43 protein-coding genes and 2 pseudogenes are annotated in these 49,511 nt (G+C 38.5%); 13 read left to right on the top strand and 32 right to left on the bottom strand.

Features of this window, described 5'->3' with window-relative positions; genetic code table 11:
• Positions 1–294: 294 nt before the first annotated feature.
• Both SANK73390_RS21555 and SANK73390_RS21550 read left to right on the top strand, forming a co-directional pair.
• On the top strand, positions 295–2,331 hold the full coding sequence (locus tag SANK73390_RS21555) for an LruC domain-containing protein (protein ID WP_462768356.1): 2,037 nt from the start codon (positions 295–297) through the stop codon (positions 2,329–2,331).
• 9 nt (positions 2,332–2,340) lie between these two features.
• Positions 2,341–2,826, top strand: coding sequence for a hypothetical protein (locus SANK73390_RS21550; RefSeq protein ID WP_261592953.1), 486 nt, complete (start codon positions 2,341–2,343; stop codon positions 2,824–2,826).
• A 349-nt stretch (positions 2,827–3,175) separates the two neighbouring features.
• Here the strand turns inward: SANK73390_RS21550 and SANK73390_RS21545 are convergent, their stop codons facing one another.
• The 7 genes and pseudogenes from SANK73390_RS21545 to SANK73390_RS21515 form a co-directional block, all read right to left on the bottom strand.
• On the bottom strand, positions 3,176–3,472 hold the full coding sequence (locus SANK73390_RS21545; protein WP_462768357.1) for a GNAT family N-acetyltransferase: 297 nt from the start codon (positions 3,470–3,472) through the stop codon (positions 3,176–3,178).
• A gap of 757 nt (positions 3,473–4,229) precedes the next feature.
• Positions 4,230–4,454, bottom strand: a pseudogene (locus SANK73390_RS21540) (transposase); the annotation flags it as partial.
• Positions 4,455–4,694: 240 nt separating this feature from the next.
• A complete protein-coding gene (locus SANK73390_RS21535) occupies positions 4,695–5,615 on the bottom strand; it encodes an alpha-E domain-containing protein (protein WP_462768355.1) in 921 nt (306 codons plus the stop codon).
• Between the two features lies 1 nt (position 5,616).
• Positions 5,617–7,071: a circularly permuted type 2 ATP-grasp protein gene (locus SANK73390_RS21530; RefSeq protein ID WP_462768354.1), complete on the bottom strand. Its 1,455-nt coding sequence runs from the start codon at positions 7,069–7,071 to the stop codon at positions 5,617–5,619.
• 39 nt (positions 7,072–7,110) lie between these two features.
• Positions 7,111–8,205: a zinc-binding metallopeptidase family protein gene (locus tag SANK73390_RS21525; RefSeq protein ID WP_462768353.1), complete on the bottom strand. Its 1,095-nt coding sequence runs from the start codon at positions 8,203–8,205 to the stop codon at positions 7,111–7,113.
• Between the two features lie 209 nt (positions 8,206–8,414).
• Positions 8,415–8,822, bottom strand: a complete 408-nt coding sequence (locus SANK73390_RS21520) for a type 2 periplasmic-binding domain-containing protein (RefSeq protein WP_261593867.1) — start codon at positions 8,820–8,822, stop codon at positions 8,415–8,417.
• 11 nt (positions 8,823–8,833) lie between these two features.
• Positions 8,834–9,907 (bottom strand): porin, encoded by a 1,074-nt coding sequence (locus SANK73390_RS21515; protein WP_462768352.1) that lies wholly within the window; start codon positions 9,905–9,907, stop codon positions 8,834–8,836.
• Positions 9,908–10,113: 206 nt separating this feature from the next.
• Here SANK73390_RS21515 and SANK73390_RS21510 point away from each other — a divergent pair, with 206 nt between their 5' ends.
• Positions 10,114–11,736, top strand: a complete 1,623-nt coding sequence (locus SANK73390_RS21510) for a methyl-accepting chemotaxis protein (protein ID WP_462768351.1) — start codon at positions 10,114–10,116, stop codon at positions 11,734–11,736.
• Positions 11,737–11,802: 66 nt separating this feature from the next.
• Here the strand turns inward: SANK73390_RS21510 and SANK73390_RS21505 are convergent, their stop codons facing one another.
• The 8 genes from SANK73390_RS21505 to ggt all read right to left on the bottom strand — a co-directional run bounded on the left by SANK73390_RS21505 (position 11,803) and on the right by ggt (position 20,258).
• Positions 11,803–12,012: a cold-shock protein gene (locus tag SANK73390_RS21505; RefSeq protein WP_261593871.1), complete on the bottom strand. Its 210-nt coding sequence runs from the start codon at positions 12,010–12,012 to the stop codon at positions 11,803–11,805.
• 1,037 nt (positions 12,013–13,049) lie between these two features.
• Positions 13,050–13,259 carry a cold-shock protein gene (locus SANK73390_RS21500; protein WP_261627035.1) on the bottom strand — a complete coding sequence of 70 codons (210 nt, stop codon included), beginning with the start codon at positions 13,257–13,259 and terminating at the stop codon, positions 13,050–13,052.
• Positions 13,260–13,550: 291 nt separating this feature from the next.
• The gene (locus tag SANK73390_RS21495; protein WP_261593872.1) at positions 13,551–14,123 is read right to left on the bottom strand and encodes a MiaE family protein; all 573 of its coding nucleotides are present in this window, start codon (positions 14,121–14,123) and stop codon (positions 13,551–13,553) included.
• An 80-nt stretch (positions 14,124–14,203) separates the two neighbouring features.
• Positions 14,204–14,854, bottom strand: a complete 651-nt coding sequence (locus SANK73390_RS21490; RefSeq protein WP_462768350.1) for a sulfotransferase — start codon at positions 14,852–14,854, stop codon at positions 14,204–14,206.
• 103 nt (positions 14,855–14,957) lie between these two features.
• Positions 14,958–15,668 (bottom strand): SIMPL domain-containing protein, encoded by a 711-nt coding sequence (locus SANK73390_RS21485; RefSeq protein WP_462768349.1) that lies wholly within the window; start codon positions 15,666–15,668, stop codon positions 14,958–14,960.
• A 50-nt stretch (positions 15,669–15,718) separates the two neighbouring features.
• Complete coding sequence (locus tag SANK73390_RS21480) at positions 15,719–16,528, bottom strand: ABC transporter substrate-binding protein (protein WP_462768348.1); 810 nt, start codon at positions 16,526–16,528, stop codon at positions 15,719–15,721.
• Positions 16,529–16,627: 99 nt separating this feature from the next.
• Positions 16,628–18,322 (bottom strand): NAD-dependent malic enzyme, encoded by a 1,695-nt coding sequence (locus tag SANK73390_RS21475; RefSeq protein ID WP_462768347.1) that lies wholly within the window; start codon positions 18,320–18,322, stop codon positions 16,628–16,630.
• Between the two features lie 175 nt (positions 18,323–18,497).
• Positions 18,498–20,258 (bottom strand): gamma-glutamyltransferase, encoded by a 1,761-nt coding sequence (ggt, locus tag SANK73390_RS21470; RefSeq protein ID WP_462768346.1) that lies wholly within the window; start codon positions 20,256–20,258, stop codon positions 18,498–18,500.
• An 81-nt stretch (positions 20,259–20,339) separates the two neighbouring features.
• Between ggt and rrtA the strand changes: the two genes are divergently transcribed.
• Positions 20,340–20,921, top strand: coding sequence for a rhombosortase (gene rrtA / locus SANK73390_RS21465; RefSeq protein ID WP_462768345.1), 582 nt, complete (start codon positions 20,340–20,342; stop codon positions 20,919–20,921).
• A 58-nt stretch (positions 20,922–20,979) separates the two neighbouring features.
• Here rrtA and SANK73390_RS21460 read toward each other — a convergent pair whose 3' ends face one another.
• The 4 genes from SANK73390_RS21460 to SANK73390_RS21445 all read right to left on the bottom strand — a co-directional run bounded on the left by SANK73390_RS21460 (position 20,980) and on the right by SANK73390_RS21445 (position 23,688).
• Positions 20,980–21,282 carry a DUF6172 family protein gene (locus SANK73390_RS21460; RefSeq protein WP_462768344.1) on the bottom strand — a complete coding sequence of 101 codons (303 nt, stop codon included), beginning with the start codon at positions 21,280–21,282 and terminating at the stop codon, positions 20,980–20,982.
• A 138-nt stretch (positions 21,283–21,420) separates the two neighbouring features.
• Positions 21,421–21,882: a phosphate-starvation-inducible PsiE family protein gene (locus SANK73390_RS21455; protein ID WP_462768343.1), complete on the bottom strand. Its 462-nt coding sequence runs from the start codon at positions 21,880–21,882 to the stop codon at positions 21,421–21,423.
• A 207-nt stretch (positions 21,883–22,089) separates the two neighbouring features.
• On the bottom strand, positions 22,090–22,704 hold the full coding sequence (locus tag SANK73390_RS21450; protein ID WP_462768342.1) for a MarC family protein: 615 nt from the start codon (positions 22,702–22,704) through the stop codon (positions 22,090–22,092).
• A gap of 63 nt (positions 22,705–22,767) precedes the next feature.
• The gene (locus SANK73390_RS21445; RefSeq protein ID WP_462768341.1) at positions 22,768–23,688 is read right to left on the bottom strand and encodes a LysR family transcriptional regulator; all 921 of its coding nucleotides are present in this window, start codon (positions 23,686–23,688) and stop codon (positions 22,768–22,770) included.
• Positions 23,689–23,832: 144 nt separating this feature from the next.
• Between SANK73390_RS21445 and SANK73390_RS21440 the strand changes: the two genes are divergently transcribed.
• Positions 23,833–24,360, top strand: a complete 528-nt coding sequence (locus SANK73390_RS21440; protein ID WP_462768340.1) for an NADPH-dependent FMN reductase — start codon at positions 23,833–23,835, stop codon at positions 24,358–24,360.
• 192 nt (positions 24,361–24,552) lie between these two features.
• Positions 24,553–25,410, top strand: a complete 858-nt coding sequence (htpX, locus tag SANK73390_RS21435; protein WP_261593886.1) for a protease HtpX — start codon at positions 24,553–24,555, stop codon at positions 25,408–25,410.
• Positions 25,411–25,476: 66 nt separating this feature from the next.
• On the opposite strand, the gene SANK73390_RS21430 is transcribed toward htpX, so the two are convergent.
• From SANK73390_RS21430 to SANK73390_RS21415, 4 genes are all read right to left on the bottom strand, one after another.
• On the bottom strand, positions 25,477–27,660 hold the full coding sequence (locus SANK73390_RS21430) for a phosphatidylinositol-specific phospholipase C domain-containing protein (RefSeq protein ID WP_462768339.1): 2,184 nt from the start codon (positions 27,658–27,660) through the stop codon (positions 25,477–25,479).
• A gap of 317 nt (positions 27,661–27,977) precedes the next feature.
• Positions 27,978–29,183, bottom strand: a complete 1,206-nt coding sequence (gene arsJ / locus SANK73390_RS21425; protein WP_462768338.1) for an organoarsenical effux MFS transporter ArsJ — start codon at positions 29,181–29,183, stop codon at positions 27,978–27,980.
• Between the two features lie 5 nt (positions 29,184–29,188).
• Positions 29,189–30,199, bottom strand: coding sequence for an ArsJ-associated glyceraldehyde-3-phosphate dehydrogenase (locus SANK73390_RS21420; RefSeq protein WP_261627029.1), 1,011 nt, complete (start codon positions 30,197–30,199; stop codon positions 29,189–29,191).
• 9 nt (positions 30,200–30,208) lie between these two features.
• A complete protein-coding gene (locus tag SANK73390_RS21415; protein WP_462768337.1) occupies positions 30,209–30,562 on the bottom strand; it encodes a metalloregulator ArsR/SmtB family transcription factor in 354 nt (117 codons plus the stop codon).
• 144 nt (positions 30,563–30,706) lie between these two features.
• On the opposite strand from SANK73390_RS21415, the gene astB reads away from it, so the two are divergent.
• From astB to SANK73390_RS21395, 4 genes are all read left to right on the top strand, one after another.
• Positions 30,707–32,059 carry an N-succinylarginine dihydrolase gene (gene astB, locus SANK73390_RS21410; protein WP_462768336.1) on the top strand — a complete coding sequence of 451 codons (1,353 nt, stop codon included), beginning with the start codon at positions 30,707–30,709 and terminating at the stop codon, positions 32,057–32,059.
• Between the two features lie 574 nt (positions 32,060–32,633).
• The gene (locus SANK73390_RS21405) at positions 32,634–35,255 is read left to right on the top strand and encodes a TonB-dependent receptor plug domain-containing protein (protein ID WP_462768335.1); all 2,622 of its coding nucleotides are present in this window, start codon (positions 32,634–32,636) and stop codon (positions 35,253–35,255) included.
• Positions 35,256–35,427: 172 nt separating this feature from the next.
• Positions 35,428–35,604: a hypothetical protein gene (locus tag SANK73390_RS21400; RefSeq protein WP_462768334.1), complete on the top strand. Its 177-nt coding sequence runs from the start codon at positions 35,428–35,430 to the stop codon at positions 35,602–35,604.
• A gap of 383 nt (positions 35,605–35,987) precedes the next feature.
• Complete coding sequence (locus SANK73390_RS21395; protein ID WP_462768333.1) at positions 35,988–40,079, top strand: GEVED domain-containing protein; 4,092 nt, start codon at positions 35,988–35,990, stop codon at positions 40,077–40,079.
• 73 nt (positions 40,080–40,152) lie between these two features.
• Here the strand turns inward: SANK73390_RS21395 and SANK73390_RS21390 are convergent, their stop codons facing one another.
• Positions 40,153–40,674, bottom strand: coding sequence for a GNAT family N-acetyltransferase (locus SANK73390_RS21390; RefSeq protein ID WP_462768332.1), 522 nt, complete (start codon positions 40,672–40,674; stop codon positions 40,153–40,155).
• 25 nt (positions 40,675–40,699) lie between these two features.
• Positions 40,700–41,074, bottom strand: a complete 375-nt coding sequence (locus SANK73390_RS21385; RefSeq protein ID WP_462768331.1) for a hypothetical protein — start codon at positions 41,072–41,074, stop codon at positions 40,700–40,702.
• A 134-nt stretch (positions 41,075–41,208) separates the two neighbouring features.
• Here SANK73390_RS21385 and SANK73390_RS21380 point away from each other — a divergent pair, with 134 nt between their 5' ends.
• Entirely contained in the window at positions 41,209–42,009 is an 801-nt protein-coding gene (locus tag SANK73390_RS21380) for an AraC family transcriptional regulator (protein WP_462768330.1), read from the top strand.
• Positions 42,010–42,089: 80 nt separating this feature from the next.
• Here SANK73390_RS21380 and SANK73390_RS21375 read toward each other — a convergent pair whose 3' ends face one another.
• The 3 genes from SANK73390_RS21375 to SANK73390_RS21365 form a co-directional block, all read right to left on the bottom strand.
• Complete coding sequence (locus SANK73390_RS21375) at positions 42,090–44,294, bottom strand: tetratricopeptide repeat protein (RefSeq protein ID WP_462768329.1); 2,205 nt, start codon at positions 44,292–44,294, stop codon at positions 42,090–42,092.
• A 234-nt stretch (positions 44,295–44,528) separates the two neighbouring features.
• Positions 44,529–45,260: an NAD(P)-binding oxidoreductase gene (locus tag SANK73390_RS21370; protein ID WP_462768328.1), complete on the bottom strand. Its 732-nt coding sequence runs from the start codon at positions 45,258–45,260 to the stop codon at positions 44,529–44,531.
• Between the two features lie 19 nt (positions 45,261–45,279).
• A complete protein-coding gene (locus SANK73390_RS21365; RefSeq protein ID WP_462768327.1) occupies positions 45,280–45,978 on the bottom strand; it encodes a hypothetical protein in 699 nt (232 codons plus the stop codon).
• Positions 45,979–46,400: 422 nt separating this feature from the next.
• Here SANK73390_RS21365 and SANK73390_RS21360 point away from each other — a divergent pair, with 422 nt between their 5' ends.
• Positions 46,401–47,126, top strand: coding sequence for a substrate-binding periplasmic protein (locus SANK73390_RS21360; RefSeq protein ID WP_462768326.1), 726 nt, complete (start codon positions 46,401–46,403; stop codon positions 47,124–47,126).
• 36 nt (positions 47,127–47,162) lie between these two features.
• Here SANK73390_RS21360 and SANK73390_RS21355 read toward each other — a convergent pair whose 3' ends face one another.
• The gene (locus SANK73390_RS21355) at positions 47,163–47,303 is read right to left on the bottom strand and encodes a hypothetical protein (RefSeq protein WP_462768325.1); all 141 of its coding nucleotides are present in this window, start codon (positions 47,301–47,303) and stop codon (positions 47,163–47,165) included.
• A 218-nt stretch (positions 47,304–47,521) separates the two neighbouring features.
• Between SANK73390_RS21355 and SANK73390_RS21350 the strand changes: the two are divergent.
• Positions 47,522–47,884: pseudogene (locus tag SANK73390_RS21350) on the top strand (transposase); the annotation flags it as partial.
• Positions 47,885–47,920: 36 nt separating this feature from the next.
• On the opposite strand, the gene SANK73390_RS21345 reads toward SANK73390_RS21350, so the two are convergent.
• The 3 genes from SANK73390_RS21345 to SANK73390_RS21335 all read right to left on the bottom strand — a co-directional run.
• A complete protein-coding gene (locus SANK73390_RS21345) occupies positions 47,921–48,289 on the bottom strand; it encodes a hypothetical protein (protein ID WP_462768324.1) in 369 nt (122 codons plus the stop codon).
• Positions 48,290–48,395: 106 nt separating this feature from the next.
• Positions 48,396–48,899, bottom strand: a complete 504-nt coding sequence (locus SANK73390_RS21340; protein ID WP_462768323.1) for a DinB family protein — start codon at positions 48,897–48,899, stop codon at positions 48,396–48,398.
• Between the two features lie 364 nt (positions 48,900–49,263).
• Positions 49,264–49,511 (bottom strand): transposase (locus tag SANK73390_RS21335; RefSeq protein WP_462768322.1); only part of this gene is annotated, 248 nt, incomplete at its 5' end.

Genomic DNA, 49,511 nt, shown 5'->3' with positions numbered 1-49,511 from the left:
CACAGGTTCTGCCTTGCCAAAATACCCGAATGACTGCTGCAAAAACACACAGCAAAGATCAACAGACCCTAATACTGTCAGTCTCCTAACAGCACAATCATTCATACAGCAAGGCTACTTTGTCAGTAGTGCACAAGATTAGGTACAATCGTAGACTTGGCAGTTCCTTTAGCAATTTGCAACGCAAATTAATTCAGCTAACACAGAATAAATTAATTTACATACAAATCAAAAGCTTAAACTTGGCCTTTGTATTGCAGGATTATGCTGTCTATTCACTTTAGGGGTTACAGCATGAAAGCTTACCTATTAAGTTCTGTTCTATGGAGTGTAGCTTCATTTGCCACTCCTTTTGATACCTGTCCATCCAAAGCTTTTTTAATCCAAGGTAATACCGCCACGGTTTATGGCGTTAACTTGGTATCAGGAAGTTACAACACATTAGCAAATGACATGGGGACCAATAATAAAGTTAATGCTGTCGGCTTTAGTGTTCATGATCGCTACCTATATGGCTGGGATTATGAAAGCGGTAATTTGGCCAAAATCGGTAAAGACTATCAACTTGAATCACTTTCCGTAAGCGGATTTGCCAAGACTAGTTTTTATGTTGGTGATGTCTCTGTGCAAACAAATCATTACTATGCATATCGCCGCGGTGCGAGCTTTGGCCTATACAAAGTAAGCCTAGACCCAAGCAACGAAGACTATCTTAATGCAAACCGTGTGGTTGATGGCGCAAAGTTAAATCTGCAAATTTTTGATTTAGCATTTCATCCTGACGAAGATTTTGCTTACTCAGTAGATAAAAACGGTGTATTACATCGCATTGATGTGTTGAATGGCACATCATCCGCTCTAGGCAATACTGGCATTACCGGCACATTTGGTGCCGTATATTTTGATGTTGATGGCAACTTTTACATCAGCCGCAATAGCGATGGCAACGTCTTTTTAATTAACCTTGATAACCCTTCAAACAATCAATTATTTGCTTATGGGCCTGACTCATCTAGCAACGACGGCGCTCGTTGTGCGATAGCTCCCATTATTGATGATTCAGAACCCGCTTATATCGACTTTGGTGATGCACCAAATAGCTATTTAACAAAATTAGCTGATAATGGACCTCGTCATGAAACCGGCGACTTGTTTCTCGGTACTCAAGTTACACCAGAATATCAACCTAAAGACAATGATGAAGATGACGGCATTGATTTCGTGACTGGGTTTGAAATTGGCTTAGATACGCTCATACTCGCCAACTCATCACGTTCTGGGTATTTGAATGCTTGGATTGATTGGGATCAAAGCGGTACTTTTGATAACAATGAACGTGTAGTCCAAGATTACGCCACTTCAACAGGACAAAACCGGTTATTGTTAGCCGTACCTGAAAATGCAGCCGATGGCACAACATGGGCAAGGTTTAGACTATCTGATCAACCAGGTATTTCATTCACAGGGGGTGTGGCTAATGGAGAAGTTGAAGACTATGCCATTACAGTGAGTAATAGCGGTATCGCAACCGTATCAACAGATTGGATGACAATTGCATTTGAGGATTTTTGGCCCGAGCAAGGTGACTATGATTTCAATGATGTAGTCGTAACATACAAGGTACAAATGAGTAAGATTGGTGAGCAACTTAAACGCTATAAAATTGATGGTTCACTCAAAGCAATTGGTGCAAGTCACCGTAATGGTTTTGCATTTAGATTTCAAAATATTGCAGCTTCATCGGTAAATCAAGCTTTAATTCGATACGAAATCAACGGGCAACTGCATACAAACTCACCACTTGAAAACGGTCGCAATGAAGCAATTTTAATTTTATTTGCAGACACCAAGGCAGTAGCCCCTGTGCTGTCTGGGTGTAAGTACTTTAGAACTGAGCGCCACTGTCAATCACAAGAGAGCATTTCATTTTCTATTACTTTACCTTTTAACGAAGCCCAATCACCCAATAACGTTGGTTTTAGCAACCTTGATCCGTTTATCTTTGGCGTAAATGGTTTTGACCATGGCCCACTTGTGAGTGTAGCCAACGCCAGAGGCTGGGAAGTGCATCTAAAAAACCAAGCACCCACTGAAGCATTTGACCCAAGCTATCTAAATCAAGCAGATGATGCCTCATCTAGCAACGGCTTCTATCAAACGAGTAGCGGTTTACCCTTTGCTATAAAGGTTGGTACACAATGGCGCCATCCGATAGAACACACAGATATATTGCAAGCTTATCCACAGTTAGCATCTTTTGCTGAATCTCGTGGCGCAGAAAACACCGCTTGGTTTCTCACCCCCAGTGATGAAAGCTTAGTCAGCTATTAGGAGACGATTATGAAATCACTAACTATCTCAATCATTATGTTATCAACCTTAAGTGCATGCGGTGGTGGCAGTGAACAAGGTCAGAGCCAAGTTCAAAATACCCAAATAAGTAATGAAGCGACAGCACCTTCGAGCGCAGCTCAAGATGACAATAATAGCGAAAATCAAAGCTCAATATCATTAGCTAACTTGAGCATTGCACCTAACTTTAACCTAGAAACAAATGTACAAGTAAATATTCAAGTTGCAAGTAATTTAGTCATGCAACGTGCTTATATCAATGTATGTAAAGCCACCGCTCAAGAGATAAGCTATTCAGATTGCTATTACCAAGGCCCACTTACGCAAGATGGACTAAATACAATGATTGAACTGCCCTATCAAAATATAGAATTGACGGCCGCTATTTGGGTGTATGACCCCCTAACATCTCCGCAAATTTACCAATGGCAGTTTGACACTAATACGGCGTCTCAAATATTTACGATTAAATAAGGTAAATTTATAACTGGTTGACATGCGGTATAACCACCTAGGCTATACCGCTTTAACAACTTACGCTGTTCACTTCATTCTTAAGTAACACAAATAGATAAACCTAAAGAGCTTGTTAAAAGCTACCGCTAATAAAACCCCTAATCCAGTAACACCAAAAAGCCACAACAGCTATTTAAAAAATTTTATAAACAGGGTGATATTTCTATTAGAGATTACGTCGTAATGCACCAATATGTGCTTGCTGTAAGTGACTTTAACAGCCATATGACAGACGAAGTAAAAGGCTTTTTAATTGAAAATAAAATTGACTACTAACGCCGTTAAATAAAACCGTATTACCTATTGACTATGAACCAGCTAATGTGGGTTTAGTCACACTTTTAATCCAATCTATTTGGGAGATTTTATAAATACAATGTTCCCGCAAGCGCTCTGGACTGGGAACATCAGGGAGTAAAAAAGTTTCACCTGTGTTAACCATATTCAGTCTTTGCATAAGGGCGCGTGAAGGATAGTTATCAACAACAAAAAAAGAGAAGATTTCTTTGAGATTTAACTCCTCAAATCCTATTTTCATAGCAGCATTAGCTGCTTCTGTGGCATATCCATACTCCCAATATTGACGCGCAAGTCGCCAATAGATTTCTTAACATGGGGTACATAGTAGTTTCACAGTCGGATGGTATAACCCTACAATTCCAATAAACTCTTTTGACTCAATGAGTTCGACAGCCCAAACTCCCCAACCGTTTTCTTCAATTAACGACTGACATTTTTTAGCAGTAACATCACTTTCCTCACAACTTAAAGTATGAGAAAAAACTTCATTACTTGGGAGTCTGAAGACATTGCGAAAAATGCCTCTAAATCGTCAGGATTCCACTGGCGAAGCCGGAGTCTTTTAGTACTCGTCTCGATAATTTTAGTCATATTGCTAGCTATCCCTGTATTAGAGTCTGAAAGCCTGAAGGACAGTCACTTAAAAAAGCAAACCAAAGCGCCGCCTCGTTCTGCCCGCCTCGTATTATTTGTTGGCCTATCCTACCAAAATGTACTAATAATTAGTCGATTCTGAATGTTAACGTTTTTGTGCTCAGGCTTTTTTGAACTATTTTCACTCAGACCGACCGCAATCCATATCTTTTGTGCTTATTGTATTGACGATGATTTTGACCCGCTGTTGTAAGAAGCTGATATAAAATCCAAACGTAAAACTAGCTATAATTTTATGACAGTTTTATCCCACTCCTGCCAGCACTACATTCAACCTATCACCCAACTTTCCTTTTAATTAAACGATTCAACCCCAAGTGACCATCTTGTTTCATGTGCCTTATGACTGGCTCTATCGCATTGCGTCGCTTGAGTTTTTTCTAGATGGATGGGGTGACTGCGCGCTTTTATTCTGCTACATATACATCGTACCGCGCTGCACTATGTCCTCGATAACCTCTATCTACAAAACAACTATAGGGCCTTTTGTCTGTGACGTTTTCTACTATTCTCAGTGTTTCCCAAAGTGTGTCACCGTCATAAGGGTTGCCATGCACAGCGTGACAGCACACAACAAATTGTTCCTTTAACGTCGTCGTGACACTTGCTTTAACACCAAATTCGTAGGCTTGGCGCTTTTGCCTTTGATTGTGTGATTTAAAAAATTTGCAATTTCAAGATAGTAAGATCGTTTAACCCTTCAAGTAATTCAAAGAATTAAACTGGTTTCAGGGTGGACTAATTAAGATACGACAAAATCGCTTGGTGTTAAGACCATATTTTGTACTAGCTCAGACCTATTCTGATAGTTATCCGTTTTTTAACGGTGTTTTATCAGCTTAGGTTGAGCTAAATTCTTTTCGCAAATACATTTAAAAATATGTTTGAGCAACTTTGTTGTCGATTTCAGCTAGATTTAATTGCACAACATCGATGAAGTCATGTAGCTTATCTTGCAATAATGTTGAGGGGTTAGTGCTTATTAAATATGTCTTTGCATTTCCTATTTCCTCTAAGCACACAGTGTTGTTTGGTAATAAGCTCACAGCATGCTCTATTTGATCAAACGTATGTAATAATGACCGAGGAAATCGTTTATCTAACAATAGAAAATTTAACACATCTTCACGTGTGACGCGCATTCTGACTTGTCGCCTATACATCTGATAAGCCGTCATAGATTTTAGTACACTCATCCATTGAATGTTCTTAAAACTAGTGAGTTCTTCGTCAACGTTTTCCAATAATGAGGCTGAGCGAACATCTATTAAGCGTGTGGACATATCAGCTCGTTCAAGGTTTCTACCTATTTTCATAAAATCATAGGCTTCGTCATGACTCATTGTCCCAGCTAAAAGCCCTACTATTGTTTGATTTGCGAGTATAATTCGCGCTAAAAATGAATATCTCGTACGCCGTGAAAAACCTTCAGCTTGGTTTGTTACAACATCAAGATAGAGGTTGTTTATTTGCTCCCACGCTTCTCGTGGGATAATCTCTTTGACTGTTCGTGCATTTTCTCTAGCGAAGATCAGAGAGCTTACAATAGACCCCATATTTTTTTGGTCAACAAGCATGAACTGTATAACGTTTTCTTCATTTGCTTGTTGGTATTTTTCATAAAATAAATCTCTAGAAGACAAAATATCTATTATTGGCTCCCACCCTAGCTCAACACTACCTGGCAGGTCTAATAATAAGTGCGAATTAACATTAATGACACGTGCTGTATTTTCTGCTCTTTCTAAATATCGGATCATCCAATATATGCTGTTTGCAACCCTTGAAAGCATGTTATTTGTGCTCCATATCAACAATCCAGGTATCTTTACTGCCACCACCTTGCGAAGAGTTAACAACGGTTGACCCTTCAACCAAGGCAACCCGTGTAAGTCCTCCGGGTGTTACATTTATATCTCGACCAGAGAGAATAAAAGGCCTTAAATCTAAGTGCCTAGGTTGGGCCTTGGTGCCAACCATCGTTGGCGCTGTTGATAAAATAAGCATAGGCTGGGCAACATAGTTCCTAGGGTCATCTTTGATGCGTTGTCGAAATTTATCATGTTCAACTTCACTACTATGAGGCCCTATTAACATACCGTAGCCGCCAGACTCATTTGCAGGTTTAACAACCATCTCGGCAATGTGTTCAAGTACATACTCTCGCTCTTTTTCATCAAGGCACTTGTAGGTTGGCACATTGGGGATGAGAGCAGTCTCATTTAAGTAGTATTCTATAATTTGTGGGACATACGCATAAACGACTTTATCATCAGCCACACCAGAACCTGGTGCATTAGCTAATGCAACATTACCTGCCTTCCAAGCGCGCATAATGCCAGGTACGCCAAGCATAGAGTCAGGACTAAAAACCTCAGGGTCTATAAATAAATCATCAATGCGTCGATAAATCACATCAACACGTGCTAAGCCATTAATCGTTCTCATGTAAACGCAATCATCATCTTCTACTACCAAATCAGAGCCTTGAACAAGCTCAGCGCCCATCTGCTGTGCAAGATAGGAGTGTTCAAAATATGCAGAATTATAAATACCAGGGGTTAAAACCACTATTTCGGGGTCATTCACTTCCCTTGGCGACATTTGTACTAACATATCGTACAACTGAGAAGGATAATCATCAACAGGCAATATATTGTACTGTTCAAACATTTCAGGAAGGACTCTTTTCATTACATGTCTATTTTCAAGCATGTATGATACCCCTGAAGGCACTCTTAGATTGTCTTCAAGAACGTAAAATTGGCCATGTTGATCTCTTACTAAATCAGACCCACAGATATGTGCCCAAATTCCATGTTTAGGTTTTACACCCTTGCATTCTTTAAGGAAGTTTTTTGAGTTTTCTAATAAGTGAGCGGGAAAAACACCATCTTTTATAATATTTTGTTCGTTATAAAGGTCATTTATAAACATGTTGAGCGCTTTGACACGCTGTTTTAAACCAAGCTCAACATACTGCCATTCCTTTTTATCAATCAATCGAGGTATCAAATCAAAAGGCCATGCGCGGTCAATTGACCCCTCTTCTTGATGATAAACACGAAATGTAATGCCCATCACATGAATGGCAGTATCAGATGCCACTTTTAACTGTATTAGATCTTTATCAGAGAACGAGCGCAAGTGTTCGCACAGTGCTTGTGCGCAGTATCTCGGTGTATTAGCTTTTTGCAAAAGTTCATCATGGAACTGTGCGACTTTATAACTGCCCCACTTTATACTCATCGAATTTCCTTAATTAAAAGCACAATCATGCTAGCCATATTAATCGCTAGAGGTGTTGTTGAAGTGATTAACAGTATTGTGAATAAAGCGAAGTTTATTTAACGCCGAAACCGAAATTACAAATGGATAAGCATCATCCATTCCCATACTTCGGTTAAGTGCGTTTAATACTCTTGTTAATGAGCACCAATCATTAAATAAGCGAGTAAATCCAGATTCAATATCTGATTCACTTTGCTGAATTTCATATTCAAGCGGGTTATAAATAGTATTATCAGCAATGCCTACACCAAAGTTGTTTGCTGTTTCAAGTGTATCAACCATGTGAAGATAATGAGCCCAAGTTTCTGCCCAATCTTCCCAAGGGTGCATCGAAGCATAGGCGCTTATATATTGGTCCTGCCAATTTTGCACTGGTCCATTTTGATAATAATTTTGCATTTCATTTTGATAACTGAGACGCTCATCACCAAACAAGTTTCTAAACTCAGTGATATGAGGGGTTCTATCAATTAACCTATCCCAATAGTAATGCCCTGACTCGTGCCTAAAATGCCCTATTAATGTCCTATAATTTTCATTCATTTTTTCACGCATTTCTGCTCGAGTAGCGGCATCTGCTTCGTTTAGGTTTATGGTGATCAAACCATTACTATGACCTGTAACAACATATTCTTTTATTGTTAGTTCATTGCCAAAACTATCTTCTACTTGGTCTTGTAAAAATGCAAAGCCAAGTCCGTTATTTATATCTTCGGATCGACTTTTTATCGGTAGTTTGAGTTTAATAACCGTGTATAAAAGCCGTCGTTTTGCTTGCTCCAGCGAAAACCATAATTTAATATTGTTTGAATCATTTAGATTTGGGATAGTTTCAGTAAGCCGACATGATAAACACAACTGATTGCTGTCATGTAATTCAATCATCCAGTTGCAAACTTGATGTTCAACATAGTTTTTACAAGGCCGATAGTACTTTCCATCGAATGCTGATAACCAGCTGTCTCCATCTGTTTTTGTAAATGCGCATAGCTTCTGTGCGTTTGGTAAAAAACCGAGTATTGAATCACATTTGACACATTGAGAGTTTGGAAAGTGTAGTACATTTCCACATTGGCAATAAAAAGTTAGCAACTAATTCATCCTGATTAGTTAAAGAAAAAGAGAGGCCTACAATGCCGCCTGTTTATATTCTGCACTACGACAGTCTAATCTACATTCATAGAGTTTGCTTGAATTAAATTAAAATTATTTGCGACACTAACTTGTGAGTCAGTACTGTGAAAACCTTCAAAAGAAATAACTCGCCAATATTGGCGAGTTATTTCTACATTAAATTAATATTAAAACTCTTTCACAACCTTAACGTCACCTGTAACTGCACTCGATGATACAAAACCAATCGTATCTGGGTTACCTGATACTGTTTGTAACACTTCAGCGTCATTTGACGCTTCTTTTGGTGGTGTGCCTTTACCAGTGAAAATTAGTTTAGACCAGTACGCTTTTAACTGAGCTGATGATTTGTTTAATACTTTACTATTAAACTCTTCAGTGGCAGCACTGCCAGCCTCTTGTCCAATTGGAATGGCTTTATTACCGTTACTAAACGACTTTTCTTTACCAGTAAAAATACGTTTAATGGTTGAGTCATCAAATGAACTTGCATTACTTGGGTGAACAATCACTGCTACACCCGCATATGACTGAGCGCAAAGCAGCATAAATGCTATGTAAATTAAATTTTTCATCGCTTAAGCTCCTAAAATACTACGTCTACGCCAAATGTGAGTGCTTTACTATCGCCTGCAACGGCAAAGTCAAACGAATCATCTTTAACGCGGTCATATTGAATTTTAAATGCAGCCGAAGGATGAAAGTTCCAACGAACACCCACTGCCGTAGTATCATGTTTCTCTGTATCACCCTCGCCATCTTGCTCATAGTTTGAATACATGATGTAAGGGGTGATTTCATCAAAACGGTAGCCAATACTAACCATATATGTGTCAAAGTCGCTGTCTAGCTTTAACTTGTTTAACTCAGTTAATATAAATACATTCCCAAAGTCAGCGTTAACGGCTAAGCCGTAGAATTTACCATCTCTAGAATCTTGGCCATTCCACATCGTTGGCTCACCATTAACAAAACGCTTGTTTGTATAACGCATGTGAGTTAAGCGGATCTCTAACCAATCATGACTTAAATTAACGACACCACCGATAATATCTTCCCAAATCTCCCTTGTAGGTGAGCGAAAGAAGAAATCAGATAGCAGCATATTTTCTTCGTCATCTTCTTTACCAGTGTAAATATTTGTGGACAGTCCCCAATCTCCTATCGAACCGTTATACAGTAAATTTACACCTTCATAGTTAAATATTTGCCATGTGTAGTTATCAGCCGGCGGCCGCATCCATACATATGCATATCCAACATCATAAAAATCTGAGTAGTAAAACAGAGGCAAACGCTTTTTACCTGCTTGCAATGTCCAATTATCATTGATGTCATAAGAGATATAAGCCCATTCAAATTCTGCATCGTAGTCGTTAGCACCACGTGCAACAATTTGTCCTGTAACACTTAGCCCATCACCAAGGTCGCCACTGACCTGTAGCCCAATAAGTGATTCAGGTGAAAAGGAAAAATCCTCCGTATATGTACTTACAATTGGATAGTCAGCAAGAAATGAAGGCTCTATACCATACTGGGGGGCCCCAGTACCACTGAGCACTTTACCGCCATTTATACTTGCAAACCCTGAAATATTTATCTCTGCATGAGCTGTCATCGTTGTGAGAGCAGCAACCAAGAGAGTCGTTTTTAGTTTCATAGATAGCTCCGCCTAATTTATGAGTTATTGGCAGGCTAAGTATAGTTAAACCTCCGAAAAAGAAAGTTTTATTGATAAAAATTAGAATATAGCTAAGCTTACATTTAGGGAAAAGTGCCATTTAGCGATAGCTACCCCCTTCAAGCGGTGGTAAGCAAGGAACAACACAACTTAGGTTGTCACATTGTTATGTTACAAGGTGTTATATGTCGAATTTATTGCATTTTAAAAATATGAGTATTTCAAAAAAAATCCATGCGATAACCATAGTTGCTGTTGCAGCATTTATTGTATTGGTAATGATTAATTATAAGTCTTTATTGGAGAACCAACGCTCATTAGATGAACTAGAAAACCAAACCTATAAATTATTAATTTTAACATCAGAAAATGTCACAGCGATGAAAACTCTGGATGAGACATATACCCAGTCGGTCACATTTGGTGATGCGGAGTTGATCAGTAAAGCGTCGTCAATTCAAAAGAAGTTAGTTGAAAATTTAAAGCAAGTCCCCACACTGAATAGCAACTTCCCTACTGCAACTACTGTAAGAGATTTACAAGCGTATGGCAAAATTGCGAAACAAATTGCATCTAGTATGATCGATGGCACTGCTGATTTTGCAAAGTTACCACAAATAGCAAAGCAAAAAAGTGATTTGTTTGAAGAAGTATTAGAAACACTTAATGATGATAAAAAGCGTGCAAACGAACGCTTTTCAGAGCTGATCAACAATACTAAATCAAATGCAGATGATGCATTGACAATGATGTTTATAGTTGCAGTAGTATCGTTGGCGCTAGTTATTTTGTTAGCAGTTATGATAGCTAGGGGTATTAGCTCATCAGCGGGTGAAGCTGCAAGCAACTTATATTTACTTGCTGAAGGAAAAGGTTCTCTAAGTTCACAACTTACGGTGTCATCAAACGATGAAATTGGCCAAGTATCGAAAAACTTTAATGCGTTTGTAAATTTGCTACGCGGCACTGTCGAAGACGTAATTGCGGTCGTTGAACCATTGATGGAGAACTCAACTCGTTTAGTACAAGGTATGGAGTCTGCCGAACGTGCAACACAACAGCAATCAAGTGATGCTGAAGTTGTAAGAAACTCTATGGAAGAAATGAAACAGAGTGTAGGAGATATTTCACAATCTGCAGCGTCTGCATTCCAAGCTGCTGAACTTGCAGAAAATGCGGTAGATGAAAGCCTCAAACAAATTAATGTTTCAGTTGCTCAATCTCAAGATTTAAGTGAAGAGATAAATAAAGCTGCAGTTACAATTAACAAACTTGCCGATGATACACAAAATGTAACGCAAATTTTGAATGTAATTACTTCGATTGCTGAACAAACGAACCTTCTTGCTTTAAATGCCGCAATAGAAGCCGCAAGAGCGGGCGAACAAGGTCGAGGTTTTGCTGTTGTTGCTGATGAAGTTCGTGAGCTTGCATCAAGAACAGCTAAGTCGACTAATGAAATACGTGAACTTATCAACATTCTTACCGTGGCTGCATCAGATTCTGTTAATGCTATGAATACCGCAAGGGATATGGCTACCAACAATGCTGAAGCGGCTGAAGCTACGGGTAACTCTATTCAGTTAATTTCTGAACAAATTTTGGCTATTAATGGCATGAATTCACAAATTGCAACCGCAACTGAAGAGCAAACCTCTGTAGCTGCTATGGTTGTAGATAATGTATCGAATATGCACAGTTCATTTGAACAGACTATGAAATCATTGGAGCAGGTTGGTGACGTTGCTCAGAACTTACATAAGTTGTCTGACAACCTTTTAGATTCTACTTCGAAGTTTAAGTTGTAAGATAAATTTTAGACATTAAAAAAGGCAGCTTAAGCTGCCTTTTTTGTTTCACTTAATTATTTAAAATTAAAGTGCAACGATGTTCTCTGCTTGAGGACCTTTCTGGCCAGTAGCTAGAGTGAATTCAACGCGTTGACCTTCAGCAAGAGTTTTGAACCCATCGCCTTTGATTGCGCTGAAATGAGCAAATACGTCTGCGCCATTTTCTTGAGCGATAAAACCAAAACCTTTAGATTCATTAAACCACTTAACGGTACCAGTAACTGTGTTAGACATAATATCTATCCTGTAAATTAAAAATTAAAAATGCTGACTATCATCAGAGTCAGACGAAATAGCACAAAAAATAAATGATATTTAAAAACTACAGGACGAGGTACTTATAATAACGCTTCGAAATGGAGTGTATAAAGGTCTTACTTTTAAGCTGTGACAAACTATACAGACTTATTTTTTTAAGTCAATAGCTTTTATTTCTTAAATCTAGAGTTTGTATTTTAAATCAACGCAAAAATTAAATGTCTATCATATTGGTTTAAAATAAGTTTTATAAATAATTAGGCGTGTTGATCTTTGCTGTATGTTTTTATCGCAGTCATTCGGATGTTTCCCCAAGGCAGAACCTGCTTCGCTAGTTATTCTATGTAAGTCAAGTGATAATGTAGAAAAATGCCCGAATGACACTGCCCAAAGGGCTGATGAATCACCACAACCCACATAAGTCACAACTGCTCAGCCTGAAACGACGGAGAATTTGAATTCTTTTCGTTCTCCAATTACAAAGCAAAAATTGACTATACATTCAATTTAGGGTTGCTGATAAAACGCTCAACGAATTAGAATTTAATCATGTCCGTACCTTTTCCAAATTTTTTTGGGCAAAAATTAGGATCTTGTAACAGGCATTAATTTCAGTTTCTTAAGCGATATTTAGATTATTAAAACATGGAGCATTCTAGCTGGCTAAACGACTCATTAACTGCGTTAAAATAACTCTTGCAGAATAACGACATACCAGAAATTTCTCTGGTTACTAAACCTTTGATCTATAGCAATTTTTGCTCATTTATTTAATACAACTTGTATTAATTAGCATTTATAGAAATTTGCTTGCTAATCCCTTTAGCTACAAGATGAATTTAAAAACTTGAACACTTTATGAAAAAGCCTAAGTTAATGGTAATAAGTAATGTAATGGTCATTTAAGCTTTATGGTACTGAGAGGGAGTTATATAAGAATATCGTTCTGAATTTTGAATATTAAAAAAGGCAGCCCATAGCTGCCCTTTTTTGTTTCACTTAATTATTTAAAATTAAAGTGGAACGATGTTCTCTGCTTGAGGACCTTTCTGGCCAGTAGCTAGAGTGAACTCAACGCGTTGACCTTCAGCAAGAGTTTTGAAACCATCGCCTTTGATTGCGCTGAAATGAGCAAATACGTCTGCGCCATTTTCTTGAGCGATAAAACCAAAACCTTTAGATTCATTAAACCACTTAACGGTACCAGTAACTGTGTTAGACATAATATCTATCCTGTAAATTAAAAAAATTAAAATGCTGACTATCATCAGAGTCAGACGGAATAGCACAAAAAATAAATGATATTTAAAAACTACAGGACGAGGTACTTATAATAACGCTTCGAAATGGAGTGTATAAAGGTCTTACTTTTAAGCTGTGTCTAACTATATAGATTTTTAAGAATGAGTCAACTTATTTTTTCAGTTATTTCTGTGGTTTGTTATTTTTTAACCAGTTTGGCGAGTATCTATTCAGTCACATACCAAACTGAGCATTCAAACTAACTTATAATATTAATGTAGTGCTGCGGTAAACGGAATTTCACTGCAGATCTGTGCTTCAGCAATTAATATTTCCTCTAAACGTGCGTCGATAGTTGATTTATCGAAATACTCATAAGCAAGCTCAACAAATAAGTTTTTATGTTTTTCTTCTGACTTTGCAATGGCAACATAAAAGTCCTTTTCTTTTCCCTGTGGCAATGCCTCGGCTACCAAAGAAAAACGTTCATGGCCGCGTGCCTCTATTACTGCAGCAACTAATAAACGGTCAATTAAAAATTCGTCTTTTCCATTTCTAAACAGTGCTCGAATTTTTTTAACGTATGGATCTTTTTGGTCATTCCCTAAAATAATGTCACGTTCAGTGAGAAGCTTAAGCACTTGCTTGAAATGAATCATTTCTTCTATTGCCAAGTCAGCCATGGCTTTAACTAACTTAATTCTATCTGGATAATGACTTAACATAGACATTGCCATACCTGACGCCTTCTTTTCGGCTGCGGCATGATCTTGTAAAAATGTGCCAAAGTCTTCAAGTACTTTATGCGTCCATTCAAATGGAGTGTGGTATTTAAGTTCAAACATGGTGGAGTACTCAGGTCGCTTACGATTACTCGCATTCTATCGTATTCAAGTGTACAGGCAAAGTCTGTGCACTTTGGGCTCTATGATTTTGCTAATTGATTTAGCAGCAAAGCGTCTTTATCAACTTTTCCGCTTCTTGTTGATTCAACTTTTAATGGGTGGCGAATGTTATTCCAAGCAGTTACTTTGCCGCCTTTATTGGTAAAAGGCATTTGCATTGGGTCTGTAACTGTGGTGTTTAAAAAGCAACTTAATTGTTCTAAAGCATCACTTGAGGCAACGTTGAGAGTTAAATTATCAGCCCCCTGTTTTACAAAAAATGCTTCCGCGTCTTGTTTGTGTTTCATATAGCAGCTTTGTAGATAATCAAAATCGCTTGCCAAGCTAGGTGTTAAGTTATTAAACGTATTTAAAAAACAGCGTTTTATAGTGTCATTAAACCCGCCATCATGACGTAATAAATTTATCGCCATACGTGATAAAAGCTGAGATATTGAGGGTAACCAAAGATCTAAGTCTCGCTCTAGATAAATAAAACGACTATTTGGAAAAGCGCTGGCAAGTAGATGATAATCATTAAATACTGGTGTGTCGGCGATTATCTGAGCATCTTGAAATGCCTGTTTGGTATAGGCTGTATGAGCAGTTTTGAAGCCAAAATTTAAACACGCAATGCAAATACTCGTCGTACCAGTTCTAGGTAATCCAACAATAAATATTTTACTACTCATAATACACTGTAAACCCAAATACTTATCAAGGCTAAAGCAACAAGTATACTAAAAGACGAACAATGACGATAGGCACCAAACTGGTGCCCAGTTAAAATGAGGATTACTTAATGAGATAAACAGCGTAAACTTTGGCATCAATCGTAATGGCACCTGTGTTGTACGCTTCTTTATAGTTACCAGACTCTGAGTCCATCATTGTCATTGCTGACGCCTGCCTTAAATAAGGCACCGTTGGTACGCTGAGTGGTGAAAAAGACACTGAATATAGTTTATCGATTTGTACCTCAAATTCAGCAGCTAACTCTTTGGCTGCTGACTTTGCATCTTTTATCGCTTTTAGCTTTAGCTTATTAGTTAATTCGTCATGGTTACTCACGCTAAATTCGGTATTGTTAAATTCTGTTATGCCTGCATCAACAAGCTCTTGAAGCAATTCGGGGTAACTTTGTATTTTTTTTAATGTCAGAGTTAAGCTACGTGTTACTTTAAACCCTTCAAAAACTTCTTCATTAGTATTACGGTTATATCTTGTTTGTCTATAAACATTAAGCTGTTCAGCGTGAATATCATCACTTTTTATGTCAAATCGCTTAGCTAGTTTTATTGCTTTGGCCATAACACCATCAACGTTATTTTTTGCTGTTATTAACTGTTTGTTTTTTTCACTGATAGCAACTCTGATAGTTGCCCTGTCAGGTTGTACTTGTATTTTAGCTAACCCTTGTACATAAAGATGAGGATCATCAGGTAATGATGAAGCGATTGAACTTGCACAAAATAATGACGCTATTAATGAGCTTATAACACGCATAGTGAATTCCTTTGTTAACTGATGATTCTATTGAACCATATTTTTATTAATCACTCCTGAACAAGAAATTCATCTAATAAGGCTTGCCTGATGATGGTGCTTTCTTGTTCAAAGAATAATCCTTCATGTGATTTTACAATATCAGATTGTAGTTTAGGGTCACGCATCGCATCGTCAAATAATTTAATTGCTTGGTGTCCTATTTCTGAGTCAGCACATACTATGTAACCAAAAGTAACTTCTTTTGCACCTGCAATTTTGTGAAACGTTATTTCGCCACTTTGTGATTCGCTTGGATACTCATTTTGAAATACCGGCGCATACTCAATAATTGCATCTACCTTGCCTTGTAAAAGCATTTTTCTTAGTCTAATAGAGCTATTAGCACCTTCGTTTGAGAATATATGATGTTTTTTTTGTGCGAGTATATTATCAACCCCTTCTCCATAGGAGCGACCTTTTGCGATGCCTAGTTGCAAGCCATACTTTGAAATAATGTCTTCAATAGAAAGAGTTTGAGGAAGTGATAGTTCACCGTTTATGATTAATCTATTAGCAGGGAATGCCATCAAAGGGTACTTGCCGTATATGGCTTGGCGTTCTCTTTGAGGTGTTTTAGCTTTATTGTAAAGGCAAGTTGATGGGTGACTATCAAGCTCTCTCCACTCTCTTATTCTACTAGCAGCAATATGATTAAAAATAAGCTTTCCATCTAACTTATTTTGTACTTTGATAAGCAATGTCATTGCTACATCAGTGGGCCCATAGCTTATTGATGTGTCATAGTCAGATGCAAGGTCAATAACCAACGCATGACACTTTACTGTAAACACATAGACAATAAGTATCAGATACTTCATATTTACTCCGAGTGCTTAAATTATGCTTTGCCTCCTTGGTCAAATTTAAGTATAGATATAAAAAAGCCAGCTTTCATTTTTGCTGGCTTCAATGTTTATTTAAATGCTACAACGTTTGTAGTTGCGATACTCTGGTAACCAGTAGTTTCTCTCAATGGCTGCCCATATTGCATCATCTGACATTTCTAGTGCAACCCCCTCCTCCATTGCTTTTTTAGCGACTGCAAAAGCAATTCGCTTGCTCAAAGGTTCAATCTCTACTAGTGCAGGTAATAAACTACCTTTACCAGTATTGGCCCAAGGTGATGACTGAGCTAATGTTTCACTTGAAACCATAAGCATTGCATCTGTAATACTTGTTGCTTTTGATGCAATTACGCCAAGGCCAATGCCAGGGAAAATATAACTGTTGTTGCATTGTGGAATTGGGAATGTAGAGCCGTTAAATTCAACGGGTGCAAACGGACTACCTGTCGCTACAATTGCATGCCCATCAGTCCACTCAATTACATCCTTCGGGTGTGCTTCAACTTGGCGAGATGGATTGCTTAATGGGAAAATTATTGGCCGTTCACAACCATTGTGCATTGCACGAATAACTTGCTCAGTGAATAATCCGGGTTGACCTGACACACCTATCAAAATATCTGGCTTAGCACAGTGCATCACATCAAGTAACGACGCAAAGTCGCCACTATATGACCAGTCACTAAGCGCGTCTTTACTGTGTACTAATGCAGCTTGGAAATCACGTAGGTTTTCCATGCCTTCAGTTAATAAGCCAAAACGATCAACCATGTAAACTTGATTACGCGCTTGCTCATCAGAGATACCTTCAGCAATCATTTGGCTGATAATCTGCTCTGCAATCCCACAACCTGCTGAACCTGCACCTACAAATACAACTTTCTGCTGAGATAGCTTATCACCTTTAACACGACACGCTGCCAATAAGGAGCCTACCGTGACTGAAGCAGTGCCTTGAATATCATCATTAAAGCTACATATTTCATTTCGGTAACGTTTTAGTAATGGCATCGCGTTAGGTTGAGCAAAATCTTCAAATTGTAATAACACTGTAGGCCAACGACGTTTAACTGCGTTTATAAATAGCTCTAAGAATTCGTCATATTCTGTTTGGCTAATTCGCTTGTGTCGAGCTCCCATATACATAGGATCTGCTAGCAGTTTCTCGTTATTGGTTCCCACATCAAGCATTACTGGCAGAGTATAGGCAGGGCTGATTCCACCACATGCAGTGTACAAAGAAAGTTTGCCTATTGGAATGCCCATGCCACCAATACCTTGGTCACCTAAACCTAAAATACGCTCGCCATCAGTTACGACGATAACTTTTACTTTGCCTTTGGTTGCGTTGCGAAGAATATCATCTATTTGGTGACGTTCTTCATAAGAAATAAATAAGCCACGTGAGCTGCGGTAAATATCTGAAAACTTTTCGCAAGCATCACCCACTGTCGGAGTGTAAATAATAGGCATCATTTCTTCTAAATGATCGCGCACTAAACGATAATAAAGCGTTTCGTTATTATCCTGAATAGCGCGAAGATAAATATGCTTGTTTAAATTGTCGTTAAAACTAGAGTATTGCTGATAACAACGTTCAACTTGCTCTTCAATAGTTTCATAACGAGGTGGAAGCAAACCAGCTAAATTAAAACTTTCACGTTCTAGTTGGCTAAAGGCACTGCCTTTGTTTAGTAAAGGCGTTTCTAAAAGATTTGGACCAGAATAAGGGATGTACAAATAGTTTGGATCAGTTTGTTTAGTCATATTTACAAGTTTTGACACATTTTTATAGGCTGAGAGTTCATTATTGCCTAATGTGGTTAAATTTCAATGAAATTCGCGCACATCAGACCAATGCAAAGCCCAGTAATACACTTAAAAGTGCGTAAACTGGGCCGTACATTATAACTTAATCTAGTTTACAAACCTATGGTTATTGTTAGTTTTCGCTTAACACAACCCCTTCTCTTCGAGGATCAGCGCCACCCAATAACTTGCCATTTTTAATCTCAATTGCATGTATTCCGGAGTTCAAGTCTCTTACTTGTACTTTATGGCCTTTTTGTTTGAAGAACGGAACAAAGCTCTCAAGATCAGTACCTTTTTCTAAAGTTGTATAATGATTTCTATTGGTAATGTTGGGTAAATTAATAGCCTCTTGAGGTGTTAATTGCCAATCTAGAACGCCAATAATAGTTTGTGCAACATAATTTATAATACGGCTACCTCCTGGTGAACCTACCACCAAACGCAGGCTACCATCTTGGTTAAATACCATGACCGGTGCCATAGAGCTTCGCGGGCGTTTGTTTGGCTCAACTCTATTAGCTACCCAAAGGCCCTCTTTTTTTGGACTCAAGGAGAAGTCTGTAAGCTGGTTATTTAAAAGGTAGCCATTTACCATAACCGTTGAACCAAATGCCATCTCAATCGAGCTGGTCATGGATACAGCATTACCATCGCTATCTACAATCGATACATGAGAGGTAGAGGGCAGTTCATATCCATCGTCCATTGCATAGGCTAATCCACCTTTTGCTGGGTTACCTACTGGTACATTGTGATTATCTTTGTCGGTAATAAGCGTAGCGCGTTTTGCTAAGTAGTCGCTTTGAAGTAGCTCTGTTGTGGGTATAACCACAAAATCTGGGTCAGCTACATAATGATTTCTATCCGCAAAAGCCAAACGTGAGGCTTGTGTAAATAAATGCAAACTTTTTGGGTCGTTTGCCCTGTACTGACTCAGATTTTTTCCTTCCAATAGTTTTAAAATTTGTAATACCGCAATACCACCACTACTTGGCGGTGCCATCGAGCAAACTTTATTCTTATGATAGTCAATACAAATTGCATCACGTTGTTTACTCTTATAATTTGCTAAATCTGATTGAGTTAGTTTGCCAGGCGCTATTGAAGAGTTTTGAACTGCTTCAGCTATTGCTTTTGCATTTTCACCTTGATAAAACGCGTTAATGCCATGTTGTGCTACTTGCGTATACAGTCGGGCTAAATCAGGGTTTTTCTTAATTGTACCAACTTTCAAGGGTACTCCACCTGGGTAGAAGTACTCTTTTGCAGGGGATAATTTCTCAAGCCCTGGATTAAAGCGCTTATGAAGAAGCATATTAAGTCGTTTAGACACAATAAATCCTTCACTCGCTAACTTGATTGCCGGTTGAAACAGCTCTTGCCAAGGTAGTGTGCCGTATTTATCATGCGCTTGTTTAAATGCATGCAAAATGCCCGGTACGCCTACCGAACGTCCGCCTACTACCGCGTCTATCCAGCGTACAGGTTTACCCTGCTCATTTAAAAACAGCGTATGATCTGCATCACTTGGTGCGACCTCTCTACCATCAAAGGTGACCAACTGATTCAACTTCTTATCAAAAAATAAGATAAAAGCTCCCCCGCCTATTCCCGAAGACTGTGGTTCAACCAAAGTTAACACTAATTGAGTCGCTATTGCCGCATCAATGGCGCTGCCGCCTTGTGCTAGCATATTTTGTCCAGCTTTTGACGCATAAGGATTTGCAGCCGCTACCATAAACTTTTCACTAACAACTTGTTGCTTTTGTTGTAACCCTGTTGCGGCTTCTGGCTCTCTGGTTTCGCGCTTTTGCGATGTTTCAACTGCACTTTGGTTCAAAGTACAGCCGCTGAATAGTAAAACTCCCATCAGTGGATAGGCATATTTCATAATATTCACTTTTATCTGTTCAAATCATTGGCATGATAAAAGCAAAGAGGCACAATATGCAAAAAATAATGTATAGATAATATGATTGATTTACCTCTACAAAAACAATATTTAGCTCCGCCGTTGATACTAATCTCACTATGCAGCTTATTAATGCTAATAAATGCAAACCCTTGGCTTGAATTTGATCGCAGTGTTGTGCAACAGCAATGGTGGCGAGTTTTCACAGGTCAATTTATGCATAGTAACTGGACCCACCTAGCACTAAATGCTTTAGGCGTGATATTTATTTGGTTATTGCATGGCGAACATCGCAGTGTAAAAGAATATATTGCGCATATTTTGTTTTTAGCTTTATGGACCGGTATTGGAATTTGGCTAATGTGTCCAGATATCATAATTTATACGGGCTTAAGTGGCTTATTGCATGGTGTGATTGTTTGGGGTGCGCTTAAGGATATTCAAGTAGGTATGCGCTCTGGGGTACTTCTATTCATTGGTATTTGGGTAAAACTGGTATGGGAGCAAATACAAGGGCCAAGTGTTGAGGTGGGTGAACTGATTAACTCTCGGGTTGCGATAGAAGCGCATTTAATAGGGGCTATTGGAGGGCTTGCTTTATCGTTTACTTTATTATTTAAGCGGCATAAAAATATCACTTAAAAATCAAATTTGCAGGAGTACACTCAAATGTACCCCTGCTTGAACATAAGAGTAAATGCTACTCTAAGTCTTCATCAATCGATGACGTTCGAACGCCGGGCTTAGCTAAAATTTCTAAATAAAATGATTCAAGTTCTGCTTTTACAGCTTCATCAATGCATTTATTAATTTCTTTCGTTGCTATCACGTCTGCTTGTGATTCAGTTGCGCCAAAACGACAATCAAAGTCCCAATAGTCAGCGCCAACAGGTAAAGTTTTGTTGCGTTCACGACGAAGGTATTTTTTAACTTCGTGTTTTATTGCATCGACTAAACGTGCAGGCTTAAGCTTTGGATGTGTTAAGGCAAAAGTCTTTTTCATGATTTTCTCAATGTAATAGCTGCATTTGTTATCGGACAAAAGCAGTAGTTAGAGGGGGAATTACTGCATATGATAGCCGATTTCTTATTAACGAGCGACAAAAACATAGATTACATAGAATTATGTAAAAACATCAGGCTATTTCTTAGCAACAAGCCAGTAGGATAAACCAAGCGCAAACACAACTCCAGCTATGCCAAATACATATTCAGGTGATGTTGTATCAAAATCAAGTATGATCACCTTTCTTGCAATCGCCATTAAGGCTGTTGCAATCACCAGTTGTAATGGCAAAATAGAGGTACCCAAATACAGCCTGATGTTAATAAATATTTCAACAGCTATCAAAACGACCATGAATGCCCCAAACACTTGGAATAAGTCGCTAACACTTAGCAAAAACATTGGTGGAGCCATCAGCTTTTGATAGATTACGAATATAACATCAGCAACCCCCCACAATATGATTAACACCATTAGTAAAGCCAATGCTTTAATGGCGATACGAATGATAACATGCAGTGTACTAATAAACGGGTCATCATGCTCTTGAGGTAGCTCTTCATGCACAAGTGAGCTAAGCTTTTTATCTTCTTTCATGTGTTATTTGTTACCCTACTTAAGTTTAGTAAAAAGTATAAAAAACATTCGTGTAGAAGCTCAATAGACTTTATATGTTATATTTTACTATAGCCTAAACAGGGCTCAGATAGAAGAAATACCGCTTTGATAGGTTTTATGATTAAGCTAGATTAATGGCATAAATAAATATTAAGCATTTACACCTATAAATTTTAATTTGATCGCTTATGCCAAATTAAAAAATGCTTTTATACCAGTCAATATGTGTGTTACTGCCAGTGATGCAACGATGATCCCCATAACGCGGCTGATCACTGCTGCGCCTTGTGGACCAATTTTCTTAGAAAAAAACAATGAAATAAGCATGAGCGCTAAAGTCATACCTAACACCACAAGCATGCTTAATGTAGTCACTAACTGTTCTTGAATATTAAAGCGGTCTTTTTCTGTTAAAATAACGGCAGCAAGCATTGCTCCGGGGCTTGCGATTGATGGAATAGCTAACGGAAATACCGATGAATGAGAATGCCCTTGCAGCGATTTTAGCTCAGACTCAGGTTTTGCATCGCCAAATACCATTGTTAAAGCAAAAATGAATAAGATGCTGCCCCCTGCAATTTGAAATGCCGACAAAGGAATTGCAGAAGCCGTAAGAATAAGCTCACCGCCAATTACAAAAAAGACTAATACAACTGCCGATATAAGCGTGGCTTGAATAGCCATAAAAACCTTTTCTCGTTGACGAAGGTGAGCTGATACAGCTAGAAAAATTGGGATAGTACCTACTGGGTCTATTGCCGCAAAAAAGAAGATGATGTTCTGTAAAAAAGGGCTATCCATTATACTTCCTACTCTGGTACTAATTATTTTTTGAATACCTGAATTAACACTATATGAACTTATCTAATTTAGCGAATTTAGTTCTTCGTCAATTAGTTGCTCACTTAATAAGTCAATAAAGCACCTTACTTTAGGTGATAAGTGTTTTTTGCTGGGATAAATTGCGTAAACATGAACCTGAGGCTGTGGAAACTGCTCAAACAACACATGTAACTCACCTGCACTTAAAGCATCGGTAATGTAAAATTCAGGCAAGCGACATATACCCAATCCAGATTGTGCCATACTAGCTTGCATATTACCGTTGTTCGATTTGATCTTTTCCCTTACATTAACAATAAATTGCTTGCCTTTCACATCAATAAATTCCCAACGATCTGGTGCTTTTAGGTTTGAATAACAGATACAATCATGATTGACCAACTCCTTAGGGTGATGTGGACGTCCATGGCGTTCAATATAATCAGTCGAGGCAACAATATGAGTAGAACAAGAAAAAAGTCGTTTACATATTAAACTAGACTCTTCAAGTACTGGAGCTGCTCGCACAACTAAATCAAACCCATCACCAATTACGTCAATTCGCTTGTCACTAAAGTCTAAATTGAGTTTTACGTTTGGGTAACGTTTTAAATATTGCTCAATCACTGGCTGAATGTAGCTTTGACTTATACCTAGTGGACAGCTCAGCTTCAATTCACCTTTTGGTTCATTATCATTGTGAGTTAGTAGCGCAAATGCATCACTTGCATCGTTTACAAGTTGTAAGCAATAACTGTAATACAACTCCCCTTCTGGGGTCAGCGCAATGGATCTTGTAGTACGGTTTAACAGCCTAACGCCTAAACGGGCCTCTAGCTTGTTCACCTCTTTGCTCACATGAGAGTTTGAAAACCCTAAAACTTGAGCAGCAGCTGCAAAGCTACCGCTTTTAATCACTTGGGTAAAAATAAGCACGCCATCAAAAATTTTATTATTAGTCATATGGAAACAGTATCTTTACTTTTCACCTATTAATTAATATTGAATCCTAATCTATACTGCTATGCAACAAATAAATACAGCGAGTTGGTTTGTTTGAGTAACAACACAACTTGCCATCGATTCCCAAAAAATTAGGAGAGAATTATGAAAGTTTTAGTATTTGCAGCAACGAGCAGTCGTCAATCCATTAATAAGCAACTGGCAACTTATGCCGCCTCTTTAGTTGAAGGCGCACATGTAGAAGTTCTAGATTTGAATGATTACGAAATGCCAATATACAGCTCAGATAAAGAAAATGATCAGGGTATTCCAACACAAGCACAAACATTCTATAAAAAGATTGGTGAAGCTGATGCAGTAATCGTTTCATTTGCAGAGCATAATGGGTCATACACAGCTGCTTATAAAAATGTTTTTGATTGGACCTCTCGCATCAACCAAAAAGTATACCAAAACAAACCAATGTTATTATTAGCTACGTCTCCAGGCCCTGGTGGCGCAAAAAGCGTTTTAAGTAGCGCAGTAGGCTCTGCGCCATTTTTTGCAATGGACGTTAAATCAAGCTTGTCTGTACCAAGTTTCTACGATGTATTTGACAGTGAGCAAGGTGTCTTAAAAGACGAGGCATTGAACGCACAGCTAAAAGAGTCGATATTTTCGCTGCGTTCATAAGAAATAATCTGAGCCAAACTCCATGTTTGGCTCTTGACAAAAAATTAAGTGTTCAAAAAGCCAGATTTCCTCCTTTTATTGCATATTGCGCTATTGATTAGTGACACAAGTTCCCCCATTTTACGTATTAAGAATCTGACTCTGCATTATATTTTTGCAGGTTTTTACTTTTGTTATTTCACTGAGGTGATTATGAAACGCGTTGTGTTATTTCTACTAACTAACTTAGCTGTAATGCTGGTGTTGGGGGTAGTTTTATCTATCTTAATGTCTGTGTTAGGTATTTCTAGCAGAAGCTATAGCGGCATTATGCTCATTGCTTTGGTGTTTGGTTTTGGTGGCTCATTTATATCACTGTTTATGTCTAAGTGGGTTGCAAAAAAATCAACGGGTGCCATGGTAATTGAGCAAGCTCGTAATGAAACGCAGCACTGGCTATTGCAAACAGTTGCTCGTCAAGCAAAGCAAGCCAACATAAAAATGCCTGAAGTGGCTATTTACGACAGTCCTGAAATCAACGCATTTGCTACCGGTCCAAGTAAGAACAACAGCTTAGTTGCTGTGAGCTCTGGTTTATTACAAAAAATGAGCCAAGACGAGGCAGAAGCAGTGCTCGCCCACGAAGTCTCACACGTAGCAAATGGAGATATGGTAACGCTGACATTAATTCAGGGCGTGGTGAATACCTTTGTGATATTTATCGCCAAAGTGTTGGCGGGTATTGTTGACAACTTCTTTAGAGGTGATGACGAAGAAGGCAGCAGCTGGGCTTACTTTGTATTTGACATGATTTTCCAAATCTTATTTGGTATCTTAGCGTCTATTGTGGTTGCCTACTTTAGCAGAAAGCGAGAGTTTGCTGCTGATAAAGGCGCTGCCGATTTAGTGGGGGCACACAAAATGCGCGCAGCGCTTGAGCGATTAAAACAAAACCAAGAGTCACAACTTGAGGGTTCTATGATGGCATTTGGTATAGCGTCAGGCAAAAGTGTGGCTGACTTTTTCTCTTCTCATCCACCGCTTGAGCAACGAATTCAAGCGCTAAAGTAAATTAGTAAATAATTAGAAAGCGCCACTTCATCGTGTGAAATGGCGCTTTATTGTTTAATGTTGTGTTTATGGTAAGCAACTGGCTTTCGTGAAGAAGTATTTTACTTCGTAATCTTTACAAGTGGTATTACTACTGCTGCCACCATTGCTTGAATTCCAGCATGCAAAGCCTGTACTGTTGTTTACTAAATTTTGCCTGCTAAGGCTTGAGTCTAATTTAGTATCAACAACTCGTGCAATAATGCCTGCAATGTCACTAGATTCACAGCTCGCGGAGATATTCCCTGCCGTTTTGTGTGCGTTGAATAATTCATTGTCACCATTATTTGGGTCATCTTTATCTAGCCAGCCTGTAGCATAGAGGCCTTCATCAACAAATGTATTGCCAATTTTGTACACTCCTAATGCATTTAACTCACTGCCTTCATTGCCGTGAAACGCAAATATTTGCTGTGATGAAGTCGAGCGATAGGTTTTGCACGTACCTTGGTTTGTGCCACCTGAAATATGATTGCCATTGTTAGAGGTAAACTTTACATAGTAAACAGTATCATAACCGTGTTTGGCATCATCTTTACAAATAGTAATATCTTTTAAGTACTCGCTTTTGCTTGAGTCAAAAGTTAAAGCATTACCCCAATTACCACCACTACCACCATAAGTAACACACCGTTCTGAGGTGCCTACTTTAGTATGGCTTACACTTTGTGTTGTTTCATAACATGCTTTAAATCCGTTTATTCTGCTACCAGAGCGTATTTTTACATAACTTAAATTGAATGTGCCACCTACTAATGCTTTGCGTTTTAATAAACTTATGTCGTCAAACGAGTCACCTTTGTTTGTTGAACCCACTGCGGACTGCTCAACAAACTGCCAGTCAATGTATTCTGATGCGTTTGCATACCAAAAATCATTAAACGCATTATAATAGTTTAACCAGATATTCTCGTTGGTGAACTGAACATCGTTAAGGAGCTGTACCTGCTCATATGCATTAAATGGCATACCAAATTTATAACTACCACCTAAACTATTGCAGCTTGAAAACCCAGAACTCCATTCACCTTTACTTGCTGAAAGTTGCCAATTTCTATCGTCGTCGACACAGGTATGATATTGCAAGTTTGTACAGGCTTTATCGATAATGACTTCATTACTTTCTAAACTTGCGCAATTGCCAGCCCCATTCGGGTGATTGGTTTTCCATGACCATATATAATCTTCAATTTGTACCTCATTCGCACCATAACCACTAGCTGAACCCGTATTGTTGGCTTCTACTAAAGCTAACTCAAGAATTTGCGCACCTTTCTTAGCCCAGTTATTGAGTGCTTTATCACCAGTTTTACTCGCACTTGGTCCATCAGTTGCCAGTTGTGTAGCGTCATCAATAACAACCGTCATATTATTTGCATTGTAATGAGCGGTTTGATCGTTGTTCACACATTCATCGCTACCGTTTTGGCAAAATGGTTGATTACTCTTTAAATTACCATTGCCATCAAACGCGTCTACGCCAATAAATACGGTATTCCAAAATTTAGAGTATTTACCAGAGCGATGGTACGAACATAAGTTACTATGATCTCTCGGTGTTTGCACAACCGCAACAAGTTGCTTGCCCGCAGCGAGAATATCGCGTTTTGATAAGTGGGAAACTGGTAATGATGCACAACTTTTATCTGCGTAACCCCAATCTTCAGGAACTAAGAGGTAGTCTCCGACGTCTTTTTGCAACCGCTCCCCTATTTTGTTATGCCAATTTTTATGATCATTATGCTTATATGCTTCTATTTTTAATAGAATGACTTCATCGGGATTATCGCGAAGAAAATCCTTTATATCGTCTAACCCTTCAGACAACTTGGCATGAAAGCTTGAACATAGTGCTTTATTTTCTAATGAGTTATGGCATAGCATTGGCGTTGAATCAAATGTGCCTTCGGGGTAGATATCAAATTCCATTACGCGAATACCGCGTCTTAGCAAACTTTTAGGTGAATAATGTTGGTTTACATCAGTATAGGTGCCTTTACTCCAACTATAAGATGCATAGGCGTTGTGCGCGCCTGCCCATAAAGTTTTTGAAAATGGCGCAAAGTTATCTATTTGCCCTTGTAAATCAAGACGTGTTACTTTGTCATCATCAGTATTTATTGCCGCAGTAGCTGTGATTGAGACTGTAGATATCATCATTGTAGCAACCAACAACCTAGGCAGTTGAGTTAATTTTTTAACGTGTTTCATTTGAAATTATTATCCTTTTCAATATTAAGTTGGTCCTTAACTTGGTATACCACTGTGCATACCTAGTACGAGTAACCGCAGCAAAGATTAGAAGGAAAAAGTGCAAGGAATATGGAGGAATTAGAATTAATACTCAATTGTTAGCAACAAAACGTTAAAAAGTTATTTTTTAGTTAACTCAGTACTTTAAATGATCATTTACGCTGGGGGACTTTAAAATTGAACATATCTCCTTATATCGTCAAACAATATGACAGGTATTAAAAAAAGCCGGTATAAAACCAGCTTCTATAATGTGTCTATATAAATTATAAACGTTAGTTGCTATTAAGATGGCGACTAATTAAAACGGTCAATGCTAATAAAAAACTAGATATCCACAAGCAAGCTATTAGGCCAAAGCTCTGATATACCACACCTGAGAGTACCGTACCAAGTAAGCGCCCCATCGCGTTGGCCATATAATAAAAGCCAACATCTAACGATACCCCATCGCTATCAGCAAATTTGACGATGAGGTAGCTGTGCAGTGATGAATTAATTGCAAATACACCACCAAAACAGAGCAAACCAATAATAATAACCCACATATTCGCGAAGTTTTGGCTAATCGCTATGGCTATTAATAAAGGAATAGTTGTTAACAACAAAGCCCAACTTGTTAGCTGTTTGCTTGGAGTTACTTGTTTGGTTTTATTCAGTGTTATTTTGGGAGCATTGGCTTGTACTATGCCATAAAAAATAACCCAAATAGCCATGAAGCTACCTACTAATGTGTGATCCCAACCAAAAGTACTTGATAGAAAAACAGGCAATGCAATCACAAACCATACATCACGAGAGGCAAACAAACACAACCGAGCAGCAGATAAAACGTTTACTTGCTTACTTTTAGAAAATAGCTCGCTAAACTTTGGCTTAAACTTCTTCTTTCCAAGGTCTTGTTTGAGCAATACCAAGCTGGTTATCCAAGCAACCACCAACAGTGAGGTCATCGCCCATAACGCTCCTTGAAAACCAAGTAAACTAAGTAGTGCGCCCCCCATAAAAAAGCCTACGCCTTTTAGGGCATTTTTAGAGCCAGTAAGCTTGGCTACCCATTTATACAAGGTATTATCTGCATTTTCTGGGACCAATAGTTTAATGGCGCTTTTAGCGCTCATTTTATTAAGGTCTTTAGCAATACCTGAAAGTGCTTGTGCTGCCATTACAAACGCGACACTCAGCCAATCCGGGTTAATGGCCAGCATTACTAGTGCCACTATTTGTAACGATAGCCCTAAGTTCATAGTTTTATTTAAACCTAGACGCGCACCTAACCAGCCGCCAAGCAAATTAGTTATCACCCCAAATAACTCATAAAACAAAAACAGCATAGCAATGTTGATTGGGCTATACCCTAATTGATGAAAATACAGCACAATTAACATACGTAGTGCGCCATCAGTTAACGTAAAAGCCCAGTAATTACCTGTTATCACGAGGTATTGTTTAATGTCGCTTGAAAGGTTACTTAGTATCATAGTGATTACGCAAAGCGCTTTGCAACAACAAAGCGGACTAAGTCTGCGGTTCGGTTTGCATAGCCCCACTCGTTGTCATACCACAGATACATTTTTAATTGAGTGTCATTTACGACCATAGTTGATAGCGCATCCACAACACTACTGCGAGGGTCAGTGCGGTAATCTATCGATACTAACGGTCTCGTTTCATGGCCTAGAATACCTTTAAGTTCACCGTTTGCAGCCTCAGCCATCCAAGCATTAACCTCCTCTTTGGTCGTGGGCCTTGTCACTTCAAACACACAATCTGTAATTGAAGCGTTCGCCAGTGGCACACGAATAGCGTGACCATTTAATTTGCCTTTAAGCTCTGGGAAAATATGCGTAATTGCAGTAGCTGAACCCGTGGTGGTTGGAATTAAACTCATACCACAAGCCCGTGCGCGCCGTAGGTCTTTATGTGGGGCATCTAAAATTGTTTGTGTGTTGGTAATATCATGAATTGTGGTCATTGAACCATGTTTTATACCAATTTTATCTTGTAACACTTTAACAACCGGGGCCAAGCAGTTAGTAGTACACGATGCAGCAGTAACAATATTATGTGTACTTTTATCGTAGTCTGTATGATTTACACCAAATACAACATTTAGTACGCCCTCTTCTTTTACAGGCGCGGTCACTACTATTTGCTCTACGCCTTGCTCTAAATAGGCTTGTAAGGCTGCTTTGGTTTTCATTTTACCTGATGCTTCAATGACTAAGTCACAGTGTGACCAATCGGTTTGCGCTATTTCTTTATTATGAGTGACAGCAATTTTATGCTCGTCTATGATCATATGCTGCTCGGTTGCACCTACTTCGAATTGCCAACGCCCATGCACAGAATCAAAGTTCATCAAATGCGCCAAGGTAGCTGCATCACCAGCGGGATCATTAATGTGTATAATTTCAATACCCTCGCTTGCATAAAGTGCCCGCATCGTTAAACGGCCCATTCGACCAAAGCCGTTAATACCTACTTTAATTGTCATGTTTTTTCCTTATTGATTGTTGCAGAAGTTTGCGACACGCTCAGGGCGCTCACCCATGCTATTGAGTTGTTCAGTTGCGGTTCGCAAAAATGCGCGGTTATGGTGATGTGTTTGCGTAATGATATCTTTTACCCAATGAGGTAATTGTTCATTAATGCGATAGTAAACCCATTGCTTATGCTTTCGGTCTGTTAAAATACCGACTTTACGCAGTTGTGCGAGATGTCTTGATATTTTAGGTTGGCTTAACTTAAGGGCAGCCATAAATTCGCACACACATAGTTCATTTTCTTGCTCTACAAGCAATAAACACTGCAAACGCGTGTTATCAGCTAGTGCTTTATAAAAAGTCAATAAATCCATTGTGATCTCTTTTAATGAATATATGGCAAATCATATATTCATAATTTCGTATGTTCAATATTTAATTACTGAAATCGAATGCTGATTGCCAATATTCATACAGTTGTCATACTAACTAACACATCAACAGCACAGGAACATAACATGAATAATAAAACGGCCAGTTATGAAGTGAATTTTGATGGCCTCGTTGGCCCAACTCATAATTACGCTGGACTATCATATGGTAATGTAGCATCTGTCAATAATGCTGATGCCATATCAAACCCCAAACAAGCAGCATTACAAGGCTTAGCAAAAATGAAAGCCATGCATGAAATGGGGTTAAAACAAGGGATTTTTGCTCCTCATGCCCGCCCAGACATTAATGCACTTAGGCGTTTAGGGTTTACTGGTAATGACACGCAAGTAATTAATAAAGTAGCAAAGGAATCTGTGGTGCTATTAAGAGCGGTTTATTCAGCTTCAGCGATGTGGACGGCCAATGCTGCAACCGTTTCCCCTTCTTTGGATACGAAAGATTCAAAGGTGCACTTTACAAGTGCAAACCTTAATAATAAGTTTCATCGCTCGTTAGAACCACACACTACAACGAGTTTACTCAAAGCGATGTTTAAAAATGATGATTACTTTGTACATCATACACACTTAACTGAACAGCCATTCTTTGGTGACGAAGGCGCAGCAAATCATACTAGATTGTGTGATGATCATGCGTCAAGAGGACTAGAGCTTTTTGTTTATGGAACAAGTAGCTTAGACAGTCGTATTGTTAGCCCGAGTAAGTTCCCAGCCCGGCAATCGCTTGAGGCGAGCCAAGCTATCGCTAGATTACATGATCTCAATGAAGGTCAAGCGTTATTCTTACAACAAAATCCTGATGTTATCGACCAAGGTGTTTTTCACAATGACGTGATAGCAGTTGGCAATGAAAATGTATTGTTGTGTCATGAGCAGGCATTTTTAAATCAAACAAATGCATTAGAGGTAGTTAAGCACGCTTACGTAGGTGAAAAAGAGATGCATATTATTCAAGTACCAACAGATATGGTAAGTGTTGATGATGCAGTTCGAAGTTACTTATTCAATAGCCAACTAGTGACACTGCCTGATGGTTCAATGATGCTGGTGGCACCGCAAGAGTGTAAAAATAACGCGAGAGTGAATAAGTATATTGATTATATGCTCAGTGCCAATAATCCTGTTAAAGAAGTAAAATATTTTGATTTGAAGCAAAGCATGCAAAATGGTGGAGGTCCAGCATGTTTGCGCCTTCGTGTAGCACTTAATGACAATGAGTTAAATGCTATTAACCCCGACGTGATGATGAATGCAGATAAATTCGATACTTTAACAAATTGGGTTAATAAGCATTATAGAGATAAGTTGACAGATAAAGACTTAGCCGACCCACAGTTAATGAATGAAAGTTACACTGCCCTTGATGAGTTAACCAAGTTATTGTCTCTTGGCAGTGTTTATCAATTCCAGCGCTAGTTTCTATATATGAAAAAGCCCAGCGATGCCGGGCTTTAATTTCAGGGAAAATAATAACTACTACTTTGCAAGGACAAAGCAATTCACTTCAGTACTTGAATATAAGTACATGCAGTGAGCAATAAAGGTATATCATATACTGTATGCAATCAACGGTAGTGCAATGATTTTTGCAAATTTATCAATTTTTATACTTATAAGATATTCAGTTAAGTTATTTATTCATAAACTTTGTAGCTTGCTGATCATTTACTCAACATTCTACCTTTAAATACAGCAAGATAATGTATCCCAATAGTACGTAAGTAATCATAAGTAACCTCTTCAACAACTCTCATTCGTAATCCAATCCAACCCTTTAGTTGCTTGCCTGAAAATAATGCCATAAAGCTTGGTCTAGCTAAAAATGTTTCTATTACTGACTTTTCCCCAATAAAAGTACTTGCAATATTTTGCAATAGATATATTGTATACAATATATCCACGTGGAAATATTGTAAGCCCAATTGCTCAATCCGACTGCGTTAGACGTTTTAACAACATAACAAAAACAATGACACTAAGGGGTATCACAATGCGTCATCACAGGAATTTAAACACCACATTAACTAAAAGCATAATTGCTATTGCCGTTGCTGCATCAAGCAATATCGCCTTTGCTGAGGATGAAAGTGGAGCAAATAAACCCGAGCGAATAGAAGTAACTGGTTCACGTATCCAGCGCACAGATATGGAAACAGCAAAGCCAGTTTCGGTAATAACCAAAGCAGATATCGCTGCAACTGGTTTAAATGATATAGCTGGTGTGCTTGCTGAAAGTATCTTTAATTCAGCAGGTACAAGTATTGCTCATTCAAATAATTCGGCTGGTAACTTTTCAGCATCTAACCTCAGAGGATTAGGCTCTAACAGAACGCTAACATTAGTAAATGGAAAACGAATTGCACCCTCTTCATCTCTCTACGGTTCAAGTGCCAATGTAAACTTAATTCCAATTGAGGTGGTTGAACGTATCGAAATATTAAGAGACGGCGCATCTTCGATATATGGGTCAGATGCAATGGGTGGTGTAATTAACATTATCACAAAAAAAGACTTCGATGGTTTACAGCTATCGCTTAACACATCACATACTACTCGCGGTGGGGCTGGGCAGCAGGGTGGCGCGATTAGCTATGGTACGAGTAACGAAAAGAGTTCATTACTTGTCGTACTTGAGCATCAAACAAACGACAGTCTAAAAGGAGGAGATCGACCCCATTTGGATGCAGCTCATAATGATAGACGTTGGAGTTCTCGTTATTCACCTTGGGGATCATATAGTTACTTAGACGATAATGGCGATCGAATCTATAACCCCGGACCTGACTGTCCCGAGGACAATAGAAGAAATTTTGAAGATACAATAGGAAAACGTTGTGGCTATGATGTGCGAAAAGGTAAATATTACTTGCCTAAAGTTCATAAGACGTCGATATTTACAAACTTCACATATTCAGTTAATGATGAGTTGGAGTTTTACAACACTATTTTGCATACACGCGACAAGACTTTTACCTCTGCAACGCCAATGTGGGCATCTGGCAAGTTAGCAGCTGATCATCCAAACAACCCTACCTCCACTTCAAGCAACCCTAGGGAAGTTTCGTATTATCATTACATGGAGGGTTCTTTGCCACGAGAGTTTACTTTTGATACTAATCTTCTGGACATAAACGCTGGGATCAATTGGGATATTGATGATGGGCGGTTATCAATAAATTTGGCACATAGTACTGATAGCTTTACTCAAGAATCTAACTATTACTACTTTCAAGATAAATATGATCAAGCGGTTGAAGATGGACTTTACAACCCTCTTGCATATGCCGGTGGAGATAAAGCGACCGAGGGTGTATTAGATAGCTTTCGACATAGCCAGCACCGCCTTGGAAAGAGTACAAGTAAGTCAATAACAGTAGATTGGTCAAGTACATTACCATTTGAATTTAGTGGAGGTGAAGTTGGGTATGCTATTGGAGCTGAATATAGAACATTAGATTTATCTGATGAACAAGATGCCCAATCGAACTCAGGTAATGTAAAGGGAGCATATGGTGGTGATACTGTTGGAAAACGAAGCTATAGGGCAGCATATTTAGAAGTTGAAGCACCGATTTTAGAATCACTAACAGTTTCAGCTGCAACACGTTATGACTCTTACAGTTTGCCGGATCAAGGACAGCTTTCTAGTAGTTTATCAGTCAGATATGAAATTTCAGATGACTTAGTTGCAAGAGCCTCTTTTAGTCAAGGTTTCAGAGTCGCAGATCTTAATGAGTCAATAGGTGAAGAGAGTGTTGGTTACTACACTTTTTCAGATCCAAAGTATTGTACCCCAGTACCACTAGAACAAAGAGATAGCTCAGCGTTATGTGAAAGAAATGAAATTCCAGTAAGATCTTTTGCCAATAATAATTTAAAACCTGAAGAGTCAGAACAAGTGTCTTTTGGGTTTGCATATAATGCAACAGAAAACATTGATATGACTTTAGATTACTGGAACATAGAGATTTCAAACCAAATAAAGTCAATAAGTGGTAGAACTATTTTAGACGAAGAATATCTGGGTAATCTAGGTAATTATACTGGTTTGTACGTAAAAAGAGACACATCATTATCGAGAGAAGATGAGATTGTTGAAATTGGTTCTACCACAACTAACTATTTAGGTTTAGACACATCGGGTATTGATGCTTCTTTTAGTGCCAAAGTTGACCTTGAAGAAATGGGAGATTTGAAGTTTAAACTTGATTTAAGCAAGGTGCTTAAATATGAATTTCAAAAAACGAATTCAGACCCAATATATGACTATGTGGGCTTTGTAAACAGGCCAGAATATCGAGCAAGCTTTGGTACAAATTATAGACTTGATGCATTGGAAGCATTTGCAACAGTAAAATATATTGATTCATTTCTTGGCGAAGATCCTGAAGATGTTGTCAAAGGTGATGAATACATTGATTTCCCATCTATGACAACGGTGAATTTAGGTGTTGGATACAGTTTTGAAAATTACGGTCAATTGAAATTATTAGTTACAAATGCATTTGATAAACTCCCTCCAATTAATACCGAGTATACAAATGGTTATAGCTATAGAATACATAGTGTTATAGGCCGAAAAGTTCAATTTAAATATTCAGTTTCTTTTTAGACTTCACTTGAAAAAATGTAATTATAGGGTGAGTCATTCTCGCCCTACATTAATTCAGATTACACTCGATAAACATAAGTAAACTCAAGTATTGGATGATTTTTTAATATGGTTTTTATTGATCAATCTATAAAAGGTTAATAATTTTCAACTTAAATATAAAGGATATAAAATGAAGTTATTGAAAAAAGAATTAAAAAGCTTAACTTTTGATAAAGTAAGTATAAATAAACTTACAAGACAGGTGGCAGGTGGTAGTGATTCAGGATTATGCGCCCCTATGCCACCTTCATCTTATTGTAACCTTACAAACAATTGCCGAACAGCAGGTACTGATGGTCAGCCATAAAACACACCTTTAAATAGTTGGCGCTACTTATTAAAGATGAGTAGTGCCTTTGTAGCAAATCATAAGTAAATGGCTCTTTATACCCACCAATATTACAGTGAATATCATTTCAAACAGTGACTCAAATTTTGTTAGTCGTGCATACATTTTGATTAAAGAATCTCTTTGTAAACATCTAGAAAAACCAACTGCTCTTACATTTCACCTCAAAAAAAACACAAAACTGTAGCAATCAATTCATCAATATGTATACTGAATGAACAGTAAAGATATATTGTATACATTATATCTTTACTGTTCATTTGACTTTCCTTAAATTGGAATGTCGCTAACAACACCCGCTCAAATCGATTATTTGAGCATAAAAATTCTAAGGTATCGCAGTGAAACACTATAAATTAAAAAAAATTGCCGCAGTTCTGGCAGTCACTGCTTCATTTTCTTCCGTTGCACAAGAAGTGACTTTGTTTAATCACGCCATTGCATTTGAAAATGAAAGCTCTAAAAAACGACATAATAAAAACATATCAAACAAAGAAATAAACCAAGTTGCACATAACGCATTAGTGCAGTCGGTTGAGTTAAATACCATTGCTGTCAGCACACTTGAAGTAGGCGATTTAATTAGTTTGATGATAGATGGAAAATATATTCAAATTGAACTTACACGCGTTACTCGTCCACAAGCTAACAAAACATTAATTGATGGTAAGTCGTATGACAACGCTGCCAAGCTATCTATGGTTAACATCAATGGCCGTTATAGCGCAAAAATTACAATAAATGATGTTGGTTTTTTGCTTACGCCGTCAAAAACTGATTCAAGTATTTACAAGTTAAGTAAATTTAAAGACGACAAACAGCCTGTTGATGATTCGCACCATCCGCAAACGAATAGCCTGCTAAATGTTCTGACATTTGAGGGTCTCAATAGTGCATTATCTCATACGTTATCAAGTGCAACGAATTCGCCAGAAGTAACAGTCATTGTCGCATATACTGAAAAGCTTGCTCTTGAAGTTGGTGATGTTGACGCATACCTTGCACTAATGGAAAAAGACACGAATGACAGCTATGCAGCAAGTGGCATAAATGCATCCGTTAGCATCATTCATTCATACCAAACGGGTTATAAATCAACCGGTGACATGGCAGAAGATAATTCAACCTTATTAAATGAAAACTCAAGTGATTGGTTAAAGAGTCCAAACCCTTTGGCACCTAATGGCTATGGTCAAGAGCTAAAAAGCTTAAGAGATGAGCATCAAGCGGATGTTATGGTGTTTCTAGCTGATAAAGATAAATCATCTCCTTGGGCTGGTTGGGCGGGCGAAATTGGTACCGATGAAAAAAGTGCGTTATTTACGTTAAGTAGCTGGGGAACGTTTAAGAATACCTTTGCGCATGAACTGGGGCATTTATATGGCGCAAGGCATGATAACGACTCGACGACTACTCCATTCGCTTACGGCCATGGCTATTGCAATGATGCAAAAACGTGGCGAACTATGATGGCTATCTCAGATTGTGGAGAGCGCTTAAATGCATGGTCTAATCCAGACCAAATCTATAAAGATGAAGCTGGCGGAACCGTTGCAACTAATAACAATGCACGCGTTCATAATGAACGAGCAGCAACCATGGCAGCATTACGTACCTCTGCACATATCGCGCCTACAGCGACAATTACACAAGCTAATACCACCACAAATAACTTAACCGTAACATTTGCCGGTCAAGCAGCTGATCAAGATGGTATGATTGTTTCAACGTTATGGGATTTCGGAGATGGTGTTTACAGCAATGAACCATACGCTGAAGGTGATAATGTCTCCCACACATATCAATTTCCGGGCACATACACGGTTCGATATACCGCCACAGATAATCATGGATTGATTAATTCCGTCAGTACTGAAATAACAGTCACTGCGCTTCCTGGTACTGGTTATTGTGCAGCTAAAGCAACTAATGCATTATTTCAGCATACACAGAGTGTTAAGGTTAATAGTCTAAAGCACGACACTTGGCGTAGGCAATATACAGATCAAACCACAAAAGAAGCGTTCACAGCTTATGCTGGGTCTGCGACGGGTATTGAGTTACAACAAGGCACACGAGGCAATAAATTTGGTCCTTATGCAGCCTACTGGGCAGTTTATATAGACTTAAACCAAGATAATGTATTCAGCAATGATGAATTACTTCACTATGCATTACCAAGAACGATACAATCACATGAGCCGGTGCTTGGCAATATTACCATTCCTGAAACCGCCCTTGCAGGTACAACAAGAATGCGCGTACTTCAATCATATCAACTTCGTGACGGCGAAGCACAATTAGCAGCGTGCGGAGATTTTACATGGGGTGAGGTGGAAGACTATAAAATAAATATTGTTAAAGAAGCAAATCCTGCAGAATTCTCAGCCAACACCACAGTGAATGACTTAACGGTGGGCTTTTCAGGTATTACAAACTCAGATATTGCCTCTGTTGAGTGGGATTTTGGCGATGGTACATACAGCCGTTCGAGTACAAGTACTGAATTTAGCCCAAATCACACCTACTTGTTCTCAGGTAGCTACACTGTCACACTTACCATTACGTTGAAAAATGGTCAAACAGTGACACATTCAAAAGTAATTGAAGTAACCGCGCCTGCTGGACAGGACTACTGCAAAGCCTATGGTAACCAACCCAAGTATCAATTTAATGCTAACGTTACCCTAAATGGCACGGGTGTAACATCCGGTTCTACGCCCTACTCTGATCACACAAGTACAATTATGGGCGCAGTAAGAGGCGAAAATATTATCTCAGTACGCCAAGGTGCAACAGGCTCTGAGTCTTCATATAATGCAGAATGGCGAATTTACATTGATAGCAACCAAAATGGAACTTTTGAAGAGACAGAGAATGTGTGGTACTGGACAGGTGCAAATACCAGCCGTGCAATTGAGCGCCCTTTCACGCTATCAGATACTGCTTTGGAAGGGAAAACGCGTATGCGTGTTCTACAAAGCTATGAGAAATTGTCTTCGCCATGCGGACGTATTAGATGGGGTGAGGTCGAAGATTTTACGGTCGATATTAAAGCGCATAATCCTGCTGAGTTTAATGCTAACGTCACGGCAAATAACTTAACTGTAAGTTTTGACGACAATACCGATACCAGCGCTGTTGCGTCAATTGCATATGACTTTGGTGATGGTGCAGTCAATGGAGATCATACCGGCACTCAATCAGACCCGACTCATACTTATGCATATACTGGAACTTACATTGCTCGATTAACCGCGACACTACAAGATGGTGTAAGTTATGTTAAGCAACAGGATGTCACTGTAAGTGGTGATGCATACTGTGCAGCTTATGGCAAATCAACAACACAATGGACCAGTAATGTAAGGCTTGATGCAATCAATAATGCGTCTGATAAAAGTCAATTTACACATTTCTTTGATAGCGGATTTACACTAGAAGCCGGTAAAGCAACAGAGATTGGTTTAACACACAACTCTGGTGGTCCTTACTTAGCTAATTGGGCGGTGTATGTAGATTTAAACAACAATAATAGCTTTGATGATGCGACAGAACTGTTACTGCAAACAAGTGCAACAACACTTGATGAAGTTGTTGGTTCAATTACTATCCCGCAAGGCACATCTCCAACTACAACTGTAATGCGAGTTATGCAATCATATGAGCTTACTGATGCTAAGGTACCCCCGTGTGGAAGCTTTGGTTGGGGTGAAGTAGAAGATTATACAATATCAATTACCGATGGTACGACAGTGCCCAGTAACAAACTACAAAATGGTGTTACTAAATCAAATATTGATGTAGTCAAAGGCGAAACTAAAACATTTACATTTGATGTACCACAAGGTGCAACAAATATAAATGTACACATGAGTGCTGGTACTGGTGACCCTGACCTTTATGTCAAATTTGACGATGCAGATACCACAAGTAACTGGGATTGCAGACCATATAAAGGCGGTAATGTAAGCGAGACATGTGACAGCAACAGCCTAGCTAATACTGGAGGTACTTATTATGTCTCAGTTAAAGGCTGGACCGACTCGGATAATGTAACATTAACTGCAAGTTACACTGACCCAATCATAACACCACCGGCAACAAATATTTGTGAAACTAAAGCTCCTCAAACGAGAGGAAACTTAACTAATGCTCAAGCAATTTGCCTAGGTAGTAATACTGTATATGTAGCAATTTCAGTTCCATCTGGGCAATCAAAACTCACCATCAACACAACGGGTGGTAATAGTGACGCAAGCATTTATCAAAATAGTCAAGGTTGGCCTAGTGCCAGCAATTTTGAAAATTCAGCAACAACAGCTAATAGCAGTGAAGAGCTAATTACAATAAATAGTCCAAACTCTGGTTGGCATTATTTTATGGTAACTGGACAAGGAACTGGTACGCAGTTTAGGGCAACTTACGAGTAATTTTTATTTAAAAGTAGTGGAGAAGCTAAAACCTACCTTCCCCACTACTTTTTTAAATTCATATTAGTAGCTATTACAATCCTTCTTTGGAAATCGTTAACATGTACATGACATTATTTGAGTTGATACAATCTGCTTCAACCCGAGTAAAACCCACTTTTTCAAGTAGCTTAATAGAAGCAAAATGCTCTGCGCTAACCCCAGCATGCAAAACTTTAATTACTCCTGATTTTTGATAGTACTGAACAAGCGCTGTTAATGCTTCACTGCCGTAGCCTTTATGCCAATACGGTTCACCCAGCAAGTAACCAATTTGGGCAATCTTATTGTCAGGATGAATAAAAATGAATCCAATTATGTCTAATGATTTTTTACACTCAATGGTGATCAGTAAGCTTACATTTAATTGTTCAACAAGCCATTTTTCTTCGCTTCCAGTTTGAGATGCTGCCTGCCAATTTTGAGGCAATGTTTTGAGTACATTGTCAGTCAGTAACAAACCTACGTAGCTAATAATTTGCTTTGGCATGTTATTGAAGTACGTTTCAGCACTTCTAAATGTGAGCCTATTAGATTCAAATAAAGTTGGTATCATGTTAACTCCTATTCTTTAGCACTCGTTAATTTTTAAATTCCATTGTCATCTGATAGCCCTTAATCGCTGGACCTGAAATAGCCTTAAACCCTAAACTGCCAAGCATAACAAACAGTGCTGTTGCTAATGCATCAAAAAACCAAGCTAAAGGTTGTGCTACATTGCCAAGATAATTGACCATATTTTCAACCGAACTTAAGGTGTATACCCCAGTTAACCAATGCAACAATAATGCTGCCCAAAACCCGAAGCAATATGGGCATTGCCATGCTTCATAGAGATATTGCAAAGGCCTTGGAGCCTGCTCAATTAACCAATTGAACCAACTCCCCCAGTCAGGCAATTTTTCCCAAATCAAAATATGTAAAGATAACGCGATGATAGCAAGTGATATGTCCATAAAAATCCTATGTGTTGGCCTGCGCCGAATCGGCTGATTTATCGTTGACAGCTATTATCATCAATATTTATGCTAGAAAATATAGCTGGCTATTCGCTATAATCTGCTAATTGTTTGATCTTAAGTTTCTGGAAATGTTAAAACACGCTCTCAGTGTAGGCCATGAGCTAATCACTCAAATAGATCATGACGATCACGGCTCGCAAACGCATTACGTTATTACATTCATTTTAAACGGTACATTGCATCTTGATCATGGCGAGTCGGTCAAAGTTGGTGCTAATATGCTCACGTTATTGCCAGCGGGCATGCCACACAAGTTAACTAATGTACAAAATTTAGATGTTTGGTGGTTAAGTTTTTGTCCAAATTGCTTCGGGCTTAGTGACGAAGATCAGCTGATGAAGCCTTTTAAAAACATACGCCTAGGTGCTCTTCCCGTGGTTGAATTGAATGAAAACCGCAGGCAATGGATCAGCCAGCTTTTTTTACAGCTACAAGATTATATTGATGTACAACACTCGAATGATTTAGACGTGTGTAGAAGCTTTCTTAATTTGATTTTGAATGAAGCACTAAACGCGAGTGCAACAAAGATAAACAGCACTTTTAAATCGAGCAAGGTAGTGAATGCATTGAATCATATTCAACTGAACTATACACAGCCTATTTCTCTAAAGGATGTTGCACTGGCCGTTCATACTAGCCCTGCCTATCTTGCCACATTAGTTAAACAGCAAACTGGTTATTCAATAGGAGATTGGATCACAAAGTACCGCTTAACTCAAGCATGCACCATTTTATTACACACTAAAATGTCAATAGGTGAAATTGTAGAAGAGCTAGGTTGGAGTGATACAACACATTTTATTCGTCAGTTTAAAAAAGCCCATGCCATTACGCCAGCAGCATGGCGAAAAAAGCATAAAATATAGGTTTTGGTTACTTTATGGCCTTGATTTTAAAATAAAAACAGAGAAAACCATATACAAAGCCTAGCTAAAAAGTACCTTGCTTATACGTTATTTATAGTTAATTGCACTTTGAAAGCAACACCGCCAAGCGCACTTTGTTCAGCAACAATTTCGCCACCATGGGCGAGTACAATTTGGCGACATATCGCTAACCCCAACCCTGAGCCACCTAAGTCTCTATTCCTTGATGATTCAACACGGTACAAGCGTTCAAATATTTTACTTAGCTCAATATCATTTAACCCAGGTTCAGAGTCTGCAACAATCAGATGTACTTTTTTTGTGCTTCCATGGTCAATTACATCAATTGAGATATGCGTTTCACCATTTTCATAAGTGTAAGCAAGGCTATTATTTAATAAGTTGATAATTATCTGTTTAAAGCGCTCTGGATCTACAGTGCACATTAAATTACTTGGTAACTTACTTACAATTAACGATTGGGGTTTTTCCTGAAATTGCGGTTCAAAATCACTGACTATATCTTGAATTAACGCCCCTAAATTACACCGTTCTTTATTTAACTGCATAACATTGTTATCAAACTGTGCCGAACGATATATATCACCAATTAGGTTATCTAGTTGCGATATTTTTCCGTGTACTCTTGCATATGCCTTATTTACATCTGGCTCTATATTATGTTCCAGTAGTTCAACCGATAACTTTAATGCTGCAAGTGGTGTCCTCAATTCATGAGATACATCCGCCAATAATTGATTTTTCTCTTCTAAGTTTGTTGCCAACATGCTTGCAGTTAAATCAGTCATTTTTTGCTTAGTAACCTGTTTACAGTAAATCATCAAAACAGCACCCGCTAGCAACAACATTATTAACATTACAATGCCTCTTTGCAGCTTAAGATTATTAAGTTGTGCTTGTTGTAAATCTTTTTCTTTTAGCAATAAATTTAGTTCTTGCTCTTGTCGAATAACTTCAACATTTTGCCTTAAACGCGCTGTTTGCTGCTTTTGCAAATCGACATTACGCTTTTTTTGTACATCAACAAACTGTTTTAGCGACTGGTACGCATCTACAGCATTGCCTTCCTCTTCATATAGCTTTGCACTAACTTGATACAACTTTTGTTGGTACTGTAAACCTGTATTTGGCATAGATAGCAATAATTCAATATGCTCACGAGCCAGTTTTAGATTGCCTTGCTTTATTGATATATCTAACAACGTCATGCGTATTGTTTGCTCTGTGCGTTTAGCATCGGCTTGCAAAGCAAGCTCTAAGGCCTCCATCGCTATTGTTTGAGCTTCATCAAACCTGCCCTGAGCAATATAAACTTGTGCCATATTACTTAGTTGCCAACCAGTATCACCTGGTGCCTTCATACTTTTAGTAATCTCTATTCCCTGCTTAATATGTTCTTTAGCCAGTTGTATTTTACCCATAGCCAAATAAACTTGTCCTAGTTTGCCATGGCTATTTGCAATGTGGTAAGGATTACCTAAAGATTGGTCAACTTTTAATGCTTGTTTAAAATGTTGAAGTGCTTGCTTAAACTGCTGCATATCACGGTAAATTTCACCTATGTTATAGAGTGAATCTGATATCCCTTGTTGATTATTATTTTGTCTGCGTATGTTTAGAGATAGTTCATGATGTTTAAGTGATAACTCAAAGTTACCGCTATAGTCGTAGATCACACCAATCTGATTGTGCGCGCGAGCAAGTTTGGGTAAGTTGCTTTTGCTTAGCTCTGCGGCTAGTTTTGCATATTTCAGTGCATTACCATAATCAGCTTGTGAGCGATAACTGGTACCCAGTAAAGCATAAAGGTCGGCTTTTAGTATTGGGTGTGGTGTCTTGACATTTTTAAGTAATTTTAGCCCTTCCAAAGATTTAGCTTGTACATTCTTAACTTCGCTACGTCGCTCTGACAGCATAGCCAATAACAACAGTGCCCTTACTCTATAAATCGGGTATGCCTGAGCATTGTGTTGTTCATAGAGTTGAGTAGCTATCACTAAAGCACTATCAAAGTACCCAAGGTTAATCTGTGCGTGAGCAATTATTTCATTAAGTGAAAACCAAGCTTCGTGGTTTGTGTCAAATGTGTACTTGTTTGTATCTAGTATCTGTTGGGCTTGTTCTAACGCTATATTAGGATCAGTATTTAGCTTTTGATTGAGCGATTCATCTATAATTTGCCAGTCACTTTGAGCACTTACGGGGTTACCCCAAAATATTAAAAAGACGACTAAAAAGCTAAATAAACGGGTTGGTTTTAGCACTTATTACAACCAAAAGTCATTACTACATATACGCTAAGTTTAAAGCATTTTTAGTAATAATAAACCTTTGTAGACATTACACTCTATTACACATTAAATAATTAACTTGATATGCATTTACACAATAGCAAATCATCGTAGCAAGGTTACAAAGCCTGACATCAAAAAGCGTTCTACAACAAAAGTTAACTAAGTCCGGCTGTTAATTTTTAACACCCGCACCAGCTTTTAAAATCAAAGCTCACGATTGTAAATGACCGGCATTTGCCCTTCCCATTTTCGCCAAAGCCTTTCATCAAGCGTTAACTCACACATAAATTTGGCTACATTAATGCGGCTAGTTTGAGCTGCATCAAAAATAGCATTTCTCGTTGGCGAGGCTGTGATATCGTATTGAGAAACGGCTTGTTCATCTATCAGAGCATCAGGGCGTACTGATACCCACTCAATGTATGGATGATTTTGGCCGATGTTAACGCGCAAATGATCAGCAGCTAACTCATTATCAACTTGGGGAGGAAGTGTACATCGTAATAAACCTATAACGAGGCTTTGAGATAGCGGAGGAGCTTCATCAATATCTCTATTGCGTACTCCGGTTGTGTTCATCAAAATAACTTTTGTTTTTGCTTTTTTCTCTAGCTTAGAGATAGCCGATGTAACCTTCATCAAAGCATTAACCACCAGCTTTCTAGGTTTACCGTAAATACCTTTAAAGCTTAAGTTATGGCCAAGACAGCAAATCACGGTATCACATTGTGATATAAGTTTGGCTAACTCATTAATATCTAATGTATCTATTTGCGCTCTGACTTCATCATAATTATCATTGTGTTCATAAATTGGCGCTAATGTGCTTGACTCTCTCACAATCGCAACAACCTTGAGATCATGTTTGAGTAAACAGGTAACAACGTGCTTCCCTGTTGCCCCACTTGCACCTAATACTAATACTTTATTTGTCATCTATAATTCCTTGGTTGAGTTAGTAGGCAACAGTTCTATAAACTTCACTGCGATAGTGTGTTTTACCTGAATATATGACTTGGCCATTTTTTACATCAAAACCGAGATATGCATTAATTGGTTGCTTACTTAGAAATTGCAGAGTATTTCCAATTTTATAGGTTGAGAGCGTATCTCTATAGCGGCTGACAACATAAAGAATGCGGTCTTCGATTAATAGCCTTGAAAACTCTGGTAGATCTCCAATAGTACTAAGTTGCTGTGCAGTCGTAGGCGAGAATATTTGCTCTGGGGATGCACGATAAAGCTTTCCCTCACTACCAACAAAGTAATATGTTGCTGGGTCTAAGGGGTCAGTTAATACTTGGGTAAAGTCATCTTGTAATTGCACAATTTTTTGCATTTGCGTGTTGAGTATAAAAACATGCTTTACCTTATATTGCTTGACTGTAACTGAGAATAACGTGTTACTTAGCCAATGCTCTGCATAAGCGTAACCATCAATAAATGTATTATTTATTGATACTTCATCTCTTGTTGATACAAGCCATAAGCGATGTTTGTCTCGTAACAGTAAAAAAGTATCGTCGCTTGACAATGCCATAGAGTCTACTCTCACGTTCTTAGCGAGCTCAGTAACCAGTTGGGCATGTTTATTTGGCGCTTGATAATAAATTTGTGAACTACCTAAAGTAATATCAAATTGTAATACAGGCATTGTTTTATTCTTTTTTAGCTTGCGCTATAGCATACTAATCTGCATACAAATTTATGCAATTGTAAAGATGTATAAAAATGTGAATAGTACTGGCTAAAAAATACTATTCATATGCCTTTAAACTAGATAGTGTTTATCTTTGCTGTTTGTATTGCAGCAGCGAGTGACAATTCGGACAAAGCAGAGGCTATGTAGCACTGTAAACCCTTAGATGCAAAACGATATTAGCATGATACAAAATCTGTTAATGAGAGCACCTATTGCACTGTTATTTATTGCACCTTGAGCTTTAAGTACCAGTAATGTAATTTCACTGATACTCTTATCATGACTTTAAATATCGGCTTTTAGTCTGTCCTAAAAATTAGGCTATAATCTAACCAAGCATTGCTGCGTCAAACTTATATTTCAAATAGAGAATTATGAAGTATCTTTTTTTACTATTTTGCTTACTATCTTCGCCGCTTTACGGGCAAAGCTACCACTTTGCATCAATAAATTTCTTAATTGAACAAGAAGTGGGTCGTATTGTTATTACTGAAGTTTATAAACGCTTAGGTATAACTGTAACTATCACACCATTACCAGGAAAACGTGCACAGCACGAGACGGCAACAGGGTTAAATGATGGCGAAATAATGCGCATATATAGTTATGGTGAAGAAACACCTTCAACTATACGGGTCCCTACTCCATATTATTATCTTGAAACAATGGTATTTAGCAAAAAGGGCAGTGGTATCAATATAAAAAGTCCAGCAGATTTAGTGCATTATCAAGTCGTTAAAGTAAGAGGCGTTAAACATACGGACAACGTTACAAAAGGTTTAAAAAATATAACGGACACCGACAATACCAATCAAATGTTTAAACTAATTAAAGCTGGGCTTGCTGATGTCGCCCTGACCAATAAAATGGATGGGCTTTTAGTACTTGAAAAGCTTGGCATAACAGACATAACCCCACAAACACAGCACTTAGATAAATTGCCCTTGTATCATTACATTCGTAAAGAGCATATTAACCTGATAAAAAGAGTAGATAATAAGCTTAAAGAAATGAAAAAAAGCGGTGAGTTAGCAAAATTAATCACTATCGCTGAACAGGAAGTGTTTAACAGAGAGTCGCTATATAAAATGCAAAATTAATCATAGAACATAAGTTAAAGCCTTCTCATTTAGCATCTAAAGCTGCTCAATGTCTATGAGATATCGCTCTGCTTGTTCAATAATTTCCTCCCGTTGCGTTTCGCTTTTTCTACGCCAATTTGCATAAACCATTGAGTTACGTGGATTTGCAGCAAAGGCACCTTCATGCTTATTCATAAAACGCCAATATAATGAGTTTAAAGGGCATGCATTTTTACCAGCAGCTTGCGTTACTTCGTATTACAACCACTACAGTAGTCACTCATTTTTTTGACATAGTTTCCGCTTGCAGCATAAGCTTTGGAACCAACTATCCCACCATCCGCAAATTGACTCATACCTCTGGGAACCAAACTGGCTATGGGAACCAAACAAAACAGCCATTATTAAACTATCAAAGAATGAAAGGCATTGGCAAAATTGCTGCTGCATCTATCATCAGTAACTTACCTGAACTTGGCTATATGTCGAACAAAGAAGCTAGTTCTTTATTAGGTGTTGCACCAATGAATCGCGAAAGTGGACGCTATAAAGGGCTCCGTAAAATCCAAGGTGGTCGACATCAAGTGCGCACCGTTTTATACATGGCGATAATGTCAGCCATCCAATCTAGCCCTGTTTTTAAATCAACCTATCAGCGATTAGTTGCTACTGGGAAACCAAAAAAAGTAGCGCTCATTGCGTGTGTTAGGAAGATGATTGTGATCCTAAATTCAATGCTCAGAGACGGGGTTATGTTGGAAGCGCCAAAAGTTTAAAATTAGCTATTGACGCCATAGTCTCTTGTTATGTTGCTATTTCACTGTTTGTACGTGAATAGTACCATTTGTTTTTACCAAGGTAGACTCCACGACACAAAGTGAGTTATCAGCGGTATAAAAAATAAACTTAAGCTTTAATTCACTAATAAAATCCAAACTCATTTCTCTTTTGCTAAGGATAATGGCAAATTTATCTTTAAGCGTGCCGATTGCTAGCTTTAAAGGTTTGTACTCTCTCAGCTCTGCGGGATAAGAATCCTTAGCCATTAAATCAATAGTTGCTTCGGTTATACCTACTTCTCTGCACATTTCACCCAAATGAGGATGTAAAAAGCTTAATCCGCTTAGTGCATGGTGCGCTATATCATAAGCGACACCTTTTAGAGGTTTGCGAGATGCCATACTTTCCTTAGCAACTTAACGCCGCGTTAAGGTTCACAGCTACGTGTGCCATACTGTGAGCGAAGCGAAACCGGCACACGTTGCGGAGTCACTCTTAAACGCTTTGTTAGGTGCTAGCCACTACTCTTCGAGAAGGCTCTGATTGATGCAAGTATCGCGTAAATGTGTCTTTTGGGCGCTCTAGACTATTTTCTGCAAGTGCCCTAGACGCCATACCTCTATGATTACTACCGTGAGTTAGCAAGTGGATCAGTATTTCTTCAACTGACAGTTCGCCTGTATCACCATCTACAAATCTAAATGAAACTACTCTTCTTAGTTCTTGCTCAGGTGCTGATTCCACATAATGGACTAACCAAGAGTCATTTTGGTTCATGGTATCACGCAGTTCCGATAACGTTGGAGTCTCGACCGTATTGTCGCCACTGTACTTTTCAGGCTCACCCAAGATTCTGCTGATAAAGAGGCTATCTACGACTGTTGTATGATTTAAAATTCTGATGAAAAACGTAGCATCACTTTCTGGCAGTTTTGAAAACTGCTGTTCTCCAAGATCAAGCAACTCATTATTTGCCCACTTTTTATATTGGAACGCTTTAGAAAATTGCATTTTATCTCCACTGCGGCTGTTTGCTTCTTCAGAGTCTGACCGCCACCTAACTATTTAGTATTTATGCAGCACGTTGTTTGTGCTGCATAATCGCTTGTTGGACTGAGCCGCTACCTGCTCGATGTGTCAGAGTTGGTGTTATTTATGCTATGGGAATTTGCTTTTAGTGGCGTAACTTGCCTCGAGCCTACTTTATCAGCCTGCCTATCGCGCTTAAGCTATCCCTGCGTGACTCAGTACTTTTTATCTTGTCATTAGAGCTAATTTTCGCTGATTTATCAATGATATTTTAACCGCACACGCACTTTTTAGCCCGAACACTTAAGCAGGTTAACCCGTTGATATCATTCAGCAAGCTCTGCTGCTAGCTCGTTCGTGTTAATTTCATTATCTCTTCACTTGAATTAACCATTTCTTTAAATCGTAAACCCCCGATTTTGCATACTTCACAAGGCCAGTGGGAGTGTGATAACGCGGCCTCTGCCTTTTTCTTCTTCACTTTACATAGATTGGGCCCTTGCGCCTTTATCAACGCCAACTTTCGCTTGCAACATGCATTGACTAAAAAACCATAGTGACGAATACGCATAAACCCTTTGGGTAGCACATGTT

The organism is Pseudoalteromonas sp. SANK 73390, from assembly GCF_054966645.1.
Note: the sequence above shows the minus strand (reverse complement) of the source record. Positions and strands in the feature narration are given on the sequence as shown.

What these genes read in the sequence shown, in the direction of transcription:
- arsJ (WP_462768338.1), bottom strand. Translation starts at nt 29,183, where the DNA reads ATGATACTAAGTAACCTTTCAAGCGACATTAAACAATACCTCGTGATA.
- SANK73390_RS21420 (WP_261627029.1), bottom strand. Translation starts at nt 30,199, where the DNA reads ATGACAATTAAAGTAGGTATTAACGGCTTTGGTCGAATGGGCCGTTTA.
- SANK73390_RS21390 (WP_462768332.1), bottom strand. Translation starts at nt 40,674, where the DNA reads ATGATACCAACTTTATTTGAATCTAATAGGCTCACATTTAGAAGTGCT.
- SANK73390_RS21385 (WP_462768331.1), bottom strand. Translation starts at nt 41,074, where the DNA reads ATGGACATATCACTTGCTATCATCGCGTTATCTTTACATATTTTGATT.
- ggt (WP_462768346.1), bottom strand. Translation starts at nt 20,258, where the DNA reads ATGAAATATGCCTATCCACTGATGGGAGTTTTACTATTCAGCGGCTGT.
- SANK73390_RS21555 (WP_462768356.1), top strand. Translation starts at nt 295, where the DNA reads ATGAAAGCTTACCTATTAAGTTCTGTTCTATGGAGTGTAGCTTCATTT.
- SANK73390_RS21475 (WP_462768347.1), bottom strand. Translation starts at nt 18,322, where the DNA reads ATGACTAAACAAACTGATCCAAACTATTTGTACATCCCTTATTCTGGT.
- SANK73390_RS21365 (WP_462768327.1), bottom strand. Translation starts at nt 45,978, where the DNA reads ATGCCTGTATTACAATTTGATATTACTTTAGGTAGTTCACAAATTTAT.
- SANK73390_RS21510 (WP_462768351.1), top strand. Translation starts at nt 10,114, where the DNA reads ATGTCGAATTTATTGCATTTTAAAAATATGAGTATTTCAAAAAAAATC.
- SANK73390_RS21530 (WP_462768354.1), bottom strand. Translation starts at nt 7,071, where the DNA reads ATGAGTATAAAGTGGGGCAGTTATAAAGTCGCACAGTTCCATGATGAA.
- htpX (WP_261593886.1), top strand. Translation starts at nt 24,553, where the DNA reads ATGAAACGCGTTGTGTTATTTCTACTAACTAACTTAGCTGTAATGCTG.
- SANK73390_RS21490 (WP_462768350.1), bottom strand. Translation starts at nt 14,854, where the DNA reads ATGAGTAGTAAAATATTTATTGTTGGATTACCTAGAACTGGTACGACG.
- SANK73390_RS21340 (WP_462768323.1), bottom strand. Translation starts at nt 48,899, where the DNA reads ATGCAATTTTCTAAAGCGTTCCAATATAAAAAGTGGGCAAATAATGAG.
- SANK73390_RS21345 (WP_462768324.1), bottom strand. Translation starts at nt 48,289, where the DNA reads ATGGCATCTCGCAAACCTCTAAAAGGTGTCGCTTATGATATAGCGCAC.
- SANK73390_RS21355 (WP_462768325.1), bottom strand. Translation starts at nt 47,303, where the DNA reads ATGAATAAGCATGAAGGTGCCTTTGCTGCAAATCCACGTAACTCAATG.
- SANK73390_RS21360 (WP_462768326.1), top strand. Translation starts at nt 46,401, where the DNA reads ATGAAGTATCTTTTTTTACTATTTTGCTTACTATCTTCGCCGCTTTAC.
- SANK73390_RS21405 (WP_462768335.1), top strand. Translation starts at nt 32,634, where the DNA reads ATGCGTCATCACAGGAATTTAAACACCACATTAACTAAAAGCATAATT.
- SANK73390_RS21455 (WP_462768343.1), bottom strand. Translation starts at nt 21,882, where the DNA reads ATGAAAGAAGATAAAAAGCTTAGCTCACTTGTGCATGAAGAGCTACCT.
- SANK73390_RS21480 (WP_462768348.1), bottom strand. Translation starts at nt 16,528, where the DNA reads ATGAAGTATCTGATACTTATTGTCTATGTGTTTACAGTAAAGTGTCAT.
- astB (WP_462768336.1), top strand. Translation starts at nt 30,707, where the DNA reads ATGAATAATAAAACGGCCAGTTATGAAGTGAATTTTGATGGCCTCGTT.
- SANK73390_RS21460 (WP_462768344.1), bottom strand. Translation starts at nt 21,282, where the DNA reads ATGAAAAAGACTTTTGCCTTAACACATCCAAAGCTTAAGCCTGCACGT.
- SANK73390_RS21400 (WP_462768334.1), top strand. Translation starts at nt 35,428, where the DNA reads ATGAAGTTATTGAAAAAAGAATTAAAAAGCTTAACTTTTGATAAAGTA.
- SANK73390_RS21415 (WP_462768337.1), bottom strand. Translation starts at nt 30,562, where the DNA reads ATGGATTTATTGACTTTTTATAAAGCACTAGCTGATAACACGCGTTTG.
- SANK73390_RS21430 (WP_462768339.1), bottom strand. Translation starts at nt 27,660, where the DNA reads ATGAAACACGTTAAAAAATTAACTCAACTGCCTAGGTTGTTGGTTGCT.
- rrtA (WP_462768345.1), top strand. Translation starts at nt 20,340, where the DNA reads ATGATTGATTTACCTCTACAAAAACAATATTTAGCTCCGCCGTTGATA.
- SANK73390_RS21495 (WP_261593872.1), bottom strand. Translation starts at nt 14,123, where the DNA reads ATGTTTGAACTTAAATACCACACTCCATTTGAATGGACGCATAAAGTA.
- SANK73390_RS21450 (WP_462768342.1), bottom strand. Translation starts at nt 22,704, where the DNA reads ATGGATAGCCCTTTTTTACAGAACATCATCTTCTTTTTTGCGGCAATA.
- SANK73390_RS21370 (WP_462768328.1), bottom strand. Translation starts at nt 45,260, where the DNA reads ATGACAAATAAAGTATTAGTATTAGGTGCAAGTGGGGCAACAGGGAAG.
- SANK73390_RS21505 (WP_261593871.1), bottom strand. Translation starts at nt 12,012, where the DNA reads ATGTCTAACACAGTTACTGGTACCGTTAAGTGGTTTAATGAATCTAAA.
- SANK73390_RS21485 (WP_462768349.1), bottom strand. Translation starts at nt 15,668, where the DNA reads ATGCGTGTTATAAGCTCATTAATAGCGTCATTATTTTGTGCAAGTTCA.
- SANK73390_RS21515 (WP_462768352.1), bottom strand. Translation starts at nt 9,907, where the DNA reads ATGAAACTAAAAACGACTCTCTTGGTTGCTGCTCTCACAACGATGACA.
- SANK73390_RS21445 (WP_462768341.1), bottom strand. Translation starts at nt 23,688, where the DNA reads ATGACTAATAATAAAATTTTTGATGGCGTGCTTATTTTTACCCAAGTG.
- SANK73390_RS21535 (WP_462768355.1), bottom strand. Translation starts at nt 5,615, where the DNA reads ATGCTTTCAAGGGTTGCAAACAGCATATATTGGATGATCCGATATTTA.
- SANK73390_RS21550 (WP_261592953.1), top strand. Translation starts at nt 2,341, where the DNA reads ATGAAATCACTAACTATCTCAATCATTATGTTATCAACCTTAAGTGCA.
- SANK73390_RS21520 (WP_261593867.1), bottom strand. Translation starts at nt 8,822, where the DNA reads ATGAAAAATTTAATTTACATAGCATTTATGCTGCTTTGCGCTCAGTCA.
- SANK73390_RS21440 (WP_462768340.1), top strand. Translation starts at nt 23,833, where the DNA reads ATGAAAGTTTTAGTATTTGCAGCAACGAGCAGTCGTCAATCCATTAAT.
- SANK73390_RS21500 (WP_261627035.1), bottom strand. Translation starts at nt 13,259, where the DNA reads ATGTCTAACACAGTTACTGGTACCGTTAAGTGGTTTAATGAATCTAAA.
- SANK73390_RS21380 (WP_462768330.1), top strand. Translation starts at nt 41,209, where the DNA reads ATGTTAAAACACGCTCTCAGTGTAGGCCATGAGCTAATCACTCAAATA.